Source organism: Candidatus Palauibacter sp., assembly GCF_965222475.1.
Classification (GTDB): Bacteria; Gemmatimonadota; Gemmatimonadetes; order Palauibacterales; family Palauibacteraceae; genus Palauibacter.
This window is the reverse complement of the sequence record NZ_CBDCUB010000007.1, coordinates 689,376-747,046: the sequence shown is the minus strand read 5'-3', so window position 1 is coordinate 747,046 and position 57,671 is coordinate 689,376. Positions and strand designations below refer to the sequence as shown.

Here is a 57,671-nt window from a genome sequence, read left to right as displayed (position 1 = left end):
GACCTCCTGCAGATACCAGAGCGGGAAGGTGTCGTTGTCCCCGTTGGTGAACAGCACCGCGTACGGTTCGACGGACTGGAGGATGTTGTACGCCCAGTCGCGGGCCGCGCTGTCCCCCGTCCGATCGGCGCGGGAGTAGTTGAAGAAGAGGGGGATGAGGGCGACCGCGAGGAGCGGCGCCGCCTTCCGGTGCCGCGGCCCGAACCCGGCCGGCCGCTCGTCCGGCTCCGCAGTGCGGTATCTTCGCGTCGGATCCGGTCGCCCGCGCGGAGTCCACTGCCCCCACAGCGCCACGAGTCCCAGCCCGGCGTAGAGGCCCCACATCTGGAAACCGATGATATAGAAGTAGTCCCGCTCCCGGACCTCGTGCTCGAAGACGTTCGGCACCTCCTCCACGTAGAGGGAGTAGCCGTACTTGAAGTTTAGGTAGTAGACGAGGAGCAGAGTGACCGTGAACAGCAGCGTCCCCGCGTAGACGAACGTCTTCCGGTCGCTCCGGAAGTGGGTCCACAGGCCGACCAGGGCGAGGAAGAGGAAGAGCATGCTCGCGGCCAGACGCCCGCCCGGGGGCAGCGACCGCGCCCATTGCCAGTCGAAGTACTGCCAGTAGTTCGCGTACTGCGCCGTCAGCGGAGCCTGACGTTGCGTGACCGGACCGGGGCCGTACTGGTCGCGGATCAGCGACAGCGCGAGCGGCTCGCAGGCCACGGAGAGCTTGCGGTTTCCGAACCGGTCGTCGATGCGCCTGGGCGTGATCGCCGACACGACACTCGGGCACTCCGGATCCGCCTCGTCGATGATCGGGTTCTGCGCCGACCGGATCGGGACGAAAAGGAGTTGCACGGAATAGCCGATCGCGAACAGCAGGACCCCGAGCCCCAGGACCTGCGGATTCAGCGCGGCCCGCCAGCGGTGGAGGAGCACGAAGACCGCGAGCGCCGGCCCCGGCAGAAGAGACATGGTGTGGTTCGACCACCCCAGACCGAGCACGAGCGCGATGAGGAGCAGCAGGCGGTTCCCGCGCGCGGTGTCCGCCTCGTCCATCCAGAGCATCGCCAGATAGCTAACGAGCGAGACAACGAAGAGGGAGAGCGTGTAGACCTTCTCGTTCAGGTTCGACTGGGTCCAAACGGTGAAGGCGGTCGCGCCGATCCACACCGCGACCATCGCCGCGATGAGCACCTCGTGCCGGTTCTCGCGAAAGTGCGCGACCATGCGCGCCACGGCGAGGAAGGAGAAGAAGCTCGCCCCCGCCGAGAGGGTGGCGCTGAGGATGTTGATCCGCAGCGCGACCGGGAGTCCGGTGAACTCGAGGAGCAGCGTCCACGCGCGTCCGACCACGACGAAGCCCGGATTCCCCGGCGGGTGCGGGAGCCCCAGGATGTGCGCCGTGGTCACGTACTCCGAGGTGTCCCAGAACCCCGTCGTAGGCGCGATCGTGAGCAGGTAGAGAGCCCACACGGCGAGCGCCGTCAGCAGCGCCCACAGGCGGAGCGTCAGCGGGCCGATCTTTTCGCGCTCGATGCCGTTCATCACGCCCCTGCTACGCCCCCTGGGTCAGGAAGTTCGCGTGGAAGCTGCCGCCAGGGGTACCGGACATCCGAGGCGGTTCAACCGCGGGCCGAAACTAGCCCTCGGTGGGGGTGGGAGCGAGCCGTCGCGCGGCCCGTCAGAAACCGGAGCGATCGAGCGGCCAGAGCTGTACGCGCTCGATGCCGAAATCGTCGGATACGCTGCCGAGAATGTAGTCCTCGCCGATCTCGCGGACACTCAGATCCGGGGGCAGCTCCATGAGGCCGAGCACCCGGCCCTCGGGATCGAAAACCGTCCACGGGGGAGGGGATGCGCCGGGCAACTGGTAGTCCTCGACCCAGAGATGCCCCCGGGAGTCGGTCAGAACCCGGCCGAACGCGGGGAAGGTCTCGAGCAGCGGCATGTCCTCGAGTTCGGCGCGCGCTCTCGCCCGCTGCTGCTCGGTGCGGTCCTCGTACAGCTCGTCGAGATGGGCGTCGCTTTCGGCCCGGGTCGGACTCCGAACGTCGTGCTCCCGGCGCACGATCCTCGTCAGTGCGCCGTCCGCCGTAAAGGCCCGGATTTCGTAGAGATCGTTCGAGCCGATGACGATCAGATCCCCCCAGACTTGAGCGATGGCGGAGTGGCGGAAAGGCTGTGGGTACACGGCCATGCCTCCGCCTTCGGCGAATATGTACCACTCCGACGCCGGATACGTCCCGAGCGCCACATGCAAGCTGCCGTCCGGCGACGCGATCGCGTATTCGACTTCTCTGCGAACCATTCCGGTCCCCATGGTCCCGGCCTCGAAGGCGGGTATGGTACCCAGGCACATCTTTCCGTCAGGCATCACGCCGAACAGGCGGTAGTAGGGATCCCCCAGCACAATAGTGCGGCCGTGCGCTCCATGGGCGTCGAAGACCGAGACCCTTCTCGCATACAGGTCCGACGCCGCGATGGAATCTCCGGGCCAGGGCCCGACGTTCCAGGGAGCGGCGAAGTCGCCGAACTCGCCCGGTCCTTCGCCCCGGCCTCCCCACGATGCGAGGTGGGTGCCTGACGCGTCGAACACGCGCAGTTCGCCGGATCCCGCGTTGGCGACGACGATCCTGCCGTCCGGTAGTTTCGCGGCGTCCCTGACCTGATACAGCTCGTACGCCGGGTTTCCCTCGAGGGCGCCGATGGAGAGAATCGGGGCTTCGCCGATGAGCCAGCCGAGGCGAGTCTCCGATGCGGGTTCCTGGTTATCGACGATCGTGATGCCCGCGCTGTCGCGCGCGGCGGACTCAAGTCCGAGCGTCCGCCGCCGGTGCTCTCGCAGGCGATGGCGACGACGGCGGCGGCCAGGATGGACACTCCCGTCAGAGCAGTAGTCCTCATTACGGTGATCCTCACTCGATGCGGTCGAGCGACCAAAGCTGCACGTACTCGATCTGCAATTCGTCGTACGCGGCGCCGAGAATGTAGTCGGGGCCGATTTCAAACACTCGCAGGCCGGGCGGAGTCTCCAGGAAACCAAGCACTCGGCCCGCAGGGTCGAACACGGTCCAGAGACGACCCGTTTCGCCAAGCTGACGGTACTCCTCGACCCAGAGGTACTCCAGGTCGTCCACACGGGATGGTGTTGAACGCCGGGAACGCCTCCGTGAGAGCCATGTCGGCCACTGCGGCCAACGCGGCGGAGCGTTCCTCGCCGGACAGGTTCTCGTATCGCCGGGCGTGGTATGCGTCGAGGTCCGCGCGGGTGGGGCGCCGAGCGTCGTGCTCGCGTCGCACGATCCGCGTCAGCCCGCCGTCCGTGGCGTAGGCGCGGATGTCATAGCGGTCGTTGGCGCCGATCACGACCCGGTCTCCCCACACGGCGTAGATCGGCGAGCGGCTGAAGGGGTGCGGACGGACGGACATGTTCTCCGCACTGGCGGACCATTCCGCGCCCGGATGCGCGCCCAGCGTCGAATGTGCGCTGCCATCCGCCTCGACGATCCCGTATTCGAGGTCTATGCGAGCCACTCCGTCCGGGAACTCGCCGCCGGTATACCGAAAACTCGAAACCGTCCCGACGAACAGCTTCCCTTCGGGCAGCACTCCGATCAGGCGCCAGTAGGGATCGGGCAACGAAGACGTGCGACCGTGTTCTCCATCGGCGTCGAAGACGGAGAACCTTCTGGCATAGGTGTCCGACGCCGAGATGGAATCGCCGGGCCAGGGCCCGACTCCGGAGGGACCGCCGCGGCCGCATTCCCCCGGCCCCTCTCCCTCGCCTCCCCATGAGCCCAGGTGGATGCCGGCTTCGTCAAACATCCGCACTTCCGCGGAACCCGCGTTCGCGACGACGATCCGTCCGTCCGGGAGCCGGATCGCATCCGCAACCCGGAAGAGTTCGTACGCGGGGTCGCCCTCGACGGCGCCGATCGAGAGCGTGGGCTCCGCACCTATCCGCCATCCGAGCCGCGTGCCCGCCGCGGGCCTCTCGTTCTCGACGATGGTCACGCCCGCGCTGTCCCGCGCGACCGACTGAAGATCCGCGTTCGCTCCCTGTACGCTGCCGTATGCAGCGAGAGAGGCCGTCGTCGCGAACAGCCCGCCGGGCACCAAGTTCCGCATGCTCGCCTCCAACTCCCGGGCCAATCCCCAGGCCCGGCTAAATCCATCTCCGTTACGACCCGTCCTCCCGCCTCGTTGGTTGCCTCGGCTGCCCCAGTCGCGCGCCGGTCAGCCGACGGGCACGATACGGGCCCGGATCACGTAGGGCACGTCGAGTTCGTCCGTCATGATCAGCCAGACGAGATCGCCTCGCACGACCGGGGTGACCCGCTCAAAGAGGTTGAGGCCGGGCCCAAGGCTGGCCGTGCCGAGATAGGACACGTCCCTCGAGTAGACATCGAACAGGATCCCATCGCCGTTGGAAGGGGGTCCGGATCCACAGGTTGCCCTCGGCTGATTCGAAGATGTCCTCGACGGCAGGCTTGGTGGTGGGGACCCGGGACCAGTCCCATTCACCCACGCCCATGTTCGAGAGCATCTGCCTCATCGAGTCGATGACGGAATCGCGTTCCACGGCAGGGACGGGGACGGCGGGTCGACGGGTCTCGACCAGGAGCGTCGTGTCACCGCCCGGCTGCCACCGCTTGATGCGGTATTCGGGATCTCCGGGCCGGGTGGACCACACCGCGCCTCGCGGATCGAGGTAGCGGACCTCGTGCGGGTAGAACGGGATCGAGTACATCATGTAGCCGCCGCCGGACTCCTGGTAGAAAGCGCCGGGCTGACTCTCGGGATCGTACTCTTCGTCTTGCGGACGATTGCTCGGCAACGGCAGCGAGTCGACCAGCGTCATCGTCAGATTGTAGACGCGAAGCAGCCTCCGGTTCCCTGACGCCCACGATGGCCGGTAGATGCGGCTCCCATCCACCATCGCGCCGTTCCAGACCCAGTTGAAGTTGGCGTCGGCGAACGGGAAGGACTCCACGAACCCCTCTTCGGGATCGAAGACCGACATCCTCCCGTTGCGGGTATCCGGGACCCAAAGCCGCCCATCGTGATCCAGCATGAGACCGTTCGCGTCCACGAACTCGCCGGGTCCCTGCCCCTCGCGGCCGTGGGTCGCGATGTGAGCGCCATCGGGACCGAAGACGCGGAGTTCCTGCGCCTGCGAATCGAGGACGGCGAAGCGCCCATCGTCCAGCACGACAAGACCCTTCAGGTATGCGAACGCGTCCGGCCCGTCGCCCTCCACGGAACCGACGCGAAGTTCTTCGACCAGTGTCCACGTGGGGGAGACCTCCGCCGCCGGCACGGTAGTGACGCGGACGGTGCCCGAGGGCAACGTGTCGCGAACCGTCGTCCAGTCGCTCTCCGAAGCGGGGCCGGCGCAACCGGCCAGGGTCGCCAAGGCGGCGAGGGTTGCCGAGACCTCCGTGAGCGGAGTCGTTCGGATCTCCTTCATGTCTCAACGCCCCTCGGAAGGGCTCGCGAGTGCTGCCGGGAGGGAGTAGAGGGACACGTACTCGATGTCGAGTTCGTCGGTTTCCGTCGCGATCAGGTGCCGCCGGCCGACGCGGGTGAGGTTGGCGCTCGGAGGGAGCGCAAGACGGCCCATGAGGCGTCCTGCGCCGTCGAACGCGAGCCACCGTTCCCCTTCGGGATCGCCGGGGCGGGGCATCTCCCGTACCCACATGCCTCCGTCCGGGCTGGTGCGAAGTCCGGACACGGTTCCGAACTGCTCGGCGGCGGGTGTCGCGTCGAAGCGGCGCAGGGCCGATTGCCGCTGTTCCTCCGGCACCCGGCGCCTCATGGCCTCGCGGGCCGCGGCCACATGCGCCTCCGTGACTGTGCGGTCGCGTCCGGTCCAGCGAATCAGCCGGGTCAGCCGCCCCGCGAGATCCAGGACGCGGACCTCGTACGCATCCCCCAGCGTCAGCGCGATGCCGTCCTGCAGGGCGCGGGCTCCGGCCAGTCCCTCGAAGTGCCGGTCGACACGGACGGTCTCGCCGCCGATTTCGACCGGCCCGAGGTTCCAGCCGGGCACGTTGAAGATGGTATCCCGGAGGGCTCCGGACTCGTCGTAGCGCATTCCGATGAGCGGCGACCAGGTGAACTCGTCCGATCTGGTCATCACGAGGCTCTGGACGAGTACGCTCCCGTCCCGGAATCGCCCTCCGGGCAGCGGGGCGGCCGGGAGCGGGCGCATCGGGCTCACCGAGAGGAAGCCCCCGCCCGCGGTCCAGTAGGCGAGCCGCCGATTCCGCCAGTCATAGATGACGAGGGAATCCGCCCCCGCCTTCCAGACGCTCTGCGGGAGCCCGAATTCGCGCGGCCCCTCGCCCAGAGACCCGAAAAAAGCCCGAAGTGTGCCGTCGGCGGCGAAGATGCGAATGAGGGGCTCGATCTGGCTCACGACGACGACGGAGCCGTCCTCCAGTTCCAGGGCGTCCACCACCCGGAACATCTGAACCTGGGGCGGACCGTCCTGCCGGCCCAGCCGCAGGCGGGGCTCCGCCTGCAGCGCCAACTCGGGGATCTCCCCGCGATTCTCGACGATTTCGACCCCCGCGCTGTCGCGCACGGAAATGTCCTGGGGCCGACCGCCGGACGAGACGTCGCACCCGAGGGACAGGACGGCGGCGGCCAGGGGCGCGATCGCACGGACGGTGTTCATGGGTGCCTCCTACTCCGGGATCCGGGTGAAGCGGACGCGTGCGGCTCGCCACACGTCGAGAGAGTCGCGTGTCGTGCCGTAGAGCGTCGTCTCGGTGACCCAGGGAGATCCGAGGTGGGTGACGCTGCGCGGCCACCGGTATCGCGCCACCAGCGCGCCCGCCCGGTAGACATCGGCCTCACGCATCTCCTGTCCGTCGACACCCGTCTTCTCCACCCACAGCCGGCCTGCCCGATCGAAGAAGAGTTCGGCGAGAACCGGCTTGCGATCGGGGATCCCCCATGGGTGCTCTCGCAGATCGAATCTCTCCTTCTCCCGGTCGATCTGGGCCTGCGCGCGGCGGCGCTCGTCCGCGGTCAACTCCGGTCCCCGGAGCGGAACTTCGATCGATGACGTACTTCCGTCGGGATGGTGAAGCGTGACCGCGTAGGCGGAACTGACCGCCGTGGCCCACCAGCCTCCCGGCCCGTGCCCGTGCATCCACAGCGGACCGAAGGGCTGGTAGAGGAAGAATGAGGCGGCCTGATCCCCCACCATGATATCGACCGGGCTGAAGCCGGTGGCCTGCTCCTCGGCCGTCGACACCGGGACCGTATCCACGGCCGTGCCCGGACCCAGGTGGAAGCGCGTGAACCGGGTGTCGCCGGCCGCCATCCCGAGATCGACGAGCCGACCCTCCGCATCGAAGGTCACCGGCGCGATCAGATTGAAGGAGGCGTTGATGCTCCTGAGGCCGCGCACGTATTCCGCACCCTCGTCTTCGAGCCTGAACGCGCTGTAGCGGATGCTCTCCCGCACCCACAGGAGGCCATCGGGCCCGAACGTCATGCAGCAGGGATTCGTCATCTCGCCGGGCCCCTCCCCCTGGCCGCCGAAGCGGAAGGCGAAGCGGCCGTCCGGCTCGAACACCCGCACCTCGTGGGTCTGATAGTCCGCGACGATCATCCGCCCGCGGTCGTCTTCCACGACGGAGCCGATGGTCGTGAACAGGTAGGGATCCTCCCCCTCGACCTCGCCGACCTCGAGGTCGATCGACCCTTCCCAGACCGGGACCTCCGGCGGCGCGGGGGAACTACCGTTCGCACACGCCGCAACTCCCAGGAACAGCGCGATCCCGACCGGAGTTCCGGGCTTCACGAGCCGGAACGATCGAGGGACCAGGACTCCACGTACTCGATGTCGAGTTCGTCCTCCCGCGTGCCGAGGATGTAGTCCTCGCCGATCTCCTGGACGGCGAAGCTGCCCGGCATCTCGAAGAGGCCCAGGGCGCGACCCTCCGGATCGAACACGGTCCATAGCCGGTCCGCGTCCCCGGGCAGCCGGTATTCCTCGACCCAGAGGTAACCCAACCGGTCGACGAGCACCCGGGCGAAGGCGGGGAATGCCTCGACGAGCGGCATGTCGGCAACCGCGTCGAGCACCTCGGGCCGGTCGGGGTTCTGCCGGGCCACGTAGTCGCGCAGGTCGGCCCGGGTCGGTGGGCGGACCTCGTGGTCGCGGCGGACGATCCTCGCCAGCGACCCGTCCGTCCGATAGGCGCGGATCTCATAGCGATCGCTGGTGCTCATCACGACAAGATCCCCCCACACGAACGCGAACGCGCGGCGTTCGAACGGATAGCGGCGGGGACGTGGCCCGTTCGCCGTGTTGACGACGTACAGTTCCGATCCGGGGAACACGCCCAGGTCCCGGTGTACGCTCCCGTCCGCCTCCAGAATCCCGTACTCCCGATCCGGACGCGTGAGCTCCGAAGTGCCCGGCGTGCCGCCCGAGTACGTCGTCAGCGTTTGGGCCAGGACCCTTCCGTCCGGGAGCGGGCCGATCACCGACTCGTAGCCGCTTTGCGGCTGCAGCCTGAGGGCGCGACCGAACGCTCCACGCCCGGAGAAGATGGAGATCCGGCGCTGGAACGGCTCCCTGGCCATCAGCGAATCGCCCGGCCACCGCTCCACGCGCGTCGGAGCCATGATGCCGAATTCGCCCGGACCATCGCCCTGGCCTCCCCACGATTCGAGATGGACGCCTTCGGAGTCGAAGATGCGGAGTTCGCCGGAGCCCGTATTGGCGACCACGATCCGCCCGTCGGAAAGCCTCATCGCGTCGCCGACCCGGAAGAGTTCGTACGCGGGATCGCCCTCCGTCGTCCCGATCGTCACGGCCGGCGCCGACCCGACTCGCCACTCCAGCCGCGACTCCGGAAGCGGGCGCCCATTCTCGACGATCATGACTCCGGCGCTGTCGCGGACGACGCTTCGCAGCCCTCCAGCGCCGTCCGGGCCGCCCGCGCACGCCACAAGGAGGACGCCACAGAGGACACCGGTGAGGACCGTCGGCAGGAACCCGGGAATCCGCATCGTTCGGGGCGTTCGGATGGTCATGACCCGTCCTTCTCCAGGGAATAGAGGCGGACGTATTCGACGCCTTGGGCGTCGCTCCACACGCCGAGCAGGTAGTCGTCGCCGATTTCCAGACCCGGGGCGAAGTCCGGGATGAAGCCTCGTTCCAACCCGGCCGGCACGGAGACGCTGCCCAGCCACGTGCCGGCGGCGGCGAAGACCTCGAAGGGCCCGACCTCTATCCCGGCGCCGAAGAACGGCTCCACCCAGAGATTCCCCAGCGCGTCCAGGCGGATGGAGCGCAGGATGGGTAGCGTCGGGGCCCTGGGGTCCTCGCGCCGGCTCAGCGCCATCTCCTCCGCCTGCGCGCGCGAGACGCCGCCGTATGTGACGTTCGACTCGATGTACGCCTCGATCTCGGCATCGACGTGGGCGCTCGTGACGGGAATCGGTGCGATGTCGCGACGGAGGATTCGAGCGGTGCTGCCCTCCCTGAGGGAGATCGACCGTACATCGAACGCCCCCGTATCGACGGCGGCGAGCGTCCCGGGAGCGACGGCGAACCGTGGGCCCTTTCCGAAGTCGTAACCGATGTGCGCGACGCTTTCGCCGGAGCGCCGTATCACTCCCTCTTGACCGGGGAAATCCGACACCGCGTGAATCGTGCCGTCCGAGAGGTCGAGGGTCCCGATCCTGATCCCCGGCCATCTCACGACGCCCTCCACCTCCGGCCAGGCGCCACCGTAGGCACCGTCCGTGAAGTTCATGACCAGTTGGCGCCCCGATACTCCCACAGCCGATCGAGGTCGAGATTCGCGCCAGGGTGGCTCCACCCGGATTGTCCGGGCGAGTTCACCGTCCGCAGCGAAGATCTGCACGCGCCAAAGCCGGTTGTCGTAGGAAACGAGGGAGTCGCCCGCGAGCACGCCCAGGAAAGACAGGGAACGGTGTTCGCCCGGCCCTTCGCCCTCACCGGCCGCGCGCCACACGAAGGTCCCGTCCCGGTCGTAGCGGCGAAGTTCGCCGGACCCTCCGTCTGCGAGGACGATGTCTCCCGTACTCAGGCGCACCGCCCCCACGACTTCATAGAGCTGGTAGTCGGGATCTCCGATGGCCGTCCCGACCTCGAGCAGCGGCTGCTCGCCCACGGTCCAGCCCTCGTCTGGTCCCCACAGCGCCTCGACAGCGGTGGCGATCGCCACTCCGGCCGAATCCGAGTGCAGCGTGCCGGCCTGCTCCCCCGCCAAACCGCGGGCTTGCAGAGCCGACACGGCCAGGAGTGGAAGTAGGCTACCTGAGCGGACCCAACGCATCAGGAGACAACCGCGGCAGGCGTGACCCATAACTCTCTCCCCGTGGCAGGTTCAGTCGTACCGAACCGGGGACACAGTCAGCGGCGGCTTGGTTGCGCGGGGATCGAGGATCTTTCCACCAACGCGTAGACCACGACGCTCTCGACATCCATCTCGTCCCGGAACACCCCGAGGACGAACTCGCTGGTCACATCGAGGATACGGAATCCGGGCGGAGCCTCGACCTGTCCCAACCACTCCCCATCCGAGGAAATGACGGTGTACGGGGACGCATCTTCCAGGAAGCCGCCCGGCCGGTAGGAAGGCAGCCACACACGGCCCTCGCCGTCGGCGAACGGGAATCCGAAGAGCGGCATCGCTCGGCCGACGCTCGCCGAGTAGGTGCCCATGTCCTCCTCCAGGATCTCCTCGAACCGGGCCTCGGAAACGCTGCGGTACTCGGCGCGGGTCCTCCTTCGTTGGGCCGCCTCGACGGACTCCACCAGTTCCTCGGTCAGGTGGGCGGGTTCGGCCTGCCAGCGTACGATCTGCGTCACGGTGCCGTCCGGCAGACGCCAGGTCACCTCGGGCCGGTCGGACCTCGTGTAGACGAATCGCCCGTTGGCGAACAGGACCTGACCCACCGCCTCGATCGGGTCCCACCACTCGAGTTCCGGCGGGATGCGGGGCACGAAGTCGTACGACGCGATCGTGTCGAGCGCGGCGGTCTCCATGTCGAAGCGGGCCATGTGCCCGGGGCGCCATTCGCCTTCGAATCCGGTCCGGAAGCTGGGAGCGGTGAGCAGCACCGAAGTCGCCAGCAGCAACTCGCCGGATGAGCCGATGCCCGCCACACGGAGGCCGATTGACCGATGGAGTTCGGCGGCGCGCGCGATCGAACGGCCGGCGAAGAGCGTGACGCGGCCCAGGCGCCGGTCGGCCACCAGGACGCTGTCCCGACCCGGCGCGAACAGGGCGTCGACGAAGCCAACTTCGCCCGGTCCCTCTCCCCGTCCGGCCAGCACTTCGTGTGTGGTGCCATCCGGGTTCAGGACGACCAGTTCGCTGCTCCACTCGTCCGAGAGAACGGCGCCGCCATCCGGAAAGAGACGGCCGAAGTTGATTTGCTCGAATTCGTAGTCGCCAGGGTTCGCCCCGTGCCGGTACAGCGGTTCCGCCGCAAGGGCGAAGGGTGCCTCGATGTCCGACTCGCCCGCATACTCCACGATCCGCACACCCGCGCTGTCCCGGATCTGGACCTGAATGTCGTCTGTGAGCCCGGTGCCTCCCCCGCAGGCAGCGAGGGCCGACGCCAACATCAGTATGCGGCTTGTCACCGCACCGCCGAGGTTCTCGTCGCCAGCTCGTACACGGCGACGCTTTCGACGTCGAAATCGTCCCTGAGCACCCCGAGGACGAGCCCTCCGGCCACGTCGAGGATGCGGAACCCGGGCGGAGTCTCAACCTGTCCCAGCCACTCCCCGTCCGGGGAAATGACGGTGTACGGCGACCCCTCTTCCGGGTAGGCCGGCCGGTAGGAGGGCAGCCATACGTTGCCGTCGGGGTCGGCGAAGGGGGAACCGAAGAGCGGTATCGGCTGGCCGATCATGGCGCGATACCGGGACATGTCTTCCTGAATCATCTCATCGAGCCGGGCATCGGATACTCCGTAGTGCCTCCGGCCGATCATCCGGTTGTAGGCCTCGCCGCCCTCCAGGAGTTCCTCGGTCAGCAGGGTGGGCTCGGGCCGCCAACGCACGATCCGGATTACCTTGCCGTCCGGCATACGCCAAGTGATTTCGGGCCTGTCGGACCTCGTGTAGACGAACCGCCCGGCAGCGACCGTGACCTCGCCAACGGGGCGGATGATCGGCCGCGGCTGCCCCGATCGCTCTCGGTGGAAGTGGTCGTACGACGCGACCGTGTCGAGGGCGCCGGTTTCGATATCGAACAGGGTCATGTGCCCGGCGAGCCACTCGTCCTCTATATCGACCCGGGAACGGTAGGGGAATCGGTTCATGAGCAGCAGTTCACCGGATGCACCGATCCCCGCCACACCGACGTGCGCTGCCCGAGGGAGGCTCACGATGCGCGCGACCGAATCGCCGACGAAGAGAGTGAGGCGAGACTGACGATCGTCGGGCACGAGGACGCTGTCCTGGCCCAGGACGAACACCGAGTAGGGGGAGATGACTTCGCCCGGCCCCTCTCCAACCCTGGCGAGCACCTCGTGCGTCGTCCCGTCCGGACTCAAGACGACCACTTCGCTGTACCAGGCAACGACAGCGCTTCCATCCGGGAAGAGCCGGCCGGCGTCGACGAACTGGAATTCGTAGTCGCCGGGGTTCGCCCCGTGCCGGTACAGCGGTTCCGCCGCCAGGGCGAAGGGCGGCTCGACCTCCGGCACTGTCACGTACTCGACGATCCGCACCCCGGCGCTGTCTCGGACCTGAACCTGGGCCTCGCCGGTGAGTCCGGGGTCTCCCCCGCAGGCAGCGAGGGCCGCCGCGGGAATCAGCATGCCGCTCGGCGTCAGTACGCGGCTCCTCACCGGGCGAGGGGCAGGTCCGCGATGTCGTACCAGTCGAGCGCCCGGTCCGGAATCCCGTCGCCATCGTCCGCCCCGACCTGCCGGTCGACCAGCACGACCAGAGTCGACCCCAGGAGGTCGAAGGCCCTGAGCCGATCCCTGACCCGCACCGACCCGAGGTATTCGGCATTCTCGTACACGTCCAGGTAGGACCATTCGTGTTGGTCGCGCTGGGTGGCGATCCAGTAGCGGTTGGCGTCGTCGAACAACTGCTCGCCCGTGGACAGATGGTAGTTTTTCGGGGTGGCGCGATAGCTTTCCAGCCGCTCCTCGACGCCCTCGGAGATGGGGAAGCCCCGCCGCCTGTTGAAGCCCCTGAGCATCTCCTCGAGCCGTGCCACGTCGCGCTCGTCCGGGAGTTCCGGGACGTACATCGGCGCGCGCAGAACCGTGGCGTCGCCGGTGCCGCCGACAAAGATCAGATGCCCTTCGCAGGCCACGAAGACCCAGCCCTCCTCGTGGTCCGGGATGCCATAGATGACCTGCCCACACCCGACATCCCACGGCCCGCGCGGCGACCCTTCCTCCCGCACGACCTGCCCGGAGGCGAGGTTCACGTCGTACCGGGTCACCAGCGATCCGGAAGTCTCGCCGCCGAGCATCGCCATGTAGTCCAGCGACAGACCCGAAACCGCAGCTCCGAACGACGGGAGGGGCTCAAACAGCCTGTCCGGCAGCATCACATCCGACACGTAGGCGCCCGACGCCTCGAAGACCGTGAAGCGGCCCAATGCCGGATCCACCACTCCAACCGTTCCGTCATCGCCACGAGCGAGGTCCCCGGGATTGCCAAACTCCCCGGGACCTTCCCCCTCGCGCCCGAAGACTCCCGCGACGGTGCCTTCCCCGTCCACGCAGCGGACCTGGCCCTCGTAGGAGTCGATGACGCAGGCCGTGCGCTCGTCCGCAAGAAGCGCGACTTCTGCGCTTTCGCTCAACGGCACGGCTGCCGTGCTGAGGAGCTCGGGCGTGAAGACACCCGGGCCCACCGCGTCACCCTGACCGCAGGCGGCGGCGAAGGCCAGGAGTGGAAGGCACGTACCTGCCAGGACCCTCTGTATCAGGAGACAACCGCGGCGTCTTTGACCCATGATTCTCTCTCCCCCGGGCACTCTCAGGACTTGTCCAGGCGGTAAAGGCGCACGTATTCGACGCCCTGCGCGTCGCGCCACACGCCGAGCACATAGTCGTCGCCGATCTCGAGATGCGGAGCGCTGCCGGCCGTGGCTCCCCGGTCCAGCCCCGGAGGCATGGAGATGCTGCCGAGCCATGTGCCGTCCGGCGCGTAGACTTCGAAGGGGGACCGCTCGACGCCGGGACCGAAGTACGGCTCCACCCAGAGATGACCGGTCGCGTCCAGGTGGATCGACCGCAGGGCGGGGAGGGTCTCCGCTCGGGGGCGGTCCCGCCAACCCGGTTTCGCAGCCTCTGCCTGCTCACGCGTATACCTGTTATAAGTCATGTTCCGCTCGGCCATCTCGTCGAGCCAAGCTTCCACATGGACGCTGGTAACGGGTCGAATCGGCTCATCCCGCCGCAGGATGCGCGTGATCGAGCCGTCGTCGGTGGAGACCCAGCGGACGGCGTAGGCCTCGGTGTCGGCGACCGCGAGCCGCCCGGCTTCCGCGGCGAAGACCGGGCCCTTGGCGAACTCGTAGCCCTGATACACCACGCCTTCCCCCAGTCGTTCGACGAACTGTTCCCCGCCGGGAACATCCAGCAGGGCTGCGATCGTCCCGTCCTCGAGAGAAAGGGTCGCGAGGCGGATCGCGGGCCAGCGCACGACGCCCTCGGGGATCCGGCTGTAGTCCGCAGGGTCGATGACCAGACGGTGCCCCGAGACGCCGATCGGACTACCGGAACTGAACCCGGGCCAGGACCCCTCGACCCGCAATGCGCGGACGAATTCCCCGCCGGGAGCGAAGACCTGCAGGCGGTCCTGAGCGATGTCGAAGGTAACCAGCGAGTCACCGGCGAAAGCGTGGAGGGAGATCAGCCGTCGGTGTTCCCCGGGGCCGTCGCCGCTTCCCGCCGCCCTCCACATGAAGACGCCTTCCCGATCGTAGCCCCGGAGTTCGCCGGAGAATCGCTCGCCGATGACGATATCTCCGTTGCCGAGACGAACGACCCCGACGACGCTGTCGAGCTGGTATTCGCTTGCCCCGAAGGCAGCCCCGATCTCCACCAGGGGCTCATCGCTCACGGTCCAGCCATCGCCGGATTCCCAGAGAGGTTCGAGAGCCGTGGCGATCGCCACGCCCGCGGAGTCCGAGTGGAGAGTCCCGGCCGGCGTCCCCGCCGAGTCACAGGTCCTGCAGCGCGAGCATGGTCAGGAGCAGAAGGCCGGGAGCCGCGAGCACACGGTCGACCGACCCACGCTCCAACTGGCCCCGCGTCAGGAGGGAATCTCCCGCGATAACGACCAGAGCTGCACGTATTCCACCCCCAGCTCGTCGTATACCCAGCCCAGAATGTAGTCTTCGCCGATCTCGAAGGTGCGGAGATCGGGTGGGGTTTCGATCAGGCCCTGGACCCGTCCTTCCGGGTCGAAGACTGTCCACGCTGCAGTCCGGTACTCCCGCACCCAGAGATAGCCGGCGCGATCGGACAGAATCTCACTGAAGGCGGGCCAGGACTCCACCAGAGGCATGTCCCGCACTGCATTCAGGTTGCTGATTCGATCCTCGTCCGGCAGGTCGGCGTAGCGCCGGGCGTAGTACTCGTCCAGGTCGGCCTGCGCAGGGCTCTCCAGGTCGCCGGCGCGGCGGACGGTTCTCACCAGCGACCCATCGGTGGCGAATGCCTTGATCTCGTAGCTGTCCTGCACGCCGATGGCGACGAGCTTTCCCCATACGGCTCCCATGGTGCCGCGTCCAAAGGGGTGGGGCATGCCGCCCTCGAGGCTGCCGTCGGGCGCGAAGATCGCGTAGAACTCGCTTCCCGGAAACTCGCCAAGTGAAGCGAGCAGCGTGCCGTCCGCGTCCAGGATTTCCCATTCCGCGTTGGAACGAACGAGGCCCGAGGATCCTGTCATATTCCTACGGAGCCCCCCACTGCCGCTGGTGAAGATGTTCCCGTCGGGCAGCAGATCGACGACGTTCAGCAGGCTGGCGTCGAGGGGCACGTCGCGACCGTGATTTCCGTCCGCATCGAACAGTGACAAGCGGGTTCCCCAGGGATTCACTGCGGCGATCGAGTCTCCGGGCCAGGAGGCTACGACGGTCGGGCTGTAACTGACGAACTCGCCCGGGCCCTCTCCCCGGCCTCCCCATGTCGCCGCGTGCGAGCCGTCCGCGTTGAAGGCCCTGAGTTCATTGCTACCCGAGTTGGCGATCACGATTCTGCCGTCCGGCAGCCGGGTCGCATCGGTGACCTGGAACAACTGGTCGGCTTCGCCGCTGTCGACGGCACCGATCGAAAGGGATGGCTGCGTGCCGAACTCCCACGGCAGCCGCGAGTCCGGTGCGGGCGCGTCGTTCTCCACAATGCTGACGCCGGCGCTGTCCCGGACCACCACCTCAGGCCCGCTGTCGGCATCTTCGCTTGTGTCCTCGCACCCCACACTACAAAGGGTCAGAGCGAGGATCCTGATTGCGAGGCATCCCCTGGTGGTCGGCTGGCTCATTCCCCGACGCTCCTTCCACTGTCCGACCGACCGTTGAGCCATGTGGTCCAGGCTTCGAGATCGGTTCCGAAATCCTCGCCGCTTATGGCCATCAAGAAGGCGATGGCCGGTGCCTGCGTCCCGCGGTGTTCGGCGCCGGCATACGCCAGCAGAAGGTCCGGCCGTTCTCGAGCCAACTGCCGCCCGAACTCCGGATCGACTTCGGTGGCAACCAGAACCCGCAGAACCAAGTCGAAGGACCACGGATTCGTACCGCCGAAGTGCGCCAGCAGAGGCTCTCGCGCCTGAGACCAGTCGACCGGGCGCCTACGATCCGAGTAGATCAGTCCCTGGAGCAGGCTCCCAGCTACGGCTGCGACCCGGTCTTCCGGATCGGTCATGGAGAGCACCAGGCCGCGCCATGACGCGTCGCGGTCCACGAAGTTGCCGAGCACGAGGGTCGCAATCTCGCGCGCGGACCTCGATGCATCCCTCGCCAGGAGTTCGCGTGCGAAGCGGCGATCTTCCTGGCTGCTCGCACCGTCGACCAGCGCCCAGACCTCCGCGAGGGCGTCGGGGTCGGAACCGATCCATTCGGCGGCGGCGCGAGAGTGGAGCGTTCGCGCGGCCGAACTCAGCGTGTAAGAGTCCTCCTCGGCAACCGTCTTCAGCGTCTGCCACGTGTCCGGCAGAGGGAGGGTTTCGCTTCCTATCGCCCGGGGCCGGACATGCGCGCTGTCCTCCACGCCGACCACGACGGTGTAGACGTCGTCGGAACCCACGGTTCTGTAGGACATGGCAGCCGCCTCGGCGAATCCGAGTTCCATCTCCATGACCGCGGCACAGGCGTGGAATGGCTGGTCGGGAGCCAATTCCTGGATGGCGTCGAAGAGGTCGCGCGCGTCCCACTCCTTCAACCCGACGAACTCGACCGGTCCGTCCGGCCCCTCAATAACCTGGCCGAGGCCCGGCGACGCCGTTGCAACAAGCAGCGCGACCACGCCGAGTGCCGTACGGAGGCTTCTCATGGGGCTCCCATCCTTCCAGGAGTCTCGGTCTCAACTACCCCGAATCAGGACGTCGACTCCTGTTGCTGCGTCTCATTCGGGTCGTCGCGGGACCGTATCCGTCGCGGGGGGGCTCAGCAACTCGAGCAGGAATTCGACGGCCTCTTCGGATTCCGTGCGGCCGAGCCAGTAGATGCCGCGCTCCCGCACCTCCTGGTCCGGTTCGTTGCGGATGAGTTCCATCAGGACGCTGGGGGCTGTGGGGTCGGACCTCGACCGCATGTAGATCGCGTAGATGGCCTGCCGCTTCAGGAACGGTTCCGACAGTTCCCCGTAGAGGTCCGTGAGATACGCCACCGTCACCGTCGGGTGGGCCGCCCACGCGCTGAAGGCTGCGCCGCGCACCGCGTTGGATGCCTCCGGGTCGAAGGCGACCGAGCGCGCCCAGGCGGCGGTTTCCATATCCTCTTTCTCCCCCACCTTGCTCGCCACCGAGCTAAGCAGAGTCTCCTTGAGATCGTCCGAATCGAGTTGGTCGTAGATTCGGACGAAGATTCCGCCTTCCACGTGATCCCGGTCCCGCAGCGCACGGATCGCCGAAGTACGAATGCGTTCGGACTTCGAGCGGTTGATGACCGCGCTGATGAGGGCGTTCTGGATCGCGGTGGGCGCCGACGAGTCCGTCGCATACCGGCTCGTGCGGAGCCCGCTGATCGCATCGCTCTGCAGGGCTTCGTCATCCGAGACGGCGAGCGTCTCCCGGAGCACACTGAACGCGATTTCCGAGTCGAAACGCCACAATTCCTGGAGGGCGGCTCTGCGGACGGATTTCTCCGGGTGGCGATGGACGACGCTGAGAAGAACGGACTGCGCTTCGAGCGTTTCCTGTCTCCCGATGAGTTCGACCGCCTCCTCGTGAAGCCGTGTCGAACACCCGTCCTCGCGCTCCAGGACGCCGCGAAGCACCTGCATCCGGTTGATCTCGTCGTACCGCATCACCGCTTCGAGCGCCGCCAGCTGCACCGACACGTCATCGCACGGCTGCCGCTCCTGTGCCGCGGCGCGCGAGGCCTCCTGGTATTCCGCCCGCTGCCAATCGTAGGCCGCAAGCTGCTGTTGGTACTCCTCGGCCTGCCGCTGATACTCCGCCGCGCGTTCCTCGTAATCGGCCGTATTCTGTCCGACCGGCGCGACGCTCTGCACCGGCGCCTGCCCTGTCGGCCGCGGCTGTCCCCGCAGCGCGGCAGCCAGCGAGTCCACCCGCGCATGAACGTCGGCCATCGTGGAGTCGGCCTGCGCATGACGCTCCGAGAGCATCGTGTCCGCCCTCGAATAGAGTTCGGCGATCATCCAGTCGGCCTGGGCGTCGACCGCGGCGGAGTCGGCCACCAGCGAGTCCCCGTAGACCGCCAGATCGGCGACCGACACCGGGAGCGAGACGATTTCGCCCATCACCTCCACGGGCATCACGCGAAAACCAAGCATCGCGGGGGAGGCCTCGAGAGTCGCCTCTGCATCGCGCAGCAGTGCCTCTGCATCGCCAGCGTCGCCGCTCGACGCGAGTTGGCTTCGGATCTCGAATTCCAGGGCCCGCGCATCTTGGTACAGGCGCCCGGGGAGGTGCCTGCCATGTTGATCGACCGGCTGCGCCTCGTGAAACCCGATCATGAGAGTCTCGAGTAGCAACCGCGCCTCGGCCAGATCGCCGAGGCGATAGAGGGCGAACGCCTCCCAGTAGTATGAATCGGGTTCAAACGGAGGTGACGTGAGCGAGGACTCGGTCCGCACCGCCTGGAAGAGCGCCACCGCACGTTCAAACTCCTCCGCGTTGATGGCGCGACGTGCCTCGAGGAATCGTTGGACCTCCCCCTGCCGGACCGTCTGTGCGGCAAGGCTCCTCGCCCCAAGCACCTGCAGCGAACCGGGGGCGACGGCTTCAGCCGCCGTGAGACCGGCCAGGAGCAGTCCGACGGAGATCAGGTGTCTCGCGCGGTAATTCATGATATGCCTCCGTGATCGTGCATCTCCATGCGTCTTATCGTGCGTGCCGGATGATCTCGCCCGGTCACGCATCACGTTCCACTCGCTGAACGAAGCCGCATCAGCGTACCCTGCTGTTCCATGCTCTCGCGGGCCAGTTCGCGCTCGAAGTCCGGAGCATCCGGGCCGAGCCGCGCGATCTGAACGAGGACGAGTTCGAGATCCTGCAGCAGGGCCCGTTCTCGTTGACCCTCCGCGGCAGGCGTAGCGAGCCGTGACCGGGTCTCCACCAGCAGTTCCCGCGCCCACCGGGCAAGATCGCGCTGGGACTCGTCGCTCCCGATATCCGTGCGGAAGGCAACGAGCAGGGTAGCGGCCTGGTCGAGGTGCCGGGACGCGTCGTAGTCGTTGGCCTGGGCGCGTGACGGCCCATGGCCCGCGGGCTGCGTAGACGGAAGGCTGACGGCCGCGCTGCCCGGCGGGGGCGCACCCGCGCTGCCCGGGCGGGTGGCCGGGTCGGCTGCCGGCGGGGCCGTGACGGCCGCGAACTCGCGACTCGTCTCGAGGGGCTCCTCGACGAGCGAGGGCACCGACGTCGCCGCGGCGGCAGGCGGCGCGATGGGCCCGGCGTCGGTCGCGGCGACCGACGCCGGCGCCGCCGCCGCGACCATCTCCGCCTCGCCCGGTATCGGAAGCCGCTCACCCCGACCCAGCGCCGCAGCCAGCGCGACCGAGGCGGCGGCGGCTCCCGTCAGCCAAATGACCGTGCGGCGTGGCCGCCGCCCGAGCGTGCGGACCACGCCCAGCCGGACCGGCCCCGCAGTCGTCTCGCCCGCCCCCTGCCCGACCGGCCGCCGCGCGACCCAGGCCGACTCGATCCGCGCCCACATCGCCTCACGCGGCGCGGCCGGCGGCTCATGATAGCCGGCCGCGTCGAACAACTCGTCGTCCATGACGTCCGCGAGTGAGTCCTCCGCGAGCGAGTCTTCCGCGAGACGCGTCTCGACCGCCGCCCACATCGCTTCAGCCGGCGCGGGTGGCGGCGCGTGGTAGTCCGCCGCCTCGCGGCGCAGGAACGCCAGGAATCGCTCCATGTCGCCTGTATCGCCGGCGCTGCAGGCGTCGGCCGTGTGGCCCGTATCGCCCGTATTGTCCATGTCGCCCATCTGATCCTTCAGCACGCCCATTCTCCCGCGTGGTCCGCGAGCTCCTCCCGCAGGCGGCTGCGGGCCCGGAAGAGTTGTGACTTCGAAGTGCCGGCCTTGATGCCGAGCATCGTTCCTATCTCCTCGTGCGTGTAGCCTTCCAGGTCGTGGAGGAGGAACACCGTCCGGTAGCCGGTGGGCAGTTCATCGATCGCCCGGTGAAGCCGAGCCTTGACGTCCGGCTCGACCCCGCGCGGCCCGCCGCTCGCGCGAAGATCGTCGTGCAGCACCGTCTCGCGGCCGCGGAAGCGCTTCACTTTCCGCAGTCCGTTCAGCGACACCGTGGTCGCGATCGACCCCAGCCACGTCCCGAACGCGGACTCGCCGCGGAACGTGTCGATCTTCGTGAACGCCCGCACGAACGTCTCCTGAGTGAAGTCCTGTGCGAGATGGTCCTCCCCCGCGAACCGGTAGCAGATCCGGAACACACGTTCCACGTGCGCGTCGTACAGCGAACGCGCCGCGTTCTCGTCCCCGTCCTTGAGCCGTTGGATGAGCTGTGGTTCGGTCACGTTGGCGGGGTCTCCGGGTCCACGCCGGTTCCTTCGTTTCCAGACCGGTGACACAGCGAACGGGAGATTAGTTGCGCCGGTTCCGTCGGGATCCGGGCGGCGGGATTCGTCCGGATCGCGGGGGCGGGTTTCTTCCGGACCGCCGGAGGGCGGCTCGGCGGCCGGACCCGGGGGGCGACCGGCCCGCGGCGAGGGCGGGCCGGTGCCGGTCGTCCCGGGGCGGGTTGCCGGGCGCGGCGTACGCTCCCGGTCGGGCGGCGAGCGCCCGAACCCCAGGTTCAGGCGACGGCGACCGCCGCGCCCCGCAGCACCTCGGCGATGTTCTCCAACGCCCATTCCAGACTCGCCTTCTCGATCGTGAGTGGAGGCGCGAAGCGGATCACCTGCTCGTGCGTCTCCTTGGCGAGGATACCGCGCGCCTGCAGTTCCTCGCAGAACGGACGCGCCGACCCCGACTCGTCGCGCACCACGACGCCGATGAACAGGCCGCGACCCCGCACGTGGTCGATGTGCGGCGAACCGATCGCCTCCAGCTCCCGCTTGAACCAGGAGCCCAGCTCGTTCGACCGCGCCGGCAGGTCCTCGTCCCGGATCACGTCGAGCGCCGCCATGCCGACCGCCGCGCCCAGCGGGTTGCCGCCGAACGTCGACCCGTGGTCTCCGGGGTGGAAGACGTCCATGATCTCGGAGTTGGCGAGGATGCCGGAGACCGGGAACACACCGCCCCCGAGCGCCTTCCCGACGATCATGATGTCACCGCGATCTCCCTCCCAGTCGGCGCAGAACAGCTTGCCCGTCCGTCCGAGACCCGTCTGGATCTCATCGTTGATCATGAGGACGTCGTTCGCCCGGCAGATCTCGAGCGACCGCGCGTAGAACCCATCCGGCGGCACGACGACCCCGGCCTCGCCCTGGATCGGCTCCACCAGGAACCCGACCGTGTTCGGCGTGATCGCGGCCTCCAGCGCATCGGTGTCGCCGTAGGGGATCGGCACGAAGCCCGGCGTGAACGGTCCGAAGCCGAAGGTCGAACCGGGGTCCGAAGAGAAGCCCACGATCGTCGTCGTGCGGCCGTGGAAGTTCTGCTCGCAGACGATGATCTCGGCCCGGTCCCCGGCCACTCCCTTGACCGTGTACCCCCACTTGCGTGCCGCCTTGATCGCCGTCTCCACGCCCTCCGCGCCCGTGTTCATGGGCAGCGCGCGCGCGAACCCCGTCGTCTCGCACAGCTGCTGAAGGAAGGGCCCCATCCGGTCGTTGTGGAAGGCGCGGGAAGTCAGCGTGAGCTTCTCCGCCTGCGCGCGCAGGGCCGCAATGATGCGCGGGTGACGGTGCCCCTGGTTCACCGCGGAATAGGCGCTCAGCATGTCGAGGTACCGGTTCCCCTCGACGTCCCACACCCATTCACCTTCCCCGCGCTCGAGCACCACGGGCAGCGGGTGGTAGTTGTGCGCGCTCCACTTGTCGACCTGCGAGAGGTATTCGCTCGTGTTCATCGCTTCCTCATGGGCGGTCGAGCGATCTCGACCATCGGTTGGGCCTTGGCAGTCCGTGGCGGACCGGAGCCGGTCTCGCCGGATTGAACCGGACCGGGAACGGTAGGCCAAAATGGCGCTTGCGGCAAGACGATTCGGCGCCGTGCTTTCCCTCGCCGGGCGAGGGACTGCTACCTTGTTTCGCATGAGCGACACGTCCGTCATCCCCGACTTCGCCGAGTTTACCCGGCTGGCCGAACCCGGCCGCATCGTCCCCGTCGCGATCGAGATCCCGTTCGACCTCGATACACCCGTCACCGCGTTCTCGAAGCTCCGGCAGGGGCCGTTTTCCTTCCTTCTGGAGTCGGTCGAGGGCGGCGAGCGCTGGGCGAGGTTCAGCTTCCTCGGCTCCGCGCCCCGAGAGGCCTGGCGACTCGACGGATTGGACATCCGCCACTGGACCCCCGGCGGCGGGTGGGGGGATTCCGAACCGACGGACGACCCGTTCGGGGCGTTCGAGGCGTGGATCACCCGCTATGAGCCGGTCGAGGTTCCTCCCCTGCCCCGGTTCTGGGGCGGGGCCGTCGGATTCTTCGGCTACGACACGGTGCGCTGGCTCGAACGGCTGCCCGGCGCGCCGCCGGACGACCTGGGCGTGCCCGACGCCTGCTTCATGGCGACGGAGCAGGTCCTCATCATCGACAACCTCTTCTCACGGGCCTTCGCCGTGGCGGCGGTCCCGATTTCACACGACGCCGAGGATCTGGAGGCACTCTACGGGGACGCCTGCGACCGGCTCGCGGAGTGGGTCCGGGGGCTGGAGGGGCCGCACGGGCTGGGACGGCCGGGCCGCGATCCGGCGGGCCCACCCGAGGTCTCCGGGAACCGCTCGCGCGACGACTACGAGGCGGCCGTCGATCGCATACGCGAGTACATCGTGGCGGGCGACGCCTACCAGGTCGTCGTCTCCCAGCGCGCCGGCGCCCACTTCGGCGGCGACCCCCTCGAACTGTACCGGGCGCTCCGGCGCAGCAACCCGTCGCCCTACCTCTTCTTCATCGAACTGGACGGCGTGCGTCTCATCGGTTCATCCCCCGAGACGCTGGTCCGGGTCGAGGACGGGAGCGTCACGGTGCGGCCGATCGCGGGTACGCGGCCGCGCGGCGCCACCCCCGAGGAGGACGACGGGCACGCGCGCGATCTGCTCGCCGACGAGAAGGAGCGGGCGGAGCACCTCATGCTCGTCGACCTCGGCCGCAACGACGTGGGGCGGGTGGCCAGGCCCGGGTCGGTCGAGGTGGCCCGCTTCATGGAGATCGAGCGCTACAGCCACGTGATGCACCTCGTCAGCGAGGTCACGGGCTCGCTCAGACGGGGAGTCGACGCCGTGGACGCGTTCCAGGCCTGCTTTCCGGCCGGCACCCTGACGGGGGCGCCGAAGGTGCGCGCCATGGAGATCATCGACGAACTCGAGCCGACCCGCCGGGGCCCCTACGGCGGCGCGGCGGGATACGTGGGGTACGGCGCCACGAGCCTCGACATGGCCATCGTCATCCGGACTCTGCTCTCCAGCGGGGACCGTGTGTACGCCCAGGCGGGGGCCGGCGTGGTCTACGACTCGGTACCCGCGCGGGAGTGGGAGGAGACCCGGCACAAGGCCCGCGTGCTCCTGGAGGCGCTGGCCGACGTGTAGCCCCACGCTCCGGGTGGGGTCCGCGAGAGCCGGGCGAACGCCCGTCCCGTCAGAGCCGGGCGAGTCGCTCCTCGCGGGCGATGATGGGGTCGATCTCGTCCGCGTATTCCTTGGCGAAGGCGAGCGCCTCCTCGAGGGCCTCGGTGCGTGTGCCCGCGAACCGCTGGCCCACCGCGGCGCTCATCGCGCGCCCCGGGCCCGCGGCCGCCGCGACCTCCCACGCTTCGGGCCCGCCCCGCAGCGCGGCCCGCCGACCCGCCCGCGTCTCCCGAAACTCGATCCGCGGGAATCTCCGCACGCTCAACCACTCACGGAGAATCGTCCTGAGTCCCTCGGAAGGCGTCCACTGCTGCTCGAAGAAGATGCGCTCGAGTTCAGACTCCACTTCCCGCGACAGGCGGGTACACAGGGGACGAGGCAGAGACATGTATACACAGTATACGACCCGTCGTTCCTACGCCAGTTTCCTTGCGCACGTTGCTCTCCGGCCGCGGGGGTGATGTCACCCTTTTCCGACTCGGGGCGTCTACGGGTGTACGCGGGGCCGCTGCACACGAGAAGACGGCGGACCCCTTTGCCGGAACGAAGGAGTGAGGGGGCCATGAACGTTTACCGCATGTCAGCCGGGATCGGGACGCTGTTCGGACTCCTGCTCGCGTTGTCGTCTCCCGCGACCGCGAGCGTCCAGCCGGAAAGAGGAACCGTTGAGGGGAAGGTGGTCGATGCGGCCGGGAGCGCCCCCATCGCGGGCGCCCAGGTCTTCATCGAGGGAACCGTCACCGGTACGCTGACGGACGCGGCCGGCGCCTATTCGCTGGAGGATGTACCTGCGGGACGGCAGATTGTCGCCGTTCGACTCATCGGATACCGGGACATGCGGAAGAGCGTCACGGTCGTCGCGAACCGGACGGCGGTGCTCGATTTCACGCTCGAGCAGACCGCCCTGAGGATCCAGGACATCGTCGTGACGGGCGTCGCCGGAACCACTCCGCGCACCGCGCTCCCGTTTACGGTGGGGCCATTGAGCGCGCGCGCCGCGGCAGTGCAGGTATTGCACGGGGTTCCCGGCTTCAACACGGAATCGTACGCGCCCATCGAGGAGAACGACTTCCGGCTCGTGAGCGCGTCGCCGCTCTCGACCTTCTCGATCGACGTGGACCGCGCCTCCTACGCCAACATGCGGCGGTTCATCCAGGCGGGTGAGCGGCCGCCGGTCGACGCGGTCCGGATCGAGGAGTTGATCAACTACTTCCCCTACGAGTGGGACGAGGTATCCGGGGACCACCCGTTCGCGGTCGAGACGGAGGTGTGGGACGCGCCGTGGAAACCGGAGCACCGGCTCGTCCGCGTCGGGCTGCGGGCGCCCTCCGTGGAGACGGCGCACCTCCCGCCCAGCAACCTCGTCTTCCTGATGGACGTGTCCGGATCCATGTCGCCCCCGGGCAAGCTGCCTCTGCTGAAGAAGGCGTTCGCCCTGCTCGTCGACCAACTGAGGCCGCACGACCGCGTCGCGATCGTCGTCTACGCGGGGGCGGCGGGTCTCGTGCTCCCTTCGACGCAGGGGAACCGGCGCGGGAAGATCCTCCAGGCGATGGGGCGACTCGAGGCCGGGGGAAGCACGGCGGGCGGCGCCGGGATCGCGCTCGCCTACGAAGTGGCGCGGAAACACTTCATCGAGGACGGGAACAACCGCGTCATCCTCGCGACCGATGGCGATTTCAACGTGGGCGCCTCCAGCGACGGCGAGATGGTGCGGCTCATAGAGAGGGAGCGGGAGAGCGGGATCTTCCTCACGGTCCTCGGCTTCGGCACCGGCAACCTGAAGGACTCGAAGATGGAGCAGATCGCCAACCACGGGAACGGGAATTTCCACTACGTGGACGGGCTCCTAGAGGCCAGGAAGGTGCTCGTCGAGGAGATGGGCGGGACGCTCCTCACGGTCGCGAAGGACGTCAAGCTGCAGATCGAGTTCAACCCCGCGCGGGTGGCCGCCTACCGGCTGATCGGCTACGAGAACCGGCTGCTCGCGGACGAGGACTTCAACGACGATACGAAGGACGCGGGCGAACTCGGGGCCGGTCACACCGTGACCGCGCTGTACGAGGTCGTGCCGGCGGGTCTCCCGGTGCCGCGCGGCTCCGTGGACCCGCTCCGCTACCAGCCGGCCGCCGAGCCGCCCGAGGCGGAGGCGGCCCCCGAGAGCGCGTTCGAGGACGAACTCCTGTACGTCAAGGTCCGCTACAAGGATCCCGACGGTTCGGAGAGCAAACTGCTGGCGCACGCGGTCCCCGATCGGGCCGCCTCTCCCTCGGGCGGCTTCCGCTTCGCCGCGGCGGTGGCGGGGTTCGGCATGCTGCTGCGGGACTCGCCTCACGCGGGTCGCTACACTCTTGACGACGTCATCGGCCTCGCCGAGAGAGGCAGAGGGTCGGACCCGCGGGGTTATCGCGGCGAGTTCATCCGCCTCGTGGAGACCGTCCGGGACCTCGATCTCCTGGGAGCCGAAGCGACCGGGGGCGGCCAGCGTTAACGTTGCGGCTCGTCCCTCGGGCACCGCGGCTTTGACGACGATCGCGGCGGCCCGCAGCGGGGAGGGGGCCGCCCGACTTGAAGCTGAACCGACGGATCTCCGGCCGGATCGAACGGCCGGCGGACAAGCGACGGTACGTCCGCCGGCTGTTCGCGGGCGTGGCCGAGCGCTACGACCTGACCAACGACGTCATGTCGCTCGGCCTGCACCGCCGCTGGAAGCGCCGGCTGCTCGAACTGGCCGACCTGCGGCCGGGGCATCGCGTCCTGGACCTCGCCGCGGGCACCGGCGACCTCGCTCGCGGGGCGCTCGACCTCGCCGCGCGGAAGGGGTTCGAGATCCGGGTGGTCGCGGCGGACCTCACCCCGGAGATGATGCGGACGGGCAGCACGCGCGGGAGTGGGGCGCTCCAGGGCTGGATCGGCGCCGACGCGCTGCGGCTGCCGTTCCCGGACGGCGTGTTCGACCGCGTACTCGTCGGCTACGGGCTGAGGAACTTCGCCGATCTCGACGCCGGTCTGGCTGAGAGTTTCCGATGCCTCCGTCCGGGCGGCCGACTGATCTCGCTGGACTTCGGACACCCGCGCTCGACCGCGCTGCGCCGCGCCTACAGCGCTCATCTGAACGTTTCGACGCGCGTCGTCGGGTGGGCGCTCCACCGCGACCCGGAGTCGTACGTCTACATCCCCGAGTCTCTGCGGAGGTTCCCGGATCAGCGCGCCATGGTCCGGAGGATGGAGGCCGCCGGGTTCGAGAGGTGCCGCTACGAGGAACTGATGCTGGGTATGATGGCCATCAACTACGGAGACTGCTGCTAGGTGCTAACCCTGGAGGTTGGGGTTGGTCTCCGCCCTCCAGACGGTGAACTGGCGCTGGCCGCCCTCGCTCTCCTCGAGCCGGACCGTCAGCGCATCTCCGTCGCTGATGCGCAAATGGTCTCTCATCTCCTGGGGAATGGTGATACGTCCGCCACTTCCTACGTTGATGTTTCGGTAGTACATGACGCGGAAGATCGCCATCTAACCTCCAGAGTACTGGAACCGGCAAGCAAGAGAACCATTTATGATGGCGACCGAAACCAATTTGCGGTAGGCCGCGTTCAGATTGGGAATCTCCACCAGAACCTCGTGACGAAGGTCTCGCCTCGTAGCCACGGGAGAGAGCGGCCGATATGATCGGGAACGTGGACACACCCGCCATCCGCCTGCAGGGCGTCACGAAGCGCTTCGGCAAGAAGACCGCGGTCCGGAATCTCGATCTCGAGGTCCCGCGGGGATCGATCTGCGGGCTCATCGGGCCCAACGGTGCCGGGAAGACCACCACGCTCCGCATGATCCTCGACATCATCGGGGCCGATACAGGTTCGGTCGAGATGTTCGGTTCCAGCGACATCGAGGCGGCGCGGGCCCGCGTCGGATACCTACCCGAGGAACGCGGTCTCTACCAGAAGATGACCGCCGTCGACCACCTCGCCTTCTTCGGCCAGCTCAAGGGAATCCGGCGGAAGGAAGCGCTGACGCTTGCACGGGCCGGGCTGGAAGCGGTAGGGCTCGGTGACCGGGCGGACGACAAGGTGGAGACGCTGTCCAAGGGGATGGCCCAGAAGACGCAGTTTCTCGGTGTCATCCTGCACGAGCCGGAGCTGCTCGTGCTCGACGAGCCGTTCAGCGGGCTCGATCCGCTCAACGTCGACCTGTTCAAGGAGATGATGCTCGAGCGCCAGCGCGCGGGGGCCACCATCCTCCTGTCCACGCACCTCATAGAGGACGCGGAACGGCTCTGCGAGCGCGTCTGCATGATCGCGGGCGCGACCAAGGTTCTGGACGGCCGGCTGCGCGACATCAGGGCGGCGGCGGGGCGGCGCGATGTCGCGATCTCGTTCGAGGGCAACCCGGAGTTTCTGGACGCCCCGGACCTCATCGAGCGCGTGGCGGCACATGGCCGCTATGTGGAGGTCCGCATGCTCGAGGGCGCGGATCCTCAGGCGCTCCTGCGCCGCGCTGTTGATAGCGGAGCCCGGATCTCCCGCTTCGAGCTCATCGAACCCTCCCTGCGCGAGATCTTCATCGAGAAGGCCACGGAGGCCGGGCTGTCGCACGAGGACGTGAGCGAAGACGACGAGGCGGCGGCATGAACCCGTTCACGCCCAAGGTCGCCGCCGTGGTTCGCCGCGAGTTCGTGCTGCGCGTGAAATCGAAGTGGTTCCTCCTCTCCACGCTGGGGCTTCCGCTGCTCATTGTCGGGCTCGGCGCCCTGGCCGCGTTCATCGCCGTCAGAGCGGCGACGGATGTGGGCGAGACCCGAAGGGTCATCGCCGTCGCCGACCCCGCCGGACTCATCGGCGACCTGCTCATCGAGGAGTTCGTCACCGATTCGATCGACGCCGTGCGGGCCGCCGACATGGAGGAGTTCTCGATCGACGAGGCGCGGAGTCGGCTCTCCTCCTCCTCGTACGACCTGCTGCTGATGATCCCGCGCACCGCGGGCCGGCGGGCGGCGGAGATGCCGGGACAGGCCGGTGAGTCCGCGGGGAGGAACGCCGGAGACGACGAGACGACGCTCCTCGCGCTGGACAACGTCCCGGCCGTCCTCGAGGGCTCCGTCCGGGCGGCGCTGCAGAGGGCATCGGTGCGGGCGCGGCTTCGTTCGGTGGGCGTGCAGAGCGTCGACCCGGGCGCCCTCCTCTCGCGGACGTCGTTCGAGGTCGTGAACGTCACCGAGTCCGGCGAGGCCCGTTCCCAGGATCTCTACCGGGCACTCGGCTTCGGCATCGCGTTCATGTTCTATTTCGTCCTTCTCATCTACGGGCAGATGATCGTGCGGGCGATCCTCGAGGAGAAGCAGTCCGACATCGTGGAGGTCATGATCTCGTCGCTCCGGCCGTGGGAGTTGATGCTGGGCAAGATCGTGGGCGTCGGCGCGGTCGGCATCGCGCAGATGGCGGTGTGGGGCTTCGTCTTCGCGCTGGCGGCGATCTATGGCCTCACGGGCGGGGCGTCCGCGCTGGCCGAGGCGGGGATCGATCTCGCGAGCCTCCCGATCCCGTGGGGCGCCATCGTTCTGGTGCTCTTCTTCCTGGTCCTCGGCTATCTGCTCTACGCGGGCATGTTCGCCGGGGCCGGCGCGACGATCAGCAACGAGCACGACGCCCAGCAGGCGATCATGCCGATCACGATGCTGATCATCCTTCCGTTCATCGCGGTCCAGGGCGTGATCCAGAGCCCGAACGCCGGGTGGGCCGTGATCCTCTCTCTCGTGCCGTTCTTCAGCCCGCTGGTGATGCCGGCCCGGCTGTTCGTCGCCTCCGTGCCCGTGTGGCAGTGGCTCCTGTCGCTGGTGCTGCTCGGACTCTGCGTGCTCGCGGCGGCCTGGGTCGCGGGCCGGATCTATCGCGTCGGGATTCTGATGAAGGGTCAGCGCGCCAACCTGCCGCAGGTGGTGCGATGGATACGGCACGGCTGAGGCTCTCGGGCACACGCTCCGCCGGCCGACTCCTCGCGCTCGCCCTCGGCCTTGGCGCCGCGGCCTGTCGAGGTGACCCGGACTCGATCGTGCTCGGGGCCACGACATCCACCTACGACTCGGGCCTGCTCGAACATCTGATCTCACGCTTCAACGACGACCACCCCGAGGTGAGGGTGCGGACGGTCATCCAGGGGAGCGGCGAGGCGCTCCGACTCGGGCGCAGCGGGGACGTCGACCTCCTGCTCGTGCACGCGCCGGAAGCCGAGGCGCGCTTCATCGCGGAGGGATACGCGCCGCGCCGGCGGTCCGTGATGTACAACGGTTTCGTGATCGCCGGCCCACCCGGCGATCCCGCGCGGGTCGGGGGCGCGGGATCTCCCGCGGAGGCCTTCGCGAGGATCGCGGGCGGTGGGCACGGCTTCGTCTCGCGCGGGGACAGTTCCGGCACGCACTACCGGGAGTTGCGTCTGTGGCGCGAGGCGGGCCTGACCGCGGCCGGCCCCTGGTACATCGAATCGGGACAGGGGCAGGCGACGACGCTGCACGTGGCGAGCGAACGCGGAGCCTACGTGCTCACCGATGGGGCCACGTTCACCGTCCTCGCGCGGGTCCTCGATCTCGAAGCGCTCGTGGTCGACCACCCGTCGCTGCGGAACGTCTATTCCCTGCTCGAACCTCGGGCTGCGCTTCGGCCCGTTCAGGCGTCCATCTTCGCAGCCTGGCTCCTGTCGGACGAGGGGCGCCGAGCGATCGCGGAGTTCCGGGTCCCGGGGGAGGACGGGCCCGTCTTCATGCCGCGGATCGCCGGAGAGGTTGAAGGAGGACTGCCGGCCGCCGCAGATTCCGTCCGTGGATCCGCTGCTCGAGGCTCTCCGGCTCATCACGTCGGGTGACCTGTACGTCTGGAACGTCATCGTCCGCTCGCTGCAGATCAGCGGATCGGCGCTCCTCATGGCGATGGTCATCGGACTGCCGATCGGCATCGCCGTCGGCCTGACGCGGTTCCGGCTGCGGCTGCCCGTGGTGGCGGTGATCAACGCCGGACTCGCGTTCCCGCCCGTCGTCGTGGGCCTGGCCGTCTTCCTGCTTCTGTCCCGCGCGGGCCCGCTCGGCGATCTCCAGCTGCTGTACACGCCCGCCGCGATGATCGGCGCCCAGGCGATCATCGCGGGTCCCTACATCGCCGCCGTCAGTTTGGCCGCGGTCGAGGGCATCCCGGGGGACATCGCGCTCCAGGCCCGCGCGCTCGGAGCAAGCCGCTGGCAGGCCATCCTGCTCCAGTTGAGGGAGGTGCGCACCTCGCTCATCGCCGCGGTCGCCGCCGGGTTCGGGGCCATCATCAGCGAGGTGGGGGCCGTGATGATGGTGGGGGGCAACATTCTGGGCGAGACCCGGGTGATGACGACGGCGATCGTGCTGGAGACGCGACGCGGCAACTTCGAGGTCGCGATCGCGATGGGGATCGTGCTCATGCTCATCGCCCTCTGCGTGAACTCACTGCTCCTGCTGCTCGGCCGGCGATCGCTCCGCCGCGCGTCGGTCGCGTGAACGCCGCGTCCCCACCGCTGCTGAGCGGGACCGGGCTCCGGCGGAGCTACGGCGGGAAGACCGCCGTAGAGGTCGGCCACATCGAACTCGCGGAGGGAGAACTGCTCGCCGTGTTCGGCCCGAACGGCGCCGGCAAGTCGACCCTGCTCCGCCTGCTCTCGATGCTGGAGAAGCCCGATGCCGGCCGGGTGGCGTTCCGCGGCGTCTCCGGCCGGGCCGCCGAGCGCGCCCTCCGCGCCGCATCGGCCGTCGTCTTCCAGCGCGCCCATTTCTGGCGTGACTCGGTGGAATACAACGTGGGGCTGGGCCTCGCGCTGCGCGGCATCTCCCGCTCCGAGGCCCGCGAGCGCTCGCGGGACGTGTGCGAGCAGCTCGGGATATCGCACCTCCTCCCCGCCCACGTCTCGGAACTTTCCGGAGGCGAGGCACAGCGCGTGGCGCTCGCCCGGGCGCTGGTACTCGATCCGGAGATCCTCTTCCTGGACGAGCCGACGGCGAACCTCGACACCGACGCGCGGCTGGACCTCCGTGACGATCTCGAACGGGTCGCGCGCGAACGGGCGACCAGCGTGTTTCTCATCACGCACGATCGCAACGAGGCCTTCCACCTCGCCGATCGCGTGGCCGTGATCCGCGACGGCCGCCTGATCCAGACCGGCACGCCGAAGGAAATCTACGAGAACCCCGCGGACGCCTACACCGCGCGCCTCACCGGCGCGGAGCTGACGATCCCGGGCACCGTGCTGACGGCGGAGGAACGGATGGTCACGGTCGATATCGGCGGGGCGTCGGTCCTGGCTCTGGGCGACGCGGCTCCGGGCGAGCCCGTGAAGATCGCCTATCGTCCGCAAGATCTCGTGATCTCCCCCCCCGGTCTCCCGTCGACCGATCTGAGTACGCGGAATCTCCTCCACGCCACCGTGAGCGAGCGTCGGGACATGGGCGGGCTGGTGAGGTTGCGCATGCGCGGCCCGGTGGAACTCGTCGCCCTCGTCACGCTCGACGCGGCGGACGAACTGGGAGTGGACGCCGGGGTCCGCGTCGCCGTCCGCGTGAAGGCGACCGCGCTCCACGCCTTCCCCGCCGGCCGCATGAAGACCCCCACCGGGTCACCTCGGGCCCGTCCGGAGTCCGGTTAGTTCGATCGCCTCGAACCCGCGGGGCCCGTCCAGATGACGATCGCGCCGCAGCGCCCCACCGAACCGCCGAACTCCGCCGGCAGTTCGCTCGGTCCGCGGTAGACCTCGATGCCGGCAATCTCCGAGGGGGACACGAAGTTGTCGATCGAATCCGTGAACTGAGCGTTGTCGCGGATCACCCGCACGCCATCCACATAGACGTTCGCGTTCATGCACCCCCATTCCGCGCGGCTGCTCAGGCTGGGAGCGCCGCGCGTCATGCGGACGACGCAGTTGTTGTTGCCGCTCCCCGTGCACTCGGTGCGCAACCCCGGGATGCGCCCGAGGTAGTGGGTGACCCGGATCGCGCCCGTGTCCTGAATGTCGTCGCGCGTAAGGAAAACGCCGGCGCCGCTCAGTTCCGCGAACTCCCGCCGATCGTAGAAGCCCTGTAGCTCCAGCCGCTTTTCGCGGACCGCCGTGACGACGAGTGGCGGGAGTTCGATCGGATCCACGCTGAGTTCGAAGTTCACCTGAAGGGTCCGGTCGCTCGGAAGCTCGACCACCTGATCGACGTTCTCGTAGGCCAGGTGTTCGACGGCCACCTGATAGACGCCGGGATCGATTTCGTCGAAGGTGTAGCGGCCGTTGCCATCGGTCGCGCGCTGCTGGTCTTCGTCCACGAGGGTAACGGTCACCGCTTGCACCGGCCGTCCCGAGCGTCGATCGACGACGCGGCCCACGATGCGGCCGGGGACGCGGAAAAGACTCTCCGCAGTCCGCATCTCCACACCCATGCCGATGTCCCATCCGGCCGGCGGCCCCGGCGCGATGTTGACGACGACCGGTTGCGTGAGGGAGAGCGCGACCCGGGCCTGAACGGTGAGGCTCGTCCCGGACGGGAGGCCGCAGAGCACGTAGGCGCCGCGGCGGTCCGTCTGCACGGAGACCCGCCGGCGCTGCCCCTGCGCGTCAGCCCATGTCGCGGAGACCGTTGCTCCCGACATGATGACCGCCTGGATCGTGTCCTGGACGACGCCGGCCAGACCGGTGATGGCCGGGTCCATGTCGTCGGGGCAGGTCACGAGGTCCTGGGCTGCCAGCCGGATGGCGGCGGGCGGAGCCAACATGGCGCCGAGGGCAATGATGCACCCCACTAGCCGGATCCGCATCCGCCCGGCTCCATGGCTGTCGGTACGTACTGGCATGTCGCGGCGTTCCGCTCTTCACGTCGGCTCGGTGCGGGGGCCGGTGGCCGCCCCGTGCTCGAATCTAACGAGCGTACGGTTCCGGCACATGGTCCGCGTCGCTCCGGTCCGTCGGGCGGGGGGAGTCGCCCCGAAGGCGGGGTACGTCGTAAGTTTCGGGGGAGCCGCCGCCCCGCTGTCATCTTTCGCGGAGTCATGCGTCGTGCAGCACATCCTGCGTTACAGCTTCCACCGCGGAAGGGTCCTCCTTGCGGCCTTCGCCCTGTCCCTGCTCGTGGGCACGAACGGCTGCCTCGACCTGGGCCTGGGGTTGTCGCCGGCCGTCGGAGGCCTGCTCCAATCCGTGGTCAGCGAAGGGGAAGCGCTCCCGGAGTTCGCGCGCGCCATCGGAGGGCCTGGAACGATGCGCGTCAGCGGCCAGATCGTGGGTCGGCTGCGGTGCGACTACATCGACAGCGAACTCGACGTGAGGGGCGACGGTCTGAAGCTCACCCTCACGATCATCTCGGGCCGACAGGGCTGCAACAGCCTCACGCCGACGACCATCTCCTACCTGGCGAACATCTTCCACCTCGATCCCGGTCCGACGGGGATCGTCGTGGAACATCGCTACGAGGGCGTGGACGGTGTGGCCGGGGAACGCCTCGACGACGTGGTCGACGTGAGGTGAGCCCGCGACCTGCCCCCGCGGGCGGTCAGTCGAGCGGTGTGGAGCGGGTGTGCAGTTCGATCAGATCGTCGTCGGACATGCCGCCCAGCGCCCGCGTCGCTTCGGCCACGCTGCGGCTCTCGTGCGCCACCCACCGCGGGCGCTCGAACGGATCCTCCAGACAGACGAAGTAGATCCGCGACGCCCGGGGCGTGTTCGGCTGTCCCCCCGACACATAGGCCTCCCACTGGATCATCCCTCCGTCGAGGAACCTGCGGGAGAGGGCGCGCTTCGGGTCGACCGCCATGCCGCTCACACCTTCACCGAGCGGGCGAGCAGTTCGCGCAGCCCGCCGTCGCCGATCCGGGCCACCGCCTCCTTCGGCACCTTCGACAGGCCGGGCGGCGCCTGGTTGTAGCGCTGGGGCACGGAGACGTCGTCCTGGTTTCGCAACATCACCAGCAAGCGGGGCGACTGCTGCATCGTACCGGAGAAGATCGAGAACTCCGCCTCCCAGGTGGCGCCCGATTCGCTCGTGAACCGGGTGCGGGCGCTGTCGGCGGCGCCGTCCAGCCGGAAGATGAGCTTCTTCAGCAGCGACATATGCGTGTGGGGATCGTTCGTGTACGTGAAACGGCGAACTCGGCGCGGAGACAGTAGGCCCGTCGGCGGCGGCTCGCCAGCCTCCCGCCCTACCGATGCCGCGCTGAAGCTGCGATCTTGGGTGGGACCCTGACCTCGCGGTGTTTCGAGGGATCAAAGGAGTAAGTCATGCCTGTCTCCCCCCGCTGGTTACATATCCTCGCCGCACGCCGGCTGCGCCCCGCCGCGGTGGCGCTGCTGCTCGTCGCGATCCTCCTTCCGGGCGTCGCCTCGGGGCAGGACGCGAGCGTCATCGACGCCTTCTCCCGGCAGATCGCCGGCGAAGTGGAGGGGGACGGCGTGGGGGGCATCTCCGCCGCCGTGTTCAAGGGAGATCAGGTGCTGTGGGCACAGGGCTTCGGCTGGGCGGACCCCGTGAAGCGGGTCCCCGCGGGCGTGCGGACGATCTATCGCACGGGGTCGATCTCGAAGTCCATCACGGCGGTCCTGATGGCGGACCTGATGGAGGACGGCATCGTGGGGTTCGATGACGCCCTCGTGGACCATCTTCCGGAGGCCAGGGGCCTCGGGGATCCACGCGCCGGGATGGCCCCCATCACGTTCCGGCAGATGGCGAGCCACACCGCGGGCCTCATCCGCGAGCCCGAACTCGAGGGTGCGGCGGCCGGACCGATCGAGGACTGGGGGCACAAGATCCTCGCGTCGATCCCTCATACGCGCTACGACACGATGCCCGGGGCCCGCTACCAGTACTCGAACATCGGATACGGGATGCTCGGCTACGCCCTCCAGCGGGCGGCTGGAACCTCCTTCATGGACCTCGTCGAGGACCGGATCTTCGAACCGCTGGGCATGCGTTCGTCCACCTTCATCGTCGGCCCCGACCTCTGGCGCCGGGTCTCGGTGGGCTTCGCCATCGACCCCGAGGGCGCCGTGGACGCGGACATGCCCGCACTCGAGCACGAAGGACGGGGATACAAGGTACCGAACGGCGGCGTTTACTCGACGGTGGGTGATCTGGCCACCTTCGGAGCCGCGGTGATGGGGATGACCGAATACGGACTCCTGGAGCCCGCCACCCGCCGCGAGTTGATGACCGTCCAGACGCCGGAAGACCCGGAGAACGGGTACGGCGTCGGCTTCTCGGTTCGTACGGTGATGCTCGAGGGCGGACGGACGGTCCGTTTCGTCGGCCACGGGGGGTCCGTCGCCGGGTACAACATGTACCTCGTGTTCGAGCCCGAGAGCGGCTACGGAGTGGCGCTCGGGCGCAACTACACCGGCGGCACGACGAACCTGGGCGAGGCCGGAAACGGGCTGCTGCGCGCGCTGCTCGAGGCCGCGGGATGACACGCGCATGGCGACCTGTCGCGGCCTGAGCGGGGGGGCGGCGCTTCTCGCCCTTCCGGCGCTCCTCCTGACCGTGGCCCCCGTCTTCGGCCAGGAGGAGGAGGAAGACCGGACGATTCGGGCGTGCGAGCAACTCGGCAACGCCGACCTCGAGGTGGGGATCGACGGGATCGTCCGCGATGAGGAGAGCCGGATCCCGCTCCCGGGGGCCACCGTCCTCATCCGGTACGAGGCCGAACGGGAGATGGCGACTCCGGAGGACGTGACGGTCGAAGCGGACGAGAACGGCCGATACCAGGTGTGCGGCCTCGTCGCCTTCCGCGAGGTGCGGGTCCGGGCCCGCTACCGGAGCCAGCGCGGCAAGGAGCGCAAGGTCGACCTGGACCGGCCCCGGCGCGTCGAACTCGAGGTCGATCTGGGGGACGCGGCCTTCCTCGTCTTCTCCGTCGTCGCGGCGGAGAACCTGCAGCCCGTGGCGGGCGCGGAGATCGACTTTTCGCCTCTCCCGATTTCGGGCGTCACGGACTCGCTCGGCCGGGTCGGGTTCCGCAGGGTGCCGCCGGGCACCTACGGCCTCCACGTCGAGCACCTCGCGTTTACGCCGGTCGACACGGAAATCAACGTCCTTACCGATCAGACCGCCGAGCTCCGGGTCGAGTTGAACACGCGGGCGATCGCGCTGGCGCCGATCGAAGTCAGGGTCACCGGCCGCGATCCCTACCTCCTCACCTCGGGCTTCTACGATCGCCGCGGCGACATGGAAGATGGCTACTTCGCCACCTTCCCCGAGATCGACAACTACATCCATCTGGGGCAGGTCTTCCAGTTCAAGCGTGAACTCTCCATCCGGTACAGACGCCGGCAGCTCATCTTCCTGAACGGCAGACTGGCGAACCAGGTCGGCTTCAACGCGGGTAACCTGGGCGAGATCGAGTTCAGCAGAGTCCGAGGAATCGAGGCCTATAGGTGCGTCGACGCGCCGCCCGGAATGTTGAACCGAGTACCAATCGGAATGAAGATGCGCGACTGCAACGTGATCGCGATCTGGACGCGCTGACGTCGCGGTCCCCGCCGACCTGACCATTCCTTGACGGCGAGCAACCTCTGGCGCTCCGTGCGCGAGGCGATTGGGGGCACCGAGCAGGACTTCACCACCGGCAGCCTGAACCGGGGCGTCCTGCTGCTCGCCATCCCGATGGTGCTCGAGATGCTGGGCGAGTCGCTGTTCGTGGTCGTCGACGCGTACTTCGTCAGCCGCCTCGGGCCGAGCGCCCTGGCCGCGCTCGCGCTCACGGAGTCGATGCTCGCGGTCATCTACTCGATCGCGGTGGGGCTCGCGATGTCCACCACGGCGATGGTCGCCCGGCGCACCGGAGAGAAGGACGAACGCGGGGCGGCGCGGGCCGGTGTACAGGCGATTCTGCTCGCGGTCGGCATCGCCGCGGTGCTCGGGCTGACCGGCGCCCTCCTCGCCCCCTGGCTGCTCCGCGTCATGGGCGGCGAGCCCGAGGTCGTGCGGGTCGGGACGAACTTCGCCCGCATCCAGATGGGGGGGATGGTCGTGATCATCCTCCTCTTCGTGAGCAACGCGATCTACCGCGGGGCGGGCGACGCGACGATGGCGATGCGATCGGTGTGGCTCGCCAACGGGATCAACTGCGTGCTCGACCCCTGCCTCATCCTGGGACTCTGGATCTTCCCCGAACTCGGACTGACGGGCGCCGCCGTGGCCACGACCACGGGGCGCGGGATCGGGGCCATCTACCAGCTGTGGCACATGTCGCGCGGAGACCGCATCCGCGTGCGGCGCGAGGATGTGCGGCTCGACCTCACCGTGATCCGGCGGCTCGCTCGCGTGTCACTCGGCGGCATCGGCCAGATGCTCGTCACGCAGGTCAGCTACATCGCGTCGATCCGCATCCTGTCCGAGTTCGGAACCGTCGCGCTGGCCGGGTATTTGCTCGCGATCCGCGTCGTCATCTTCATCATCCTCCCCGCGTGGGGCCTCGCGAACGCGGCGGCCACGCTCGTGGGCCAGAACCTCGGGGCGGGGAAACCGGAGCGCGCGGAGCGGGCCGTCTACCTCACCGGATCGTGGAACATGCTGTTCATGGCCGTCATCACGGTGATCTTCGTCTGGCTCCCGGACCTCATTCTGGCGCCGTTCGCGATGGACCCGGAGACGAACGCGGTGGCGGTCCGCGCCCTCCGCATCATCAGCTACGGCTACATCTTCTACGCCTGGGGCATGGTGACGATGCAGGCGTTCAACGGGGCGGGCGACACGGCGACGCCGACCTGGATCAACGTCGGGGTCTTCTGGTTCTTCCAGCTCCCGCTCGCGGCGACCCTCGCCTTCCCGCTGGGGCGGGCGGAGAACGGCGTCTTCTGGTCGTTCGCGATCGCCTATTCGCTGTCGGCCGTAGTCGGCCTGACGCTCTTCCGCCGCGGGCGGTGGAAGAAGAAGGTCGTGTAGGCTACGCGGAACACCGGCTCCGCCTTGCAGACCCCTTCGAACGAAGGGCGAGCACGACGCGAAGCTGTGCGCCCTCGGCGACTTCCACGGTCTGAGCGGAACTGTAGAAGCCTCCGCACAGGGCCCGGATCCGGTACGAGCCGGGGGGCAGACCCTCCAGCGAGAATGCCCCTGTTCGGTTCGTCACCGCGCGGAAGTCAGTGTCGTCAACGGTAATGCGCACCGCCTCAAGGGGCTGGCTGGTGACCTCGTTGATGGCAAGGCCCGTGACCGATCCGGGAGGGGTCACGGGCACGCTGAGCCTCACGTCCGCCCCGGCGGCGGCGGGGACCGCCAGGCGATCACCCGCGTGAGGACCGTAAGCGGCCGCCAGGTCGACCTCCGCTCCGGCGGGAAGATCGCACAACCGGTACCGCCCCAGCGAGTCCGTCCGGACGACCGTCTCCACCCGTTCGAGCCCCTCGGAAGTCGGGTACGACGAGATCACATGCGCCGCCGGCAACCTCACCGCGGTGACCTCGTCCTCCACGAACCCCTCCAGCGCCACTTCACCGGGACGACCGGTGGGCTCGCACAGCGCTACGTCGATCTTCGGAACTTCCGCCATGGCGGCGGTCCAGTTCGACCACAGGATGATCGCGCCGCACTCCATGCTCTTACCGTTCCAGGCGAACCACGGGATCTTCGTGCCTGCCGAGTACAGCTCGGCCGCTCCAACTTCGAACGTGGATAGTTCTTCCAGCAACGTCGGAGGAGGGCCGGCGGCGGACCGGTACGTGCCCGCCGGGTTGATCGAGCGCGCTCTGCTCGTCCCCCACCCGGAGGTTGTCCCGATCGGCTTGCGGTCGAGGTATACCGGTACGTCGGGACAGCGGGGCATGGGTCCGCGGCCCTGGAGCGTCGACATGAAGTCGCTCAGGCGAACGTAGCCAGCCTTGTTCGCCTCGATCCATTCGGGCTCGATGTACGTTCCCCAGCCCTCCTCCTTGCGGTCGTAGAAGCCCGTTTCCACCAGCCGGGGCGGACGTCCCTCCACATCCACGTTCAAGGGATCCAGCGGGATCGCCTGTGGCCTCAGGCGGACGTCCAGGGATCGCCCGTCCAGTCCCACCTCCAGCGCCGTGCTGAGGACCTCGTAGCCGATACGCCTCACTCCCAGAACGTACGCGCCAAGAGGAACCGCCTCGAAGGCGAACGCGCCCTGCGGGCCGGTCACCGTCTCTCGGACCGACCCCGAGGGATCCGCGAGCCGAATCGTTGCGCCCTCGACCGGCGCTCCGGTCTCGTCATCCGTGACGACGCCCGCGACTCGCAGCGTTTCCTGAGCCGCTACCCCCACCGGGCCGAGGGCTCCGTTCGCGGCCATCGTGATCGCAAGGGTCAGCAGCGGCAGCCGTACCGCCGGGCGGGGAGAGCACGCTGGACAGCGTTTGTGAGCCGTTTGCACCTTCTGCAAGTTCCCCGGGGTTGTTTGATCGTCGCACTGCCGGCGGAGGTTGAGAGCGCCCACCGACCCGCAACGTAGACGCCGCGCACTCAAACAGGGTCACATAGCGGATCCGGGGGCCGGATCGCTCAGGGGTTTCCGGTCGAGCTTCCGGCCTCCAGCGGGACGGCAGGGGTCAGCCTCACGACCCGGACGATCGGGAAGCCAAGATCGTGGGTTTCGCCATAGGCCATGAGCCCATCGGGGCCGAACGCGTCCGGGATCCGCAGGCCGCCCGACTGGATCGTGCCGAGATAGCGGGCGTCCGGGGTCACGATGTCGATGGACCCCTCCTCCCCCGGAAGCCCCCTCCGCTCGACCCAGAGGCGGCCCTCGAAGTCCAACGCGAGATCGTCGATGGCGGGAATCGCTTCGGCGAATTGCATCTGCTCGATCGTGGTCCGCCGGGCCGCGGTCATCTGCTCCTGGAAGCCGCTGGGGAGGGGAAGGCTTCCGCCCAATGGAGAACTCACGCGTACCCCCGGTCCGTCCAGCTGGTCCAGCCGCCACTCCCTTTCCGCATCGCGGATCGCGTCGGTGACCGGGATCGGGCGGACCGGACGCTCCAATACGTCCGCCACGGTGCCGGCTTCATCGACCAGCTTGATCCGGTAGTCGACCGAGTCGACGACGGCCAGCCGTCCGTCCGGCAGCGGGACGAAGGAAAGCGAGGGATCGAAAGCCCGAACGGGTCTCATCGTGAGCCGAATGGCGCCCTCGGTGCTGACGCCCTCTCCGGTCGGCGGTGGCGGGTCCCACGCGGTGTACCACACGTCACGGCCTCCGTCCGGCCCGTATCTGATGATCGGACGCTCCGCCTCCGCGGCACCGGAGTTCGTGCTAAAGGACATCCCCCCGTCCGCGGTACTGGTGATCCGCGTCTCGCTGTCGGTCAGGATGCTCCCGTCGGGGAGCCAGCCACGTACGAAGCTGGGCATCCCTCGCTGGGGGTCGAAGGGCACCGACTCCAGGTACTCGCCCTCCTGGGTGAAGAACTGGATGCCTCGGCGCGAGCGGTCGAAGACGGCGAGCCGGCCGTCGGCGAGGAGGGCTATCGATCGTGGCTCCGTCAACTCCCCCGGTCCCTCCCCCTGCCGGGAGATGGTCCGCATGTGCGCGCCGGCGCGGTCGAGCACGACGACATGGCCCGCCTGCTCGTCCAGAACGAAGAGATCGCCCGCCTCGTTGAAGACCAGGTCGGCCACGTCGCCGAAGACCTCCCAATCTTCTCCATCCAGGGCGCCGACGGTCCAGAGGGACTCCCATTCGGGGGCGACCGTGAAGTCGGGGCTGTCCATGCCCGCCGATCCGCCCGCCGGTGGCCCGGCACCGCCGTCGCCGCCGCAGGCGGCCAGCGGGCCCAGGGCGACGGCAAAGAAGCCGGGAAGTCCGAATCGACGCGAAGTTCGGGCGGTCGGTCCGGAACGCCGGGAACGCGGGCTGAAGTGCATCACGAATGACCTCCCCTGGGAAGTGCCAACCTTTCCGGGACACGACACTGGGACGTGTCCGGACCGCGGAGGGTTGCAGGGCCGGAGTACGCCGAACGCATGAGAGGCCTCCGCGCCCGCCTGCGTCTACTCCTTTTTCTTCGTGGTGATGTGGACTACGCCGTTCTTGCCCGCCTCGCCGTAGCTCTCGATGGCCAGTGATCCCTTGATGACCTCGACGTGCTCGATGTCGAGGGCCCCCAGGTCCGAGAACGCCACATCGTCGGCCTGGATCACCCCATCGATCACGATCAGGGGATCCATCGTTCCGCGAGTGCCCGGCCTGAGAATCACATCCGCCTCGCCATCCTGGTCGACGTCGCCGACTACCCCCGTGACCACGAAGTCAGTGATCTTGAGAGGCCGGTCGGCGGGAGAGGAGGCGTCGTCCTGCTCGCGGGCCGTGGACCCCACGACCTCGAAGGTGAGCCACTGCGAGATCCAGACGGCGGTCGGCTGGTCTTGGTTCTTCGCGGGCTCGAACCGCATCACCTCGACGACCTCCATCGCGGCCCCGTCCAGCGCGTCGGCGCCGCTCGAGGTCTTCATCTCCTGGTTCGCGACGAGGCCCGACTCGTCGATGTACAGCCAGATTTCGATGCGGCCGCCCACGCCCCGGTCTCTGAGGTCTCGCGGATAGGCCTCCCGCAGCGCCCGCTGAACCTCGCCGGCGTTCTGCAGCACCGGATTCGTGTCGAACGGGACGAACGTCGGCCGGTCCGACCTGGAGGTGCTCGGTGCGGATGGCGTGGGTTCGAACGTGAGCCACTGGGAGACCCAGACGGCGGTCGGCTGGTCTCGGTTCATGGCGGGCTGAAAACGCATCGCGCCGGCGACTAGCAGGGTGCCGGCGTCAAGGGCGTCGTGGCCGCTGGATGTCTCGACAAGCTTGTTCCGGACGATGCCGGTCTCGTCGATGTACACCCAGAGTTCGATCCTGTCGCCGATTCCCCCAGTCTTCAGGCCGTCGTACACCGCCTGAAGCATCAATTGGACCTCGGGTCCGTTCATGAGTACGGGGTTCGTGTCGAACGGGATGAACACGGGCCGGTCCGCCTCGGCGACCGCCTCGGCGCTGGGCGTGGGCGCTGGCAGCCATTCAATAGCTTCGAAAGGCGGGGTAGGCGCCGAGGCGGACGCCTCCGGGGCGTCCATCGCCGTCTCGGGCCGGGGGGCGCCCAGCACGAGGATGATGGCGAGCGCGGCCAGGCCCGAAGCGCCAAGGGTGCGGGTGACGCGGAGGCGCGCGAGGGGCTCCGTCATGCGGCGAAGCCGCCGCTCCACGGCCGGCTTGCGCTCGGCGAAGGCCGCGGCGGCGAGGAGCGGCGCGGAGACGCGGGCTCCCACGGCGAGCAGGGCGTCCGCATAGTCCCGCGGAGACTCGCCCCGGGCTAGTACTCGGCGGTCGCAGTCGAACTCGATCGCCAGCCGAAGCCGGGACACCTGCCACCACAGGAAGAGGTTCCACGGCATCAGCACGAGCGCGGCGATCCCCGCCGCGAACAGGCGGTGGTCGCCCGCGCGCTGGTGCTCGCGCTCGTGGAGGGAGACGAGACGCAGCAGCCGGTCCTCGAGTTCCGCGATCCACCTCGGCATCACGACGACGGAGCACCCGACGCCCACCACGGCCGGACCCCGGTCCGCGGAGAGCAGGACCGGCGACCCCTGGACTTCGGCGGGCGTCCACGTCCGCATCTCCGAACGCAGGCGCCCGTAGGCCCGCACGAGGTAGAAGCCCATGGCGAGCACCAGCAGCGCCCAGGCCCAGCCCAGGAGCGCGCTCACGGCCTCGACGTCCAGCCCGGCGGCGGCCTGCGTGCCGGTCATCGGATCCGGCACGGCGGGTACCGAGGGGGCCACGACCGCCTCGCCAAGGCCTGCGAGCGGCGCCATGGGCGACGGCGCGGCGCTCGGGAACAGCCCCGGGGCGACGAAGGCGACGATCGGCGCGATCACCGAGCCCGCGATGGCCGCGAACCAGCCCCAGCGCACCGGCTTCCGGTAGTGGCCCAGCGCCCGCTCCGAGGCGTAGGCGGCCAGCCCCAGCAGGGCCGAGACCAGGAGGCAGTATCCGATCCAGGTGATGACCATCTTCCTACTCCTTCGAGCCGAGGCGCTCGTCCACGAGGCTGCGCAGGCTCTCGAGTTCCTCCTTCGAGAGACCGCGATCCGAGACGAGGTGCGTGAGCAGTAGCTCGGGCGAGCCCTGGAACATCTTCTGCACCAGGCGGCGCACGGCGCTCGCGCCGGCGCACTCGCGCCCCACGAGCGGGTGGTAGCGGTAGGCCTTCCCTTCCTGGGTGTGGCCGGCGTACCCCTTCTCCTCCAGCGTGCGGAGGATCGTGAGCACAGTGGTGTAGGCCAGGTCGTCGCCCAGGCGTTCCTGCACCTCGGCCACCGTGGCGGCCCCCATCTCCCACAGCACCGCCATGAGGTCGATCTCGCGGCTGGTGAACTTGATCTCCACGTGGCTGGTCCTTTCCGTGTCCGAACGTTCCGGCGTCAATCGTCTCCGCTCAGCCTAAGCCGGGGTGCGAGATGTTGTCAACTAGAACCGTAGTAGAACGTCCCAAGCCGGTCGGGTGGGACGGATCGCGGATGCTACACCTGGTTCCGGGACCAGTTCGTCGCGAAGCGCACGAACCAGGAGGCGCCGGCCGACCGCAGCAAGCCGCGGGCCTCACGCTGATTTGCCATTACGCTGCGTGGCGAGAACGTGCCGGCGATCACCCTCAGCTTCTCTGCGCTCAGCCGGTCGATCGGGGCCGTCCGGTCCGCAGCATCCATGAGGCGTCGGACCGCGTGTCGTCGCCGCTCCGATTCCATGGCGGCGCTCAGGAACCACGTGACGAGGTATGCGTCGTTCTCCCCCGCGCCATCGGGCCCGTCTTCCAGGCGCTCCAGCGAAGCCCGGATCTCTGCATGATTCTGATCGAACAGGGCCAGCAGTCCATTCAGGGCCCAGGCCTGCGGACCAAAGGGGTTTCGGTCGGCCTGATCGGGCCGCGAAAGCATCTGCCCCGTGTACCTTCGGCAACCGTCGAAGTCGCCCTTGAAGAACGCGCATTGCGCCAGGTTCAAGAGGGCGTAGGCCCGATCCGCCCTGGGGCTCTCGAGTTCCTCATCCATTGCCTGACAACTGCTCAGACGCTCCAGGGCCGCATCGAAGTCTCCGAGTTCCAGGAGCACTGCGCCCAGGTTGTTGAGCTTCATGCATCCGTAGCGGTTTTCGTCCGGAGGCCCCGGTAGCGTGCGCAACAGTTCCAACGCATCGCGAAGATGCGCCCCCCGCATCGCGACCCAGAACTCCGCGGCCGCGATGGTCCTGCCGGCCTCGTAGCCGAGGTGCCCGAGCCTGTAGCGGGATCTCTCGAGCAGCAGGCGTGCCTCGCTACGCGTTTGCTGACGCGCGACCTCGTTGAAGAGGAGTCGGAACGCGTCACACCAGATGCCCGCGTAGCGGGCATCTCCCGCCGCGATCGAAAGGAGCGTGCGGCGGATGGCCTCGAATGCCGAAGCCCGATCCTGTTGCGAGCCGGCTTCCATCGCCTCGAGAACGCGGAGTTGCACGGCCATCGCACGGTCGAGCGCTCCGTCCGTCGCGTGTTCGCGTGCCTCGGAGAGACGGCGGCGCTGGAGATCCCGCGCGAAGGGATCCCCGGACGCCGTCGCGGCCCGCGCCAACGTCAGGTGGACCCGGCTGAGGTCGTTGCCGCGGTCGGCGGTAGCCGCGATCTGGTGTAGTACCGAGGTGGCCCGCCGGAATCGCCCGCGCTGAAGCTCCGCCTCGGCGAGGAGAAGGCCGGCGCGCAGCCGATCCCGACCGGAGGCAGCGCATTCAAACGCGACCTGCCCGGCCTGGCCGGCGACCGGCGAACGACCCGCCCGCAGGGCCTCCAGGGCCACCTCGCATCCTCGGTCGAACGCCCGCGAGTGCTGTCCGGCGGCCGCGCGCTCGCCCGCAGCGGCCGAGCGCGCACTCAGACTCCCTTCCTCCAGAGTTCGGGCCGCCTCGAGGTGGATCCTCGCGCGTTCGGGCTCGACGAGCCTCCAGGCGAGGACGTACCCGGCGAGGAGGCGGTTCAAGCGGATGACTCCGTCGCTCGAGTGGATCCAGCCTCTCTCCTTCAGCCGATCGAGATCGTCCCACGCTGACCGCTCGGCCACGACCGACTCGGTGTGCGCGCGGGAGGTGGGCGTGAGCACGGTCAGGACCGCGGCGAGTTCTCGCTCGCCCGGGGAGAGCGGCTCCAGTTGATGTCCGACCAGGGAACGAACCTCCGCGGATCGCTCGTACGCGAATCGACCGCCCTCCATGTCGCCGTCGATTCCGTCGGACTCGTGCTCGTGGCTGATCCACGCCCGGGCGATCGCGCGCGCCAGCCCCGGGTTTCCTCCGGAGAGCTTCGCACTCGCAGCCGCCCGTGGAAGGCTGCACAGGCGGTCGCCCTGGTGGACCAGCGCCGCGCAGACATCCGCGTCCAGCGGATCGAACGTGAGCACAAGATCCAGCAGTCGCGCGGCCTCGGCCTGTCGAGCCGGCGCCGACCCCGACAGACCGACGATCAACGTGCGAGACAGGTCCCCGGTCCGAAGCGCGGCGTCCACGTTCAGCCAGTCCCGGGCATCCGCGTCAATGACGACGAGCCGGAGCTTGCCGGCGTGCCGCCCCAATGCCTCCGCCAGATCCACCTCCGCTTCCCCGCGGTCCCCGGCCAGCCACTGCACGACGCCGCCCGCGCTCTGCACGACCCGGGCGAACTCGCGCATGACGAGGTTCCTGCCCATGCCCCGTTCGCCGACGAGTGCGATGCGCACCGGTACCGGGCCGGCACTCCGAAGCGCTTCAGTCAAACGGCGAAACTCGTCATCCCGACCCCGGAGGCGAGCTTCGCCCGGCTCGTGAACGGCGAGGAACCTCGATCCGCTCTCGCCCCCGGCCCATTCGGCCAATTCCGTCAGCTTCAGCGCCGCACCCACCCAACCGGCGTCCCGGAGAGCCTTGTAGTGGGCGAGCGCGGATGCGGGATCGCCCTTCATACACAGCCCGCGCATGAGGGCGCAGTGCGCCTCCTCGTCGAATTCGTTCTGTCTGACCATCCGCAGGGCAGCGAGACACGTCTGGTCCCAGTCGCCGCTCGCTTCCGCCGTGCGCTGCGCATTCCTGAGGGCGAGCGTGACCAGAACCCGACATCTCTCGCGCTCTCCGTCGAGCCACCGCTCGAATCCATCGGCCCCGAGATTGGCCAGTGCGGGAGCGAAGTCACCGCGGTACAGGTCGATCACCGTCTCGTGATCCCTGGCCTGGAACGCCTTCTCGAACCGGTCGAGTTCGTACACGATCCGGTTCGGCATGAGCCGGACCGAGTGGGTATCCACGGAGAGCAGCGGGCCCACGTTCGATCGGATGTCGTAGAGCGCCTGGCTCAGCGAATGGCGGGCCTTGCGGTCGTGGCCGTCCCAGAGGAGGTAGGCGAGTTCATCCCGCACATGAACCGTGCGGGGGTGAGCCGCGAGATAGAGGAGGAGGCCGGTGTGCTTGCGCGACCGCAGCGAAACCCTGAGTCCACGGGCGTCCTGAACCGTGACTTCCCCAAAGCACCGGAGCGTTAGCATGTCTTCCCCGGCAACAAGATACGGAGCCGGAGGGGTTCGACTTCCGCGAGGTCTGCAACGGGATTCGGCCCGGGGGGCGCTAGAGTTCGTCCGGGGCGTCGAGGGCGTCCAGGATCGCCGCCTCGATCTCGTCGAGCAGGTCCGGCCATTCGAGATCACCCGTCTTGGTCACCGTGATGAAGTTCTCTACGAGGAGGAGGGCCCGGACCCCATCGATCTCGAACAGCCGCGCCGCGAGCGGGTCGCCCGCGGCCGCGCCGGGATCGAAATAACTGCGGCTCCCCTCCCCGGGGACATCGCGATCGAGCACGAACTTCGCCGCGTTAGGATTCGGCGTTCCCTCGACCGTTATCTGGATGTCGGATTCTGTCATCGGATTACATGTGTGTCCGCGGACGTACGTGATCCGCTTGAGTATCGGCAGGACGCCCGCGCTCGCAAGGTCCGGGGGTGTTTCCCTTGCTCGAACCGCGACCCGCGAGCACGATTTCGATCCATGATCGCTTGCAGAAAGCTCGGATTCGGAGTCGTCGTCGCGGTCGCGGGCGCGCTCGCGTGCCCGCCCCCATCGGCGGGGCAGTCGGCCCCCGCCCGGGCGCCCCTGGACCGCGTGCTCTCCTTTCCGGCACCCGTCGGGGACGAGCGGTTGGACGTGGACCGCGGGGCCCTGGGCGCCTGGCACCGCATTCGCCAGCTGGCCACGACCGCCAGCCTCCTGCACGTCACGGCCCACCCCGACGACGAACATTCGGGCATGCTCGCGCTGGCCAGCCGGGGGTGGGGGGCGCGCACCGCCCTCCTCAGCCTCAACCGCGGCGAGGCGGGTGCGAACGCCATTGGCCCCGAACTCTTCGACGCCCTCGGCCTCATCCGCACCCGCGAGTTGGTCCTCGCGGGGCGCTACTACGGACTCGACGACCTCTACTTCACGACGGCGGTCGACTACGGCTACTCGAAGTCCGTGGACGAGGCCTTCCGCAGCTGGGACCGGGAGACGGTGCTGGAGGACATGGTCCGCGTCATCCGTCTCAACCGACCGCTGGTGGTCGTGAGCCGCTTCCACGGGTCGGCGCGCGACGGTCACGGCCATCACCACGCGGCGGGCCTGCTGACCCCGGAAGCCGTCGCGGCCGCCGCGGACCCGGCCCGCTTTCCGGACCAGATCACCGGGGAGGGGCTACGCCCGTGGAGGGTTCTGCGCACCTTCCGGGGCGGTGTGCGCGCGGGTGAGCCGTTCCATGTGGAGGTGGACGCGACCGGGGACAGCCCCTGGCTGGGCGACAGCTACCAGCGCTGGGCCAGCCGGGGGCTCGCACTGCAACGCTCCCAGACCGCGGGACGCGTGCGGACGGGGGGCGGGCGCTACCTCTACGAGCGTCGAGACCGGGAGGGAGCAGCCGAGGGCGGCGACCGTGAGGCCGCGGCTTCGTTCTTCGCCGGCCTGGATGTGAGCCTGGGCGGGTTGCCCGCGCTCCTGGGCGAGGAGGCCACGCCGCAGGCGGCCTCCCGGCTCGCCGAGCTGCAGCGGATGATCGACGGCGGCGCGGCGGAGTTCGACTTCCGCGCGCCGGCGCGGTCGGTCCCGGCTCTGGTGCGAGGGCTGGAGTTGCTGCGCTCCGCCATCGCCGCGCCGGAGGCGGCGCCCGAGACCCGTTTCCAGCTGTCGATCAAGGAACGGCAGTTCGAGGACGCCATCCTGGCCGCGGCCGGCGTGAACATCGTGGCCGAACTCGAGGGCACGCCGCGAAGCTCGGTGCTCGTGCCGGGACAGACGGCGACCGTCCGCGTATCGGTGACTACGCCGGGGCCCGGCGACATCGCCATCTCCGCGGTACGGCTCGCGGATCGCGGTGGCGGGACCCTCGCCCTCACGGCGGATGTCGGGCGCGGCGAAGGCGGGTTCACGGCGGAGTTGCAGCTGCGGGCGCCCGCCCCCGGTCGAGACGGCGCCACCGCCGAGGCCGCGGCGCCGTACTTCGGACGCGACGGTCTGACCCGCAACCAGTATGAGGTGTTGGATTCGACCGACCTCCATCTGCCGTGGCGGGGGTCGGCGCTTTCCGCGACGGTCGAACTCGTCGTGGAGGGGGGCAGCGTGGCCCACTCCGTTCCCGTGACGGCGTCCGTTCCCCGTCTCCCCTACGGTTCCGTCACGCGAACGGTGGAGATCCTGCCCGCGCTATCCGTCTCGGTCGAACCCGCGGTGCGGATCGTCCCGGTGGAGGCTGCGGGCGCCCCGAGCGTGGGCCCGGATGCCGGCGCTTCGGGCCCGGTGGAGGTGCGGGTACGGATCACCGCGAACGCCGGTCCCCTCGCGGCGGAGACCCGACTCGAGCTGCCGGACGGGTGGACGGCGACCCCCGCGGCCGTGCGCCATGACTTCCGCGACTCCGGGGAGACCGCGGACGCGTCCTTCGCCGTCACTCCGCCGCCGGGGTGGCGCGGCGCGGTGGAGATCCGGGCGGTGGCGCGCGCGGGGAGCGCGGACGACACCACCGAGTACGGGACGGGATTCCGGACCATCGAACACCGCGACCTCCGATTGGCGCGGTTGTGGCGGCCGGCCCGAGCCACGGTTCGGTCGGTGTCCGTCGCGCGGATGGATGGAGCCCGAATCGGCTACGTCATGGGCGTCGGCGACGAGGTTCCGGCCGGCATCGAGGCGCTCGGGGCCACGGTCGAACTTCTCGACGAAGCCGGCCTCGCGGCGCTGGCGCCGGGAGCGGACGCCGTCGCCGCCGGGGAGACGCGCTTCGACGCGATCGTTATCGGTACCCGGGCCTACGCGGTGAGGGAGGATCTGCTGGAGCACAACCAGCGCCTGCTGGAGTACGCACGCGGCGGCGGGCACCTCGTCGTCCTCTACCAGACCCAGGAGTACGTCCCGTCCGCCATGGCCCCCTACGCGGCGTCACTCCCCCGCGGCGCGGAGGAAGTGTCGGAGGAAGACGCCCCGGTCCGCCTCCTGCGGCCGGACCACCCGCTGATGAGTACGCCCAACCGTATCACCGAAGCCGATTTCGACGGGTGGGTCGAACAGCGCGGATCCAAGTTCTTCGCCGAATGGGATCCGGCCTACACCCCTCTGGTGGAGACCCACGACCAGGGTCAGGCGCCGCAGGAGGGCGTGTGGCTCACCGCCCCGGTGGGCGAGGGACGCTACACGTATCTCGCCCTCGCCCTCCACCGGCAGCTTCCGTACGGCGTGCCGGGGGCGTACCGCATCCTCTCGAACGTCCTGACACCCCGGGGCGAGGGCGCAGCCATGCCCGGACGGGACCCCGGCGGCCCGCGGTGAACCGTTGGCGCTGACTCCGCTCGACTGGATCGTCGTCGGCATCTACGGGGCCATCGTCCTCGCGATCGGGTTCGGGTTCGCGCGGCGGGCGAGCGGCAGCGTGGAGGACTATTTCATCGCCGGCCGATCCCTGCCCTGGTGGCTGGCGGGCACCTCGATCGCCGCCACCTGGTTCGCCACCGACGCCCCGCTCGCCACCGCGGCCCTCGTGCGGCGTCAGGGCGTGTACGGCAACTGGCTGTGGTGGTACGAAGCGGCCGGGATCCTCATGCTGACCTTCTTCTACGCGCGCCTGTGGCGGCGGGCGGGCGTCCTGACCGACGCCGAGGTGATCGAGATCCGCTACGGCGGCGCCCCGGCGCGGGCGCTGCGCTGCTTCTCGGCCGTGTACCAGGGGCTGCTCAAGAACGCCGTCGTCATGGGCTGGGTCATGCTGGCCATGGTGAAGTTCAGCCGCGTGCTCCTGGGCTGGGACCCCGCCGTCACGCTGGCCGTCTGCGTGGGACTCGCGCTGGCCTACACCGTGGCCTCGGGGCTGTGGGGCGTCGTCGTCACGGACCTCCTCCAGTTCGTGGCCGGCATGCTGGGGGCGATCACCCTGGCGGGGATCGTGCTCACCCGCTTCGGCGGCCCCGCGGCCATGGCGGAAGCCGTCCGCGCGGTACCGGAAGCGCCTGCGGGGGCGCTCGATCTCGTGCCCACCGCCGCCAACGCGTCCTCGCTCGAGATCGTCTCCTTCCTTTGCCTGATCCTGATCCTCTGGCTGCGGAGCGGGCAGGGGGACGGCTACGTGGCGCAGCGCCTGTTCGCGACGCGAGACGAGGGCCAGGCGGTGAAGGCGTCGCTCTGGTTCGCCTTCGCGGGCACGGTGCTGCTCACCTGGCCGTGGATCGTGGTCGGGCTGGGGTCTCTCCTCGTATTCCCGCCGGCGGCCATGGACCCGGCGCTGGCCGCCGACCCCGAACTCGCCTATCCGATGATGATCCGGGAACTCATGCCGGCCGGGTTGCGGGGGCTGATGGTCGCCACCTTCCTGGCCGCCTTCATGAGTACGATGGATACGCACCTGTGCTGGGGGGCGTCGTACATGGTGAACGATGTCTACCGCCGTTTCCTGCGCCGGGACCGCTCGGAGCGGCACTACGTCGCGGCGTCGCGGATCGCGGTCGTGCTGCTCGCCGGCGTCGCCGCGGCGGTGGCCTGGCAGATGGACTCGATCCAGAGGGGCTGGATCTACATCATCGAACTCACGGCGGGGGTCGCGCTCGTGTGGCTGCTCCGCTGGTACTGGTGGCGCGTGAACGCCTGGGCGGAGATCGCCGCCATGGCGGGCTCGGTGCTCCTGGCCAACGGCCGGGTCCTGCTCGCCGCGGTCGAGCCGGTCCTGCCCGCCTCGGTCATCCGGGCCGCCGACGGCTTCTACGCGCCGGAGATGGACCTCATCCGGGGGGTGATCATCCTGGTCGCCTGCACCGCGCTGTGGCTGGCCGTCGTGCTCGCGACGCGGCCCGAGTCGGACGAAGTGCTGGACCGCTTCTACCGTCGCGTGCGCCCGGGCGGCTGGTGGGGCCGGGTGGCCGAACGCACCGGAGTCGTCTCCTCCGACCCGTCGGCCAACCGCATGTGGCCGGGCTTCCTCCTCGGCGCGCTGTTCGTCTATGCCAGCCTTCTCGGCGTGGGGTATGTGCTCACCGGCCGGGCCGGCATCGGCGCGCTCCTCCTCGCCGTGTCGCTCGGCGCAGCCGTGATCACCGTGCGGATCGCGAACGCGACCACCTCTCCATCCGCGCCGGGAGGGGCCGCGTGAGGGACGCGCTCAGGATCGTCCTCGTCGGGGCGGGCAGCCGCGAGTTCGGCCCCGCGTCCATACGGGATCTGCTCCTGAGCGACGCCCTCTGCGACCGCGGCCTCGACATCGTTCTCGTCGACATCGACCCGCCGGAGCTGTCCCGGACCCGGGCTTACGCGGAGTCGGTGGCCGAACGGCTCGGGCGCTCCGTCTCATTGTCCGCGACCACGGATCTCGCCGAAGCGCTCCCCGGCGCCCATGCCGTAGTCATGGCCATCGAAATCCGGCGCTACTTCTACTGGGCGCAGGACTTCCACGTGCCCCGCACCTTCGGCTCCTCGCAGATCTACGGCGAGAACGGGGGCCCGGGCGGTCTCTTCCATGCGCTGCGCAACATGGGCCCTTCTCTGGCCGTCGCGCGCGCGATGGAGACCCACTGCCCCGACGCGTGGCTCGTCAACTACACGAACCCGCTCACGAAACTCTGCGAGGCCCAGAGCCGGCTCTCTTCGGTACGCGTGGTGGGGCTCTGCCACGGCGTGTTCCACGGCACCGCGCAGATGGCCCACCTCCTCGGACTCCCGCCGGAGCGGCTCGAAGCCCGGGCCAGCGGGCTCAACCACTTCTCGTGGTTCGAGTCCGTCCGGGACCGGGAGACGGGGGACGACCTCTATCCCGAACTCGAGAGGCGGGAGCGGGAGGCGCACTGGCTCCACGACTGGGACGAGATCGCGCTGAGCCGGATCCTGTTTCGGGTGTTCGGCCGCTACCCGAGTCCGGGAACGAACCATATCGGCGAGTATCTGGGCTGGGCGCAGGAGTTCCTGGGCAGCAGCCTTCTCCAGTTCTTCTACGACCCCGCCGAGGGCACGCCGTGGGAGACGGGAGAAACACCGGCGTGGATCTACAACCTCGGCGACCACCCCACCGACGTGCCCGCGTTCCCGGCGTCTCCGCTGCACAGGGTGAAGCCGGGGAAGGAAGACGAGGCGGGCGACGGGCCGGCCCCCTCCGGCGAACTCGCGGTCCCCCTCCTCGAGGGAGTGCTGTGCGGTATCGACACGCGCCTCGCCGCGGTGAACATACCGAACGCGGGATACGTGCCCGGCCTGCCCGACGGCGCCGTGGTCGAGGTCCCGGCTCGTGCCGACAGCGGCGGTCTCCATCCCGCCACAATGGCGCCTCTGCCGGAGGGAATCCTCGGGCTGCTGCGGACACAGACGACGATCAACCGGCTGCTGGTCGAGGCGTTCGCGGAGGGGGCTCGCCGGACGCTCCTGCAGGCACTGCTTCTCGATCCGACGACGCACTCATACCGCGCGGCGGTTCAGACGATCGACGAGATGTTCCGTCTGCAGGGCGATGTGCTGCCCGACATGGAGTGGTAGCGCCTGTTGGCCCCGGGGCGGGCCGGGTTGTCGGGGCGGCCCCTCCTACCAATTGTAGGCGGTCCATGCGCCGCATTCGGAGCCCGGACAGGCGAGGCGAATCCGAAAGGGCGAGTCGTCGGACCGCGGTGCCGGGTGCTGTTCGACGCAGCGCACCATGCGGGTTTCGCACCGGGGGCACTCCGGCTCACCCCCGGGCCCGGCGTGCCGGCGGTCGTGCCGCTCGAGGGCCTCGCCCGCCTCGAACTCGAGGAGAGGCCCGGCGGTGCGGGATGACTGCGGCGGGTCGCTCATGGAAGGGAAGGATATTCTGAATCAGCACGCATCGGCCAGTGCGGCTGCCGACGCCGCCGCCACCCCCGTGAGCGGCCTTCCGCTCGACGACCGCGTCGACGAGCTGAGGCGGCAATTCCCGATCGTCTCGAGGAAGGCCTACCTCAACTCCAACTCGCTCGGCGCACTCTCCCTGCGCTCGCTCGACGAGCATCGGCGGTTCGAGGAATTGTGGAACGAGATGGGCGCCGGCGCGTGGTACGAGATCTGGGTCGCCAAACTTGAAGAGGTTCGTGAATCGTTTGGTCGCACGGTCGGAGCCGGCGCGGACACGATCGCGCTCATGCCCAGCGTCTCGGCTGCCGTCGCGGTCGTCTGGGGGGCGGTGGCCGCGAGCGCCCGAGCCACCGGACGGAACAGAGTCGTCCTCACCGAACTCGATTTTCCGACCGTCGGCCACCACTTCCTTTCCCAGCGCGCGAACGGTCTCGAGGTCGAGATCGTGTCGAGTCCGGACGGGATCCACGTGCCGCTGGAATCGATCCGGGAAGCCGTCGACGAGCGCACGGCGCTCCTCGCGACATCGCACGTCTTCTTCACCAGCGGCAACACCCAGGACGCCGCCGAACTCACCCGGATCGCACACGATTCGGGCGCGTTCATATTATTGGACGCCTATCAGTCAAATGGACAACTCGAGATCGACGCCCCGGCGCTGGGTGTGGACTTCCTGGTGGGCGGGGCGCTGAAGTGGCTCTGCGGCGGCCCCGGCATGGCCTACCTCCACGTGCGCCCGGAGGTCCGTATCGACCCGGTCACGTTGTCGTGGTTCGGTGTCGAAAACCAGTTCCTGTTCGACATCCGGGACGCGACGCCACGTGCGGATGCGCGACGGTTCGAGCTGGGCACGCCGGCAACGGGCGTCGCCTACACCGCCGCCGGGGGATTGTCGGTGCTTCTGGAGTGCGGAATCGCCGCCATCGAACAGCGTAACCGGGGTTTGGCCCAAGATTTGCGAGACAGACTGGCGGACCTCGGATACGGGCTCCATCAAGCCGCGGATCCGGCCGCGCGGTCTGCTCTTGTCCTCGTGGAGCACGAGGACGCCCCCGGGGCCGTACATCACCTGGCCGAGCGACACATCATCGTCGATCATCGGGGCCCTCTCGTCCGTTTTTCGCCTCATTTCTACAACACGATCGAGGACAACGAGCGGGCCGTAGCGGCGCTTGCGGGAACGTAAGGCCAGGGGGTACTGCTCGAAACGCCTTACGGGACAAGGTAAAGCGAATAAGTAAAGCGATTCATGGGTTCACGCGGTCTCGTCGTCGCCTTCCACAACATCCGGGGCGGGGGGCCGCGACGGTGCTCACGGTCTACGGCTGGGCACCGCTGACCAAGGGTCTCTTCTATCTGCTGTTCCCGACACTCGGTCTCAAGGGGATCGCGCGGGGCCTCAGCCTCGGCGCCGGGCAGTGGAGAGCGGCCGGTGGTTTGGTCGCAGTGCTCGGGATCGTCGTCCTGTGGTACGCCCTGGCCTAACCGCCCGCCGCAAATCACGCCGGCGGCGGGCGTCGGAGCGGCCGACATCTCTTCGTCTTTTGTTCGGCTCAGGCCAGCGCCGCCTCGGCGGACATGGCCAGGGCTCCGGCGTCATCCAGCGCTCTCAGACTCACCTCTCGCTCCCTCGGATCGCCCTCGATGGTGATCGGGCGGTCGACAAACATCGGGCGGCGGGCGCGGAAGGTCAGCGAGCGCAGCGACCGTCCGGAGCGGCGGGTCGCGAGGTCGGCGAGCAGGAGCGCGGTCAGCGGGCCGTGCACCACGAGATCGGGATACAGTTCCACGCCGCGCGCGTAGTCCCGGTCGTAGTGGATCCGGTGGGCGTTGAAGGTGAGGGCGGAGAAGCGGAACAGCATGGCCGCATCGGGCGTAACCGACTCCGACCACGCCATGTCACCCTCCGGGCCCGCGACCCGGGGTAGCCTCGGAGGCGCGGTGGGTCGATCGAGGAAGACGAGGTCCTGCTCCTCGATGATCTCCCCGCCGGCCCCCGAGATCCGGTGTTCGACCGTCACCAGCACCAGTGGGCCGCTCCGACCCTTTTTGGGGGTGATCGCGCGAATGGTGGACCGGCGGCGGATCGACTCTCCGATCCGGACGCTTCCCTCGAATCGGAGCCGTCCCCCGGCCCACATGCGACGCGAGAGCGGCAGCGCCGGCAGGAACTCGCCCCGCTTCTGGTGACCGTCCACGTCGAGCCGGCTGCCGGGTGCCAGCTCGCGGCAATACATCCAGTGGAACAGCGGCGGCAGCGGATCACCTTCGCCCAGCGTCCGCGGGTCCCGGTCCAGTGTCGCCAGCATCGCGCCGGCGAGCGCCGGCGAGGCCCGATCCGTCACCTCATCGCTGCGCCCGACCCAGGCGGCCCATTCACTCACAGTGCGCTAGAACGACTTGGGGAGACCCAGGACGTGGGTCGCCACGTGGGACAGGATCAGATTCGTCGAGATCGGCGCGATCCGGTACAGCCGCGTCTCCCGGAACTTGCGCTCGATGTCGTATTCGGTGGAGAAGGCGAACCCGCCGTAGGTCTGCATGCACATGTCCGCCGCGGCCCACGAGGCGTCGGACGCCAGGTACTTGGCCATGTTCGCCTCCGCCCCGCACGGCGCCCCCTCGTCGAACAGGGTGGCGGCCCGCTCCACCATGAGGGCGGCGGCCTCCGTCTTCATGTGGGTCTCCGCGATGGGGAACTGGATCCCCTGGTTCTGTCCGATGGGACGCCCGAACACCTCGCGCCCCTTCGCGTATGCCGCGGCGCGCTCGACAAAGAAGCGCGCGTCTCCCACGCACTCGGCCGCGATGAGCACGCGCTCCGCGTTGAGTCCGTCGAGGATGTAGCGGAAGCCCTTCCCCTCCTCCCCCACCAGGCTCGCGGACGGCACGCGGAGGCCGTCGAAGAAGACCTCGGTCGTGGAATGGTTGATCATCGTCTCGATGGGACGGATGGTGACGGC

Annotated in this window: 50 protein-coding genes (2 of these 50 cut by a window edge); 18 read left to right on the top strand and 32 right to left on the bottom strand. The window is 68.7% G+C overall.

The window, feature by feature from the left end:
- The 19 genes from ACOQPP_RS15255 to rocD form a co-directional block, all read right to left on the bottom strand.
- On the bottom strand, positions 1-1,533 hold the 5' portion of the coding sequence (locus tag ACOQPP_RS15255; protein WP_419168002.1) for a DUF2723 domain-containing protein. Its footprint begins 792 nt before the window's first position; only the first 1,533 of its 2,325 coding nucleotides appear in the window; the start codon lies at positions 1,531-1,533; its stop codon lies off the left edge, out of view.
- 136 nt (positions 1,534-1,669) lie between these two features.
- Entirely contained in the window at positions 1,670-2,584 is a 915-nt protein-coding gene (locus ACOQPP_RS15250; RefSeq protein WP_420636836.1) for a hypothetical protein, read from the bottom strand.
- A gap of 407 nt (positions 2,585-2,991) precedes the next feature.
- A complete protein-coding gene (locus tag ACOQPP_RS15245) occupies positions 2,992-4,116 on the bottom strand; it encodes a hypothetical protein (RefSeq protein ID WP_419167820.1) in 1,125 nt (374 codons plus the stop codon).
- A gap of 108 nt (positions 4,117-4,224) precedes the next feature.
- Positions 4,225-4,377 carry a hypothetical protein gene (locus ACOQPP_RS15240; protein WP_419167821.1) on the bottom strand — a complete coding sequence of 51 codons (153 nt, stop codon included), beginning with the start codon at positions 4,375-4,377 and terminating at the stop codon, positions 4,225-4,227.
- Positions 4,328-5,458 (bottom strand): 6-bladed beta-propeller, encoded by a 1,131-nt coding sequence (locus ACOQPP_RS15235; RefSeq protein ID WP_419167822.1) that lies wholly within the window; start codon positions 5,456-5,458, stop codon positions 4,328-4,330. The genes ACOQPP_RS15240 and ACOQPP_RS15235 overlap by 50 nt, the downstream gene beginning before the upstream one ends.
- Before the next feature lie 3 nt (positions 5,459-5,461).
- Entirely contained in the window at positions 5,462-6,670 is a 1,209-nt protein-coding gene (locus ACOQPP_RS15230; protein ID WP_419167823.1) for a hypothetical protein, read from the bottom strand.
- A 9-nt stretch (positions 6,671-6,679) separates the two neighbouring features.
- Positions 6,680-7,807 carry a 6-bladed beta-propeller gene (locus tag ACOQPP_RS15225; RefSeq protein ID WP_419167824.1) on the bottom strand — a complete coding sequence of 376 codons (1,128 nt, stop codon included), beginning with the start codon at positions 7,805-7,807 and terminating at the stop codon, positions 6,680-6,682.
- Positions 7,804-9,048 (bottom strand): hypothetical protein, encoded by a 1,245-nt coding sequence (locus tag ACOQPP_RS15220; RefSeq protein WP_419167825.1) that lies wholly within the window; start codon positions 9,046-9,048, stop codon positions 7,804-7,806. The genes ACOQPP_RS15225 and ACOQPP_RS15220 overlap by 4 nt, the downstream gene beginning before the upstream one ends.
- Entirely contained in the window at positions 9,045-10,208 is a 1,164-nt protein-coding gene (locus ACOQPP_RS15215) for a hypothetical protein (RefSeq protein ID WP_420636835.1), read from the bottom strand. Before ACOQPP_RS15215 ends, ACOQPP_RS15220 begins: the two co-directional genes overlap by 4 nt.
- 188 nt (positions 10,209-10,396) lie before the next feature.
- Positions 10,397-11,635, bottom strand: coding sequence for a hypothetical protein (locus ACOQPP_RS15210; RefSeq protein ID WP_420636834.1), 1,239 nt, complete (start codon positions 11,633-11,635; stop codon positions 10,397-10,399).
- Positions 11,632-12,819: a hypothetical protein gene (locus tag ACOQPP_RS15205; protein ID WP_420636833.1), complete on the bottom strand. Its 1,188-nt coding sequence runs from the start codon at positions 12,817-12,819 to the stop codon at positions 11,632-11,634. The genes ACOQPP_RS15210 and ACOQPP_RS15205 overlap by 4 nt, the downstream gene beginning before the upstream one ends.
- A gap of 26 nt (positions 12,820-12,845) precedes the next feature.
- Positions 12,846-13,826, bottom strand: coding sequence for a hypothetical protein (locus ACOQPP_RS15200; RefSeq protein ID WP_419167829.1), 981 nt, complete (start codon positions 13,824-13,826; stop codon positions 12,846-12,848).
- Between the two features lie 176 nt (positions 13,827-14,002).
- Positions 14,003-15,145, bottom strand: a complete 1,143-nt coding sequence (locus ACOQPP_RS15195) for a hypothetical protein (RefSeq protein ID WP_420636832.1) — start codon at positions 15,143-15,145, stop codon at positions 14,003-14,005.
- Between the two features lie 138 nt (positions 15,146-15,283).
- Positions 15,284-16,402, bottom strand: a complete 1,119-nt coding sequence (locus ACOQPP_RS15190; RefSeq protein ID WP_420636831.1) for a 6-bladed beta-propeller — start codon at positions 16,400-16,402, stop codon at positions 15,284-15,286.
- 107 nt (positions 16,403-16,509) lie between these two features.
- Entirely contained in the window at positions 16,510-17,520 is a 1,011-nt protein-coding gene (locus ACOQPP_RS15185; protein ID WP_420636830.1) for a hypothetical protein, read from the bottom strand.
- Positions 17,521-17,592: 72 nt separating this feature from the next.
- Positions 17,593-19,500: a hypothetical protein gene (locus ACOQPP_RS15180; protein ID WP_419167833.1), complete on the bottom strand. Its 1,908-nt coding sequence runs from the start codon at positions 19,498-19,500 to the stop codon at positions 17,593-17,595.
- Between the two features lie 71 nt (positions 19,501-19,571).
- Entirely contained in the window at positions 19,572-20,660 is a 1,089-nt protein-coding gene (locus tag ACOQPP_RS15175; protein ID WP_419167834.1) for a hypothetical protein, read from the bottom strand.
- A complete protein-coding gene (locus ACOQPP_RS15170) occupies positions 20,654-21,196 on the bottom strand; it encodes an RNA polymerase sigma factor (RefSeq protein ID WP_419167835.1) in 543 nt (180 codons plus the stop codon). The genes ACOQPP_RS15175 and ACOQPP_RS15170 overlap by 7 nt, the downstream gene beginning before the upstream one ends.
- 278 nt (positions 21,197-21,474) lie before the next feature.
- The gene (gene rocD / locus ACOQPP_RS15165; RefSeq protein ID WP_419167836.1) at positions 21,475-22,692 is read right to left on the bottom strand and encodes an ornithine--oxo-acid transaminase; all 1,218 of its coding nucleotides are present in this window, start codon (positions 22,690-22,692) and stop codon (positions 21,475-21,477) included.
- 184 nt (positions 22,693-22,876) lie between these two features.
- On the opposite strand from rocD, the gene ACOQPP_RS15160 reads away from it, so the two are divergent.
- Positions 22,877-24,364: an anthranilate synthase component I family protein gene (locus tag ACOQPP_RS15160; RefSeq protein WP_419168003.1), complete on the top strand. Its 1,488-nt coding sequence runs from the start codon at positions 22,877-22,879 to the stop codon at positions 24,362-24,364.
- Between the two features lie 49 nt (positions 24,365-24,413).
- On the opposite strand, the gene ACOQPP_RS15155 is transcribed toward ACOQPP_RS15160, so the two are convergent.
- Complete coding sequence (locus ACOQPP_RS15155) at positions 24,414-24,791, bottom strand: hypothetical protein (RefSeq protein ID WP_419167837.1); 378 nt, start codon at positions 24,789-24,791, stop codon at positions 24,414-24,416.
- 174 nt (positions 24,792-24,965) lie between these two features.
- Here ACOQPP_RS15155 and ACOQPP_RS15150 point away from each other — a divergent pair, with 174 nt between their 5' ends.
- The gene (locus ACOQPP_RS15150; RefSeq protein WP_420636829.1) at positions 24,966-26,894 is read left to right on the top strand and encodes a YfbK domain-containing protein; all 1,929 of its coding nucleotides are present in this window, start codon (positions 24,966-24,968) and stop codon (positions 26,892-26,894) included.
- Positions 26,895-26,971: 77 nt separating this feature from the next.
- Positions 26,972-27,712: a ubiquinone/menaquinone biosynthesis methyltransferase gene (locus ACOQPP_RS15145; protein ID WP_419167839.1), complete on the top strand. Its 741-nt coding sequence runs from the start codon at positions 26,972-26,974 to the stop codon at positions 27,710-27,712.
- 3 nt (positions 27,713-27,715) lie between these two features.
- Here the strand turns inward: ACOQPP_RS15145 and ACOQPP_RS15140 are convergent, their stop codons facing one another.
- Positions 27,716-27,913, bottom strand: a complete 198-nt coding sequence (locus ACOQPP_RS15140) for an AbrB/MazE/SpoVT family DNA-binding domain-containing protein (protein ID WP_419167840.1) — start codon at positions 27,911-27,913, stop codon at positions 27,716-27,718.
- A 152-nt stretch (positions 27,914-28,065) separates the two neighbouring features.
- Between ACOQPP_RS15140 and ACOQPP_RS15135 the strand changes: the two genes are divergently transcribed.
- Genes ACOQPP_RS15135 through ACOQPP_RS15115 form a run of 5 tightly spaced genes read left to right on the top strand, consistent with a single transcriptional unit; the run spans position 28,066 to position 33,046 of the window.
- The gene (locus tag ACOQPP_RS15135; RefSeq protein WP_419167841.1) at positions 28,066-29,028 is read left to right on the top strand and encodes an ABC transporter ATP-binding protein; all 963 of its coding nucleotides are present in this window, start codon (positions 28,066-28,068) and stop codon (positions 29,026-29,028) included.
- Positions 29,025-30,356 carry an ABC transporter permease gene (locus tag ACOQPP_RS15130; protein ID WP_420636828.1) on the top strand — a complete coding sequence of 444 codons (1,332 nt, stop codon included), beginning with the start codon at positions 29,025-29,027 and terminating at the stop codon, positions 30,354-30,356. Before ACOQPP_RS15135 ends, ACOQPP_RS15130 begins: the two co-directional genes overlap by 4 nt.
- Positions 30,338-31,252, top strand: a complete 915-nt coding sequence (locus tag ACOQPP_RS15125) for a substrate-binding domain-containing protein (protein ID WP_420636827.1) — start codon at positions 30,338-30,340, stop codon at positions 31,250-31,252. Before ACOQPP_RS15130 ends, ACOQPP_RS15125 begins: the two co-directional genes overlap by 19 nt.
- Entirely contained in the window at positions 31,209-31,907 is a 699-nt protein-coding gene (locus ACOQPP_RS15120) for an ABC transporter permease (protein WP_419167844.1), read from the top strand. Before ACOQPP_RS15125 ends, ACOQPP_RS15120 begins: the two co-directional genes overlap by 44 nt.
- A complete protein-coding gene (locus ACOQPP_RS15115) occupies positions 31,904-33,046 on the top strand; it encodes an ABC transporter ATP-binding protein (protein ID WP_419167845.1) in 1,143 nt (380 codons plus the stop codon). The genes ACOQPP_RS15120 and ACOQPP_RS15115 overlap by 4 nt, the downstream gene beginning before the upstream one ends.
- Here ACOQPP_RS15115 and ACOQPP_RS15110 read toward each other — a convergent pair.
- Entirely contained in the window at positions 33,043-34,197 is a 1,155-nt protein-coding gene (locus ACOQPP_RS15110; RefSeq protein ID WP_420636826.1) for a carboxypeptidase regulatory-like domain-containing protein, read from the bottom strand. The two genes, ACOQPP_RS15115 and ACOQPP_RS15110, sit on opposite strands and share 4 nt — an antisense overlap.
- A 238-nt stretch (positions 34,198-34,435) precedes the next feature.
- On the opposite strand from ACOQPP_RS15110, the gene ACOQPP_RS15105 reads away from it, so the two are divergent.
- Positions 34,436-34,903 carry a hypothetical protein gene (locus tag ACOQPP_RS15105; RefSeq protein WP_420636825.1) on the top strand — a complete coding sequence of 156 codons (468 nt, stop codon included), beginning with the start codon at positions 34,436-34,438 and terminating at the stop codon, positions 34,901-34,903.
- 25 nt (positions 34,904-34,928) lie between these two features.
- Here ACOQPP_RS15105 and ACOQPP_RS15100 read toward each other — a convergent pair whose 3' ends face one another.
- Together ACOQPP_RS15100 and ACOQPP_RS15095 are read right to left on the bottom strand one after the other, a co-directional pair.
- A complete protein-coding gene (locus tag ACOQPP_RS15100; RefSeq protein WP_419167848.1) occupies positions 34,929-35,198 on the bottom strand; it encodes a hypothetical protein in 270 nt (89 codons plus the stop codon).
- A complete protein-coding gene (locus ACOQPP_RS15095; RefSeq protein ID WP_420636824.1) occupies positions 35,195-35,485 on the bottom strand; it encodes a hypothetical protein in 291 nt (96 codons plus the stop codon). The genes ACOQPP_RS15100 and ACOQPP_RS15095 overlap by 4 nt, the downstream gene beginning before the upstream one ends.
- 168 nt (positions 35,486-35,653) lie before the next feature.
- On the opposite strand from ACOQPP_RS15095, the gene ACOQPP_RS15090 reads away from it, so the two are divergent.
- The 3 genes from ACOQPP_RS15090 to ACOQPP_RS15080 are packed head-to-tail and all read left to right on the top strand — an operon-like array spanning position 35,654 to position 39,311.
- Positions 35,654-36,835: a serine hydrolase domain-containing protein gene (locus tag ACOQPP_RS15090; RefSeq protein WP_420636823.1), complete on the top strand. Its 1,182-nt coding sequence runs from the start codon at positions 35,654-35,656 to the stop codon at positions 36,833-36,835.
- Positions 36,836-36,842: 7 nt separating this feature from the next.
- Positions 36,843-37,892 (top strand): carboxypeptidase regulatory-like domain-containing protein, encoded by a 1,050-nt coding sequence (locus tag ACOQPP_RS15085; RefSeq protein WP_419167851.1) that lies wholly within the window; start codon positions 36,843-36,845, stop codon positions 37,890-37,892.
- Positions 37,893-37,922: 30 nt separating this feature from the next.
- Positions 37,923-39,311, top strand: coding sequence for an MATE family efflux transporter (locus ACOQPP_RS15080; RefSeq protein WP_419167852.1), 1,389 nt, complete (start codon positions 37,923-37,925; stop codon positions 39,309-39,311).
- 1 nt (position 39,312) lies between these two features.
- On the opposite strand, the gene ACOQPP_RS15075 is transcribed toward ACOQPP_RS15080, so the two are convergent.
- The 6 genes from ACOQPP_RS15075 to ACOQPP_RS15050 all read right to left on the bottom strand — a co-directional run bounded on the left by ACOQPP_RS15075 (position 39,313) and on the right by ACOQPP_RS15050 (position 48,276).
- Positions 39,313-40,677, bottom strand: a complete 1,365-nt coding sequence (locus tag ACOQPP_RS15075; protein WP_420636822.1) for a carboxypeptidase regulatory-like domain-containing protein — start codon at positions 40,675-40,677, stop codon at positions 39,313-39,315.
- Between the two features lie 209 nt (positions 40,678-40,886).
- Positions 40,887-42,095: a 6-bladed beta-propeller gene (locus tag ACOQPP_RS15070; RefSeq protein ID WP_420636821.1), complete on the bottom strand. Its 1,209-nt coding sequence runs from the start codon at positions 42,093-42,095 to the stop codon at positions 40,887-40,889.
- Between the two features lie 279 nt (positions 42,096-42,374).
- Positions 42,375-44,378: a TonB family protein gene (locus ACOQPP_RS15065; protein WP_420636820.1), complete on the bottom strand. Its 2,004-nt coding sequence runs from the start codon at positions 44,376-44,378 to the stop codon at positions 42,375-42,377.
- Between the two features lie 4 nt (positions 44,379-44,382).
- Positions 44,383-44,793: a BlaI/MecI/CopY family transcriptional regulator gene (locus ACOQPP_RS15060; RefSeq protein ID WP_420636819.1), complete on the bottom strand. Its 411-nt coding sequence runs from the start codon at positions 44,791-44,793 to the stop codon at positions 44,383-44,385.
- 95 nt (positions 44,794-44,888) lie between these two features.
- Positions 44,889-47,903, bottom strand: coding sequence for a BTAD domain-containing putative transcriptional regulator (locus tag ACOQPP_RS15055; protein WP_419167859.1), 3,015 nt, complete (start codon positions 47,901-47,903; stop codon positions 44,889-44,891).
- 79 nt (positions 47,904-47,982) lie between these two features.
- Positions 47,983-48,276 carry a NifU N-terminal domain-containing protein gene (locus ACOQPP_RS15050; RefSeq protein WP_419167860.1) on the bottom strand — a complete coding sequence of 98 codons (294 nt, stop codon included), beginning with the start codon at positions 48,274-48,276 and terminating at the stop codon, positions 47,983-47,985.
- 123 nt (positions 48,277-48,399) lie between these two features.
- Here ACOQPP_RS15050 and ACOQPP_RS15045 point away from each other — a divergent pair, with 123 nt between their 5' ends.
- The 6 genes from ACOQPP_RS15045 (at position 48,400) to ACOQPP_RS15020 (ending at position 56,193) form a co-directional block, all read left to right on the top strand.
- Positions 48,400-51,201 carry a PIG-L family deacetylase gene (locus ACOQPP_RS15045; protein ID WP_419167861.1) on the top strand — a complete coding sequence of 934 codons (2,802 nt, stop codon included), beginning with the start codon at positions 48,400-48,402 and terminating at the stop codon, positions 51,199-51,201.
- Positions 51,202-51,205: 4 nt separating this feature from the next.
- Positions 51,206-53,008, top strand: coding sequence for a sodium:solute symporter family protein (locus ACOQPP_RS15040; protein WP_419167862.1), 1,803 nt, complete (start codon positions 51,206-51,208; stop codon positions 53,006-53,008).
- A complete protein-coding gene (locus tag ACOQPP_RS15035) occupies positions 53,005-54,378 on the top strand; it encodes an alpha-galactosidase (RefSeq protein WP_419167863.1) in 1,374 nt (457 codons plus the stop codon). Before ACOQPP_RS15040 ends, ACOQPP_RS15035 begins: the two co-directional genes overlap by 4 nt.
- A gap of 135 nt (positions 54,379-54,513) precedes the next feature.
- The gene (locus ACOQPP_RS15030) at positions 54,514-54,654 is read left to right on the top strand and encodes a hypothetical protein (RefSeq protein WP_419167864.1); all 141 of its coding nucleotides are present in this window, start codon (positions 54,514-54,516) and stop codon (positions 54,652-54,654) included.
- Entirely contained in the window at positions 54,644-55,894 is a 1,251-nt protein-coding gene (locus ACOQPP_RS15025) for an aminotransferase class V-fold PLP-dependent enzyme (protein ID WP_419167865.1), read from the top strand. The genes ACOQPP_RS15030 and ACOQPP_RS15025 overlap by 11 nt, the downstream gene beginning before the upstream one ends.
- A 122-nt stretch (positions 55,895-56,016) precedes the next feature.
- On the top strand, positions 56,017-56,193 hold the full coding sequence (locus ACOQPP_RS15020) for a hypothetical protein (protein WP_419167866.1): 177 nt from the start codon (positions 56,017-56,019) through the stop codon (positions 56,191-56,193).
- Between the two features lie 68 nt (positions 56,194-56,261).
- Here ACOQPP_RS15020 and ACOQPP_RS15015 read toward each other — a convergent pair whose 3' ends face one another.
- The gene (locus ACOQPP_RS15015) at positions 56,262-57,092 is read right to left on the bottom strand and encodes an FAS1-like dehydratase domain-containing protein (RefSeq protein ID WP_419167867.1); all 831 of its coding nucleotides are present in this window, start codon (positions 57,090-57,092) and stop codon (positions 56,262-56,264) included.
- Between the two features lie 6 nt (positions 57,093-57,098).
- Positions 57,099-57,671 carry the 3' end of an acyl-CoA dehydrogenase family protein gene (locus tag ACOQPP_RS15010; protein ID WP_419168004.1) on the bottom strand. It continues 690 nt past the right edge of the window, so 573 of the gene's 1,263 nt are visible here — the last part of the coding sequence; its start codon lies off the right edge, out of view; the stop codon is at positions 57,099-57,101.

Excerpts from the sequence above, each read along its gene's own strand:
- ACOQPP_RS15245 (WP_419167820.1), bottom strand. The coding sequence starts at position 4,116 with ATGCGGAACTTGGTGCCCGGCGGGCTGTTCGCGACGACGGCCTCTCTC.
- ACOQPP_RS15235 (WP_419167822.1), bottom strand. The coding sequence starts at position 5,458 with ATGAAGGAGATCCGAACGACTCCGCTCACGGAGGTCTCGGCAACCCTC.
- ACOQPP_RS15230 (WP_419167823.1), bottom strand. The coding sequence starts at position 6,670 with ATGAACACCGTCCGTGCGATCGCGCCCCTGGCCGCCGCCGTCCTGTCC.
- ACOQPP_RS15220 (WP_419167825.1), bottom strand. The coding sequence starts at position 9,048 with ATGACCATCCGAACGCCCCGAACGATGCGGATTCCCGGGTTCCTGCCG.
- ACOQPP_RS15205 (WP_420636833.1), bottom strand. The coding sequence starts at position 12,819 with ATGCTGATTCCCGCGGCGGCCCTCGCTGCCTGCGGGGGAGACCCCGGA.
- ACOQPP_RS15185 (WP_420636830.1), bottom strand. The coding sequence starts at position 17,520 with ATGAGAAGCCTCCGTACGGCACTCGGCGTGGTCGCGCTGCTTGTTGCA.
- ACOQPP_RS15180 (WP_419167833.1), bottom strand. The coding sequence starts at position 19,500 with ATGAATTACCGCGCGAGACACCTGATCTCCGTCGGACTGCTCCTGGCC.
- rocD (WP_419167836.1), bottom strand. The coding sequence starts at position 22,692 with ATGAACACGAGCGAATACCTCTCGCAGGTCGACAAGTGGAGCGCGCAC.
- ACOQPP_RS15160 (WP_419168003.1), top strand. The coding sequence starts at position 22,877 with ATGAGCGACACGTCCGTCATCCCCGACTTCGCCGAGTTTACCCGGCTG.
- ACOQPP_RS15155 (WP_419167837.1), bottom strand. The coding sequence starts at position 24,791 with ATGTCTCTGCCTCGTCCCCTGTGTACCCGCCTGTCGCGGGAAGTGGAG.
- ACOQPP_RS15150 (WP_420636829.1), top strand. The coding sequence starts at position 24,966 with ATGAACGTTTACCGCATGTCAGCCGGGATCGGGACGCTGTTCGGACTC.
- ACOQPP_RS15140 (WP_419167840.1), bottom strand. The coding sequence starts at position 27,913 with ATGGCGATCTTCCGCGTCATGTACTACCGAAACATCAACGTAGGAAGT.
- ACOQPP_RS15135 (WP_419167841.1), top strand. The coding sequence starts at position 28,066 with ATGATCGGGAACGTGGACACACCCGCCATCCGCCTGCAGGGCGTCACG.
- ACOQPP_RS15130 (WP_420636828.1), top strand. The coding sequence starts at position 29,025 with ATGAACCCGTTCACGCCCAAGGTCGCCGCCGTGGTTCGCCGCGAGTTC.
- ACOQPP_RS15125 (WP_420636827.1), top strand. The coding sequence starts at position 30,338 with ATGGATACGGCACGGCTGAGGCTCTCGGGCACACGCTCCGCCGGCCGA.
- ACOQPP_RS15110 (WP_420636826.1), bottom strand. The coding sequence starts at position 34,197 with ATGCGGATCCGGCTAGTGGGGTGCATCATTGCCCTCGGCGCCATGTTG.
- ACOQPP_RS15095 (WP_420636824.1), bottom strand. The coding sequence starts at position 35,485 with ATGTCGCTGCTGAAGAAGCTCATCTTCCGGCTGGACGGCGCCGCCGAC.
- ACOQPP_RS15090 (WP_420636823.1), top strand. The coding sequence starts at position 35,654 with ATGCCTGTCTCCCCCCGCTGGTTACATATCCTCGCCGCACGCCGGCTG.
- ACOQPP_RS15085 (WP_419167851.1), top strand. The coding sequence starts at position 36,843 with ATGGCGACCTGTCGCGGCCTGAGCGGGGGGGCGGCGCTTCTCGCCCTT.
- ACOQPP_RS15075 (WP_420636822.1), bottom strand. The coding sequence starts at position 40,677 with ATGGCCGCGAACGGAGCCCTCGGCCCGGTGGGGGTAGCGGCTCAGGAA.
- ACOQPP_RS15070 (WP_420636821.1), bottom strand. The coding sequence starts at position 42,095 with ATGGACAGCCCCGACTTCACGGTCGCCCCCGAATGGGAGTCCCTCTGG.
- ACOQPP_RS15065 (WP_420636820.1), bottom strand. The coding sequence starts at position 44,378 with ATGGTCATCACCTGGATCGGATACTGCCTCCTGGTCTCGGCCCTGCTG.
- ACOQPP_RS15055 (WP_419167859.1), bottom strand. The coding sequence starts at position 47,903 with ATGCTAACGCTCCGGTGCTTTGGGGAAGTCACGGTTCAGGACGCCCGT.
- ACOQPP_RS15050 (WP_419167860.1), bottom strand. The coding sequence starts at position 48,276 with ATGACAGAATCCGACATCCAGATAACGGTCGAGGGAACGCCGAATCCT.
- ACOQPP_RS15045 (WP_419167861.1), top strand. The coding sequence starts at position 48,400 with ATGATCGCTTGCAGAAAGCTCGGATTCGGAGTCGTCGTCGCGGTCGCG.